Annotated in this window: 60 protein-coding genes and 1 pseudogene (1 of these 61 running past the window's edge); 41 read left to right on the top strand and 20 right to left on the bottom strand. The window is 64.9% G+C overall.

The features are described from left to right. Positions 1-1,096, bottom strand: partial view of a Tn3 family transposase gene (locus tag FFS35_RS16535; RefSeq protein ID WP_137788003.1) — the beginning only. It extends 1,874 nt beyond the left edge of the window; 1,096 of the gene's 2,970 nt are visible here — the first part of the coding sequence; the start codon lies at positions 1,094-1,096; the stop codon falls past the left edge of the window. A 129-nt stretch (positions 1,097-1,225) separates the two neighbouring features. Here FFS35_RS16535 and FFS35_RS16530 point away from each other — a divergent pair, with 129 nt between their 5' ends. The 4 genes from FFS35_RS16530 to FFS35_RS16515 are packed head-to-tail and all read left to right on the top strand — an operon-like array spanning position 1,226 to position 4,128. Continuing rightward, the gene (locus tag FFS35_RS16530) at positions 1,226-1,855 is read left to right on the top strand and encodes a recombinase family protein (protein ID WP_137788002.1); all 630 of its coding nucleotides are present in this window, start codon (positions 1,226-1,228) and stop codon (positions 1,853-1,855) included. Further along, entirely contained in the window at positions 1,852-2,835 is a 984-nt protein-coding gene (locus FFS35_RS16525) for a hypothetical protein (protein WP_137788001.1), read from the top strand. The genes FFS35_RS16530 and FFS35_RS16525 overlap by 4 nt, the downstream gene beginning before the upstream one ends. Continuing rightward, positions 2,832-3,569 (top strand): ATP-binding cassette domain-containing protein, encoded by a 738-nt coding sequence (locus FFS35_RS16520; protein ID WP_137788000.1) that lies wholly within the window; start codon positions 2,832-2,834, stop codon positions 3,567-3,569. Before FFS35_RS16525 ends, FFS35_RS16520 begins: the two co-directional genes overlap by 4 nt. A gap of 43 nt (positions 3,570-3,612) precedes the next feature. Further along, positions 3,613-4,128 carry an SEL1-like repeat protein gene (locus FFS35_RS16515; protein WP_171007656.1) on the top strand — a complete coding sequence of 172 codons (516 nt, stop codon included), beginning with the start codon at positions 3,613-3,615 and terminating at the stop codon, positions 4,126-4,128. A gap of 14 nt (positions 4,129-4,142) precedes the next feature. Here the strand turns inward: FFS35_RS16515 and FFS35_RS16510 are convergent, their stop codons facing one another. The 5 genes from FFS35_RS16510 to FFS35_RS16490 all read right to left on the bottom strand — a co-directional run bounded on the left by FFS35_RS16510 (position 4,143) and on the right by FFS35_RS16490 (position 7,867). Then, positions 4,143-5,546: a hypothetical protein gene (locus FFS35_RS16510; RefSeq protein ID WP_137787999.1), complete on the bottom strand. Its 1,404-nt coding sequence runs from the start codon at positions 5,544-5,546 to the stop codon at positions 4,143-4,145. A gap of 133 nt (positions 5,547-5,679) precedes the next feature. Beyond that, positions 5,680-6,654 carry a GGDEF domain-containing protein gene (locus FFS35_RS16505; protein WP_066674854.1) on the bottom strand — a complete coding sequence of 325 codons (975 nt, stop codon included), beginning with the start codon at positions 6,652-6,654 and terminating at the stop codon, positions 5,680-5,682. 9 nt (positions 6,655-6,663) lie between these two features. Then, positions 6,664-6,867, bottom strand: a complete 204-nt coding sequence (locus FFS35_RS16500; protein WP_010409268.1) for a hypothetical protein — start codon at positions 6,865-6,867, stop codon at positions 6,664-6,666. A gap of 114 nt (positions 6,868-6,981) precedes the next feature. Then, complete coding sequence (locus tag FFS35_RS16495; RefSeq protein ID WP_066282733.1) at positions 6,982-7,437, bottom strand: helix-turn-helix transcriptional regulator; 456 nt, start codon at positions 7,435-7,437, stop codon at positions 6,982-6,984. Next, complete coding sequence (locus FFS35_RS16490; RefSeq protein WP_137787998.1) at positions 7,430-7,867, bottom strand: hypothetical protein; 438 nt, start codon at positions 7,865-7,867, stop codon at positions 7,430-7,432. Before FFS35_RS16490 ends, FFS35_RS16495 begins: the two co-directional genes overlap by 8 nt. A gap of 325 nt (positions 7,868-8,192) precedes the next feature. Between FFS35_RS16490 and FFS35_RS16485 the strand changes: the two genes are divergently transcribed. The 26 genes from FFS35_RS16485 to FFS35_RS16365 all read left to right on the top strand — a co-directional run bounded on the left by FFS35_RS16485 (position 8,193) and on the right by FFS35_RS16365 (position 30,770). After that, a complete protein-coding gene (locus FFS35_RS16485; RefSeq protein WP_007406353.1) occupies positions 8,193-8,516 on the top strand; it encodes a hypothetical protein in 324 nt (107 codons plus the stop codon). Positions 8,517-8,556: 40 nt separating this feature from the next. After that, positions 8,557-8,841 (top strand): type IV conjugative transfer system protein TraL, encoded by a 285-nt coding sequence (traL, locus tag FFS35_RS16480; RefSeq protein WP_007406330.1) that lies wholly within the window; start codon positions 8,557-8,559, stop codon positions 8,839-8,841. After that, on the top strand, positions 8,842-9,429 hold the full coding sequence (locus FFS35_RS16475) for a type IV conjugative transfer system protein TraE (RefSeq protein ID WP_064312054.1): 588 nt from the start codon (positions 8,842-8,844) through the stop codon (positions 9,427-9,429). Next, positions 9,426-10,238 (top strand): type-F conjugative transfer system secretin TraK, encoded by an 813-nt coding sequence (locus tag FFS35_RS16470; RefSeq protein ID WP_137787997.1) that lies wholly within the window; start codon positions 9,426-9,428, stop codon positions 10,236-10,238. Before FFS35_RS16475 ends, FFS35_RS16470 begins: the two co-directional genes overlap by 4 nt. Then, a complete protein-coding gene (locus FFS35_RS16465) occupies positions 10,235-11,557 on the top strand; it encodes a TraB/VirB10 family protein (RefSeq protein ID WP_007406327.1) in 1,323 nt (440 codons plus the stop codon). Before FFS35_RS16470 ends, FFS35_RS16465 begins: the two co-directional genes overlap by 4 nt. Before the next feature lie 20 nt (positions 11,558-11,577). Then, positions 11,578-12,390 carry a DsbC family protein gene (locus tag FFS35_RS16460; RefSeq protein WP_066282721.1) on the top strand — a complete coding sequence of 271 codons (813 nt, stop codon included), beginning with the start codon at positions 11,578-11,580 and terminating at the stop codon, positions 12,388-12,390. Next, entirely contained in the window at positions 12,387-13,172 is a 786-nt protein-coding gene (locus FFS35_RS16455) for a conjugation transfer protein (RefSeq protein ID WP_010409254.1), read from the top strand. Before FFS35_RS16460 ends, FFS35_RS16455 begins: the two co-directional genes overlap by 4 nt. Before the next feature lie 5 nt (positions 13,173-13,177). After that, the gene (gene traC, locus FFS35_RS16450) at positions 13,178-15,742 is read left to right on the top strand and encodes a type IV secretion system protein TraC (protein WP_007406319.1); all 2,565 of its coding nucleotides are present in this window, start codon (positions 13,178-13,180) and stop codon (positions 15,740-15,742) included. Further along, positions 15,739-16,113, top strand: a complete 375-nt coding sequence (locus tag FFS35_RS16445; RefSeq protein ID WP_024310622.1) for a hypothetical protein — start codon at positions 15,739-15,741, stop codon at positions 16,111-16,113. The genes traC and FFS35_RS16445 overlap by 4 nt, the downstream gene beginning before the upstream one ends. Then, the gene (locus FFS35_RS16440; protein ID WP_024310621.1) at positions 16,106-16,786 is read left to right on the top strand and encodes a TrbI F-type domain-containing protein; all 681 of its coding nucleotides are present in this window, start codon (positions 16,106-16,108) and stop codon (positions 16,784-16,786) included. The genes FFS35_RS16445 and FFS35_RS16440 overlap by 8 nt, the downstream gene beginning before the upstream one ends. Continuing rightward, the gene (locus FFS35_RS16435; protein WP_024310620.1) at positions 16,770-17,363 is read left to right on the top strand and encodes a S26 family signal peptidase; all 594 of its coding nucleotides are present in this window, start codon (positions 16,770-16,772) and stop codon (positions 17,361-17,363) included. Before FFS35_RS16440 ends, FFS35_RS16435 begins: the two co-directional genes overlap by 17 nt. After that, positions 17,360-18,019 carry a type-F conjugative transfer system protein TraW gene (traW, locus tag FFS35_RS16430; protein WP_137787996.1) on the top strand — a complete coding sequence of 220 codons (660 nt, stop codon included), beginning with the start codon at positions 17,360-17,362 and terminating at the stop codon, positions 18,017-18,019. The genes FFS35_RS16435 and traW overlap by 4 nt, the downstream gene beginning before the upstream one ends. Then, positions 18,016-18,303: a hypothetical protein gene (locus tag FFS35_RS16425; protein WP_137787995.1), complete on the top strand. Its 288-nt coding sequence runs from the start codon at positions 18,016-18,018 to the stop codon at positions 18,301-18,303. Before traW ends, FFS35_RS16425 begins: the two co-directional genes overlap by 4 nt. Next, entirely contained in the window at positions 18,300-18,746 is a 447-nt protein-coding gene (locus FFS35_RS16420) for a hypothetical protein (RefSeq protein WP_007406338.1), read from the top strand. Before FFS35_RS16425 ends, FFS35_RS16420 begins: the two co-directional genes overlap by 4 nt. Beyond that, on the top strand, positions 18,743-19,756 hold the full coding sequence (gene traU / locus FFS35_RS16415) for a conjugal transfer pilus assembly protein TraU (protein ID WP_066282719.1): 1,014 nt from the start codon (positions 18,743-18,745) through the stop codon (positions 19,754-19,756). Before FFS35_RS16420 ends, traU begins: the two co-directional genes overlap by 4 nt. A gap of 9 nt (positions 19,757-19,765) precedes the next feature. After that, on the top strand, positions 19,766-20,509 hold the full coding sequence (trbC, locus tag FFS35_RS16410) for a type-F conjugative transfer system pilin assembly protein TrbC (RefSeq protein ID WP_066674860.1): 744 nt from the start codon (positions 19,766-19,768) through the stop codon (positions 20,507-20,509). Positions 20,510-20,512: 3 nt separating this feature from the next. Further along, the gene (locus tag FFS35_RS16405; protein WP_126027388.1) at positions 20,513-22,648 is read left to right on the top strand and encodes a conjugal transfer protein TraN; all 2,136 of its coding nucleotides are present in this window, start codon (positions 20,513-20,515) and stop codon (positions 22,646-22,648) included. Then, entirely contained in the window at positions 22,645-23,052 is a 408-nt protein-coding gene (locus FFS35_RS16400) for a hypothetical protein (protein ID WP_007406345.1), read from the top strand. Before FFS35_RS16405 ends, FFS35_RS16400 begins: the two co-directional genes overlap by 4 nt. 1 nt (position 23,053) lies before the next feature. Continuing rightward, on the top strand, positions 23,054-23,962 hold the full coding sequence (gene traF / locus FFS35_RS16395; RefSeq protein WP_066282994.1) for a conjugal transfer protein TraF: 909 nt from the start codon (positions 23,054-23,056) through the stop codon (positions 23,960-23,962). Further along, the gene (locus FFS35_RS16390) at positions 23,962-25,404 is read left to right on the top strand and encodes a conjugal transfer protein TraH (protein ID WP_007406347.1); all 1,443 of its coding nucleotides are present in this window, start codon (positions 23,962-23,964) and stop codon (positions 25,402-25,404) included. Before traF ends, FFS35_RS16390 begins: the two co-directional genes overlap by 1 nt. A gap of 24 nt (positions 25,405-25,428) precedes the next feature. Further along, a complete protein-coding gene (locus tag FFS35_RS16385) occupies positions 25,429-28,677 on the top strand; it encodes a conjugal transfer protein TraG N-terminal domain-containing protein (RefSeq protein WP_007406358.1) in 3,249 nt (1,082 codons plus the stop codon). Positions 28,678-29,025: 348 nt separating this feature from the next. Next, positions 29,026-29,382 carry a hypothetical protein gene (locus tag FFS35_RS16380; protein WP_007406320.1) on the top strand — a complete coding sequence of 119 codons (357 nt, stop codon included), beginning with the start codon at positions 29,026-29,028 and terminating at the stop codon, positions 29,380-29,382. A 27-nt stretch (positions 29,383-29,409) separates the two neighbouring features. Continuing rightward, a complete protein-coding gene (locus FFS35_RS16375) occupies positions 29,410-30,075 on the top strand; it encodes an SOS response-associated peptidase family protein (RefSeq protein ID WP_283214574.1) in 666 nt (221 codons plus the stop codon). 44 nt (positions 30,076-30,119) lie between these two features. Next, positions 30,120-30,401: an HU family DNA-binding protein gene (locus tag FFS35_RS16370; RefSeq protein WP_010409234.1), complete on the top strand. Its 282-nt coding sequence runs from the start codon at positions 30,120-30,122 to the stop codon at positions 30,399-30,401. Between the two features lie 47 nt (positions 30,402-30,448). Next, positions 30,449-30,601, top strand: coding sequence for a hypothetical protein (locus FFS35_RS20095; protein ID WP_007406311.1), 153 nt, complete (start codon positions 30,449-30,451; stop codon positions 30,599-30,601). Continuing rightward, the gene (locus FFS35_RS16365) at positions 30,576-30,770 is read left to right on the top strand and encodes a hypothetical protein (protein WP_007406362.1); all 195 of its coding nucleotides are present in this window, start codon (positions 30,576-30,578) and stop codon (positions 30,768-30,770) included. Before FFS35_RS20095 ends, FFS35_RS16365 begins: the two co-directional genes overlap by 26 nt. A 179-nt stretch (positions 30,771-30,949) precedes the next feature. On the opposite strand, the gene FFS35_RS16360 is transcribed toward FFS35_RS16365, so the two are convergent. Continuing rightward, positions 30,950-31,399 carry a hypothetical protein gene (locus FFS35_RS16360; protein ID WP_007406364.1) on the bottom strand — a complete coding sequence of 150 codons (450 nt, stop codon included), beginning with the start codon at positions 31,397-31,399 and terminating at the stop codon, positions 30,950-30,952. Positions 31,400-31,515: 116 nt separating this feature from the next. Here FFS35_RS16360 and umuD point away from each other — a divergent pair, with 116 nt between their 5' ends. Both umuD and FFS35_RS16350 read left to right on the top strand, forming a co-directional pair. Then, on the top strand, positions 31,516-31,929 hold the full coding sequence (umuD, locus tag FFS35_RS16355; protein WP_007406310.1) for a translesion error-prone DNA polymerase V autoproteolytic subunit: 414 nt from the start codon (positions 31,516-31,518) through the stop codon (positions 31,927-31,929). Between the two features lie 5 nt (positions 31,930-31,934). After that, positions 31,935-33,194 (top strand): Y-family DNA polymerase, encoded by a 1,260-nt coding sequence (locus FFS35_RS16350; protein ID WP_137787993.1) that lies wholly within the window; start codon positions 31,935-31,937, stop codon positions 33,192-33,194. A 2-nt stretch (positions 33,195-33,196) separates the two neighbouring features. On the opposite strand, the gene FFS35_RS16345 is transcribed toward FFS35_RS16350, so the two are convergent. Next, on the bottom strand, positions 33,197-33,505 hold the full coding sequence (locus tag FFS35_RS16345) for a hypothetical protein (RefSeq protein ID WP_010409222.1): 309 nt from the start codon (positions 33,503-33,505) through the stop codon (positions 33,197-33,199). A gap of 100 nt (positions 33,506-33,605) precedes the next feature. Here FFS35_RS16345 and FFS35_RS16340 point away from each other — a divergent pair, with 100 nt between their 5' ends. After that, positions 33,606-33,899: a response regulator gene (locus tag FFS35_RS16340; protein WP_231738481.1), complete on the top strand. Its 294-nt coding sequence runs from the start codon at positions 33,606-33,608 to the stop codon at positions 33,897-33,899. A gap of 641 nt (positions 33,900-34,540) precedes the next feature. On the opposite strand, the gene FFS35_RS20410 is transcribed toward FFS35_RS16340, so the two are convergent. Further along, entirely contained in the window at positions 34,541-35,020 is a 480-nt protein-coding gene (locus FFS35_RS20410) for a hypothetical protein (RefSeq protein WP_231376736.1), read from the bottom strand. 629 nt (positions 35,021-35,649) lie between these two features. Further along, complete coding sequence (locus FFS35_RS16325; RefSeq protein ID WP_010408781.1) at positions 35,650-36,324, bottom strand: antibiotic biosynthesis monooxygenase; 675 nt, start codon at positions 36,322-36,324, stop codon at positions 35,650-35,652. A 326-nt stretch (positions 36,325-36,650) separates the two neighbouring features. Between FFS35_RS16325 and FFS35_RS16315 the strand changes: the two genes are divergently transcribed. Continuing rightward, positions 36,651-37,658, top strand: a complete 1,008-nt coding sequence (locus FFS35_RS16315; protein WP_010408776.1) for an IS110 family transposase — start codon at positions 36,651-36,653, stop codon at positions 37,656-37,658. Positions 37,659-38,026: 368 nt separating this feature from the next. On the opposite strand, the gene FFS35_RS16310 is transcribed toward FFS35_RS16315, so the two are convergent. Together FFS35_RS16310 and FFS35_RS16305 are read right to left on the bottom strand one after the other, a co-directional pair. After that, complete coding sequence (locus tag FFS35_RS16310; protein ID WP_137787991.1) at positions 38,027-39,202, bottom strand: zinc-dependent alcohol dehydrogenase; 1,176 nt, start codon at positions 39,200-39,202, stop codon at positions 38,027-38,029. A 99-nt stretch (positions 39,203-39,301) separates the two neighbouring features. Further along, complete coding sequence (locus FFS35_RS16305) at positions 39,302-39,598, bottom strand: diguanylate cyclase (RefSeq protein WP_137787990.1); 297 nt, start codon at positions 39,596-39,598, stop codon at positions 39,302-39,304. Positions 39,599-39,875: 277 nt separating this feature from the next. Here FFS35_RS16305 and FFS35_RS16300 point away from each other — a divergent pair, with 277 nt between their 5' ends. Next, the gene (locus FFS35_RS16300; RefSeq protein WP_007406883.1) at positions 39,876-42,044 is read left to right on the top strand and encodes a catalase; all 2,169 of its coding nucleotides are present in this window, start codon (positions 39,876-39,878) and stop codon (positions 42,042-42,044) included. Positions 42,045-42,139: 95 nt separating this feature from the next. On the opposite strand, the gene FFS35_RS16295 is transcribed toward FFS35_RS16300, so the two are convergent. The 4 genes from FFS35_RS16295 to FFS35_RS16280 are packed head-to-tail and all read right to left on the bottom strand — an operon-like array spanning position 42,140 to position 45,328. Next, positions 42,140-42,736: a class I SAM-dependent methyltransferase gene (locus FFS35_RS16295; RefSeq protein WP_007406872.1), complete on the bottom strand. Its 597-nt coding sequence runs from the start codon at positions 42,734-42,736 to the stop codon at positions 42,140-42,142. Then, a complete protein-coding gene (locus tag FFS35_RS16290; RefSeq protein ID WP_007406874.1) occupies positions 42,733-43,386 on the bottom strand; it encodes a PIG-L family deacetylase in 654 nt (217 codons plus the stop codon). The genes FFS35_RS16295 and FFS35_RS16290 overlap by 4 nt, the downstream gene beginning before the upstream one ends. After that, the gene (locus FFS35_RS16285) at positions 43,383-44,369 is read right to left on the bottom strand and encodes a hypothetical protein (RefSeq protein ID WP_062127107.1); all 987 of its coding nucleotides are present in this window, start codon (positions 44,367-44,369) and stop codon (positions 43,383-43,385) included. The genes FFS35_RS16290 and FFS35_RS16285 overlap by 4 nt, the downstream gene beginning before the upstream one ends. Then, a complete protein-coding gene (locus tag FFS35_RS16280; RefSeq protein WP_211091119.1) occupies positions 44,366-45,328 on the bottom strand; it encodes a glycosyltransferase in 963 nt (320 codons plus the stop codon). The genes FFS35_RS16285 and FFS35_RS16280 overlap by 4 nt, the downstream gene beginning before the upstream one ends. Before the next feature lie 325 nt (positions 45,329-45,653). Between FFS35_RS16280 and FFS35_RS20405 the strand changes: the two genes are divergently transcribed. Continuing rightward, positions 45,654-45,740, top strand: a complete 87-nt coding sequence (locus FFS35_RS20405) for a hydroxyisourate hydrolase (RefSeq protein WP_231729964.1) — start codon at positions 45,654-45,656, stop codon at positions 45,738-45,740. Between the two features lie 49 nt (positions 45,741-45,789). Next, a complete protein-coding gene (locus FFS35_RS16270; protein WP_007406887.1) occupies positions 45,790-45,984 on the top strand; it encodes a hypothetical protein in 195 nt (64 codons plus the stop codon). A 43-nt stretch (positions 45,985-46,027) separates the two neighbouring features. Here the strand turns inward: FFS35_RS16270 and FFS35_RS16265 are convergent, their stop codons facing one another. The 3 genes from FFS35_RS16265 to FFS35_RS16255 form a co-directional block, all read right to left on the bottom strand. Next, the gene (locus FFS35_RS16265; protein ID WP_062127104.1) at positions 46,028-46,675 is read right to left on the bottom strand and encodes a TMEM175 family protein; all 648 of its coding nucleotides are present in this window, start codon (positions 46,673-46,675) and stop codon (positions 46,028-46,030) included. Between the two features lie 6 nt (positions 46,676-46,681). Further along, on the bottom strand, positions 46,682-47,512 hold the full coding sequence (locus FFS35_RS16260) for an aldo/keto reductase (RefSeq protein WP_062127102.1): 831 nt from the start codon (positions 47,510-47,512) through the stop codon (positions 46,682-46,684). 75 nt (positions 47,513-47,587) lie between these two features. Continuing rightward, on the bottom strand, positions 47,588-48,166 hold the full coding sequence (locus FFS35_RS16255) for a TetR/AcrR family transcriptional regulator (RefSeq protein WP_231729962.1): 579 nt from the start codon (positions 48,164-48,166) through the stop codon (positions 47,588-47,590). Between the two features lie 138 nt (positions 48,167-48,304). Between FFS35_RS16255 and FFS35_RS16250 the strand changes: the two genes are divergently transcribed. The 3 genes and pseudogenes from FFS35_RS16250 to FFS35_RS16240 form a co-directional block, all read left to right on the top strand. Continuing rightward, positions 48,305-49,294: a zinc-dependent alcohol dehydrogenase family protein gene (locus FFS35_RS16250; RefSeq protein WP_009823890.1), complete on the top strand. Its 990-nt coding sequence runs from the start codon at positions 48,305-48,307 to the stop codon at positions 49,292-49,294. A gap of 100 nt (positions 49,295-49,394) precedes the next feature. Continuing rightward, on the top strand, positions 49,395-50,504 hold the full coding sequence (locus FFS35_RS16245; RefSeq protein WP_062127096.1) for an S-(hydroxymethyl)glutathione dehydrogenase/class III alcohol dehydrogenase: 1,110 nt from the start codon (positions 49,395-49,397) through the stop codon (positions 50,502-50,504). Positions 50,505-50,967: 463 nt separating this feature from the next. After that, positions 50,968-51,339 (top strand): annotated as a pseudogene (locus FFS35_RS16240) (excinuclease ABC subunit A); the annotation flags it as partial. A 66-nt stretch (positions 51,340-51,405) separates the two neighbouring features. Here the strand turns inward: FFS35_RS16240 and FFS35_RS16235 are convergent. After that, positions 51,406-54,285: a Tn3 family transposase gene (locus tag FFS35_RS16235; RefSeq protein WP_007406882.1), complete on the bottom strand. Its 2,880-nt coding sequence runs from the start codon at positions 54,283-54,285 to the stop codon at positions 51,406-51,408. Positions 54,286-54,423: 138 nt separating this feature from the next. On the opposite strand from FFS35_RS16235, the gene FFS35_RS16230 reads away from it, so the two are divergent. Further along, positions 54,424-54,975 carry a recombinase family protein gene (locus FFS35_RS16230; RefSeq protein WP_004213210.1) on the top strand — a complete coding sequence of 184 codons (552 nt, stop codon included), beginning with the start codon at positions 54,424-54,426 and terminating at the stop codon, positions 54,973-54,975. The last annotated feature ends 305 nt before the right edge of the window (positions 54,976-55,280 follow it).

The following is a 55,280-nucleotide window of genomic DNA, read 5'->3' as shown; positions in this document are numbered from 1 at the left end:
CGAAGCGGATACTGCGTTCGAGCTGATCCCAACCCATCTTCGCGTCGATCGTGCGGAAGGCATCGCGCCCGCTCGCGCGGGCATCGAGCAGCAGACGACCAAGCCGGGCATGGAAGCGTGCAGTGTCCTTCAGCATTCGTGCCTGGCCGAGCAGCCGATCGGACCGGGTGCGGTCGGCACGGCGGAACAGCGCGCCGACCATCTTCTCGACCATGACCAGCGCGGCGTCGGTCAGCGCCGCTTCCATCTCGATCATGGCAGCGATGAGCATCGCGAGCCGGCGCGGACGTTCGAGACGCCGGAGGTGCTGCGCTGTGACGATGCCGGCGGTCCGTGTGATGACAGCATAGCGGGCGGCATGAATGCGGCGTGCCCTATCCGCTGCGATCCCGATGCCGCGCACAGCGTCAAGCCGTTCGATAATCCCTTTCAGGTTGGCGGCCGAAGGGGCTTCGGGCCATTCGCGTATCCACCCGAGCCGGGTGCGGCCGTGGTCGTCGGTTGCGATCAGATGTTCGAGCGCGGCTTCCTGCTCGGCCGAACAGTCGCGGATCAGGTTGGCATGGGCGGCTTTGCGCGCGCGTGTCCGCACGATGAGCGCGAGCCGTTCCAGCGTCGATGCCGCCGGTAGCACGATCTGGTCTGCCCGCAGCCGATCGACCATGCCGACGACGATCGTCTCGCCTCTATCGGTCGAAGCGGCAATCTCCGATCCCAGCGTCAGCATCGCCCGTACATCCACCCGCGCAAAGGCACGCAGACCGAGCAGGGCTTCGATTTCGGCACGGTGTTCGCGCAGCGTCGGGGAGCGCATGGCATAGCCGGTAAAGTCGTCGGCCGCGCACCCGATCTGCTCGGCGAGCACCTTGAGTATTGCGTCGGGCACCGCCTCACCCATTAGCAGCCCGCGGCCGGGATGACGCAGGTAGCAAAGCTGTACCGCGTAGCCGATCCGGTTGGCCCCGCGCCGACGTCGCGCCACCTGCGCCAGATCGTCGGGACCGAGCGTGTAGAGCCGTTCAATCGTCGCGCGATCAGCGGGCGGATCGAAGATGGCAGTGCGCTGCGCGGGCGACAAAATGGTCTTGGTCGGCATCGGTGTCCTGTTCGTCACGAAACAGGAAAGCGGACCTGTTCATGGAGCATAGACCAGAAGACGGGTTATGTGACAGAATGAGGATTGTTGGAGGAGCGCTCCCGCTCTGTCACGCGAACGGACGTATATGTGACGACCCAGATCGGCTACGCACGGGTGTCCAAGGCGGACGGCAGTCAGGTCCACGACCTCCAGCGCGACGCGCTGGTCGCGGCCGGCGTCGATCCCGACCATATCTATGAGGATGCGGCATCGGGCCGGCGCGACACGCGGCCTGGACTTGATGCCTGCCTCAAGGCGCTGCGGCGCGGCGACACGCTGGTTGTGTGGAAGCTCGACCGATTAGGGCGCGACTTGCGCCATCTCGTCAATCTGGTCGGGGAGCTGACGAAGCGGCAGATCGGCCTCAAGGTGCTGGCGGGCGAAGGCGCGTCGATCGACACCACCACCGCCAACGGTCGGCTGATCTTCGCGATCTTCGCCGGCCTCGCCGAGTTCGAGCGCGAGCTGATCGTCGAGCGGACCAAGGCCGGTCTCGCTGCGGCGCGTGCCCGTGGACGAAGCGGCGGCCGCCCGTTCAAGATGACGCCGGCCAAGCTGCGCCTCGCCCAGGCCGCGATGGGTAAGCCCGAAACCAAGGTCGCCGAGCTGTGCGCCGAACTCGGCATCACTCGGCAGACGCTTTACCGCTTTGTCGGGCCGAAGGGCGAGCTGCGCAATGACGGGCAGCGACTACTCGACCGGCGCAAGGCGAAATGAACCGCCTGTTCCGTCAGGATCGGCTGATCGCCTCGAACACGATCCGGGCGACGTTCGCGGGCTGGCATGACCGGGCGATCGCCGCATTCATGTTACTGGTCGTACTGGCCGTCGCCCATGCGTGGTTCACCGATCGCCCGTGGAGGGTTGCAGCGTGGACGGCGCTCGGTGCGGGCACGCTGATCGGCATCGGGGCGGGACGCCTTGTCAGGGCGCGCCTCGCCTTCCATGCCTTCGACGGGTTGCTCGCGGCCGATGCCCTGCACCCGCACACCCGCCTGCGCTACAGGACGGCATGGCATGGCATCGGATTGGCGCTGCTGACCGTGGCGACCCTGATCGTGCGCCCTTCGCTGCTGGTCATCAGCGTGCCCGCCTATCTTGCCGGGGTGTTGATCGCCGGACTGACGGGTGGCGTCAGGATGCCGAAGCGGCTCGCTGGCACGGCGCGACCGGGATGGACGCTCCGGGCATGGTCGCATCGCCCGATCGCCGGGGTAGCGGCTGCGACGGTCCTGCTCGTGCTGCTGTTGCCGGCCCGCACGCTGGGCACGAATGCCCTGATGGCGGTGGTCGGGATCGGCACGGTCCTGCTCGCGCTGATCCTCACCAGCGCCGATGACGCCATCGTCCGCTTCATGACGATCGCCGGACACGGATCGCGACGCATTTTCGTTCACCATGGCAAGGGGATCGCGACCTTCCTTGCCGTGTCGGTGCCGGGATGCTGGATCATGCTGGGGCCGGTTGCGGCCGGGATCGCCGCTGCCGCCTGTGTCGCCACGCTGTTGCTCTTGGCGCTGCGCGTCCTCGCCTATCGGCTGCATACCAAGCGGTTCGCCGACTTCCTCGTCTCCATCCTCACAGGATTGCTCATGCTGGTCGCCTATTCGATGCCGGTGGCCCTGCCTGTCATCACGCTTGCCATGTTCTGGCAACTACATCGCCGGGGGCGGACGAAGACGTGGCTGCTGGTATGAACCCCGCCGTCGATCTAACAGGCACAACCGTCGAGCGGAGCGGGGAGCGCGTCGTCCACGACGTCGATTTGACCGTCGCACCCGGATCGTGGTTCGGCCTCAGCGGCGCCAACGGATCGGGCAAGACCAGCCTGCTCAGGGCGCTTGCCGGCCGGCTGCCCTTCGCCGGTGGATCATGCCGGATCGGTGGCGAAGAACTGATCGAGGATCGTGCCGCTCGCGCGCTGCGTTTCGGCTTCTCTCCTCCGGCCGACAAACTGCCGGATGCCTTGCGGGGACGCGACGTTCTCGAACTCGTCGGCGGGAACATCGATGATGTTCGCTCCCGCCTGGGAAAGCTGCATGAAGCGCTGGGCCTGGCGCCGCTGCTCGACCGCTGGATCGGCGACTGCTCCGCAGGCATGCGACAGCGGATCGCCATTGCTGCGGCGTTCGCGGGTGGCCACTCCCTCGTGATCCTTGACGAGCCGTTCAACTGGCTCGATCCTGTCGCGATCTTCGACCTGCGCGAGGTTCTGCGCGATAGGGTCGATGGCGGCTTGGCGCTTATCACTGCCCTCCACGACCTCGGCACGCTGGCATCGGCATGCGACGCCGGTCTCATGCTCGCCGATGGCAAGGTCGCACTGGCGCTGGACGAAGGCATGTTGCGGATCGCTGCCCAGAATCCGCAAACGTTCGAGCGGCAGACGATCGACCGCCTGCGATCCGGATCAGCTACGCCCAACGTTTAGCGTACGCTCAGAAAGGGATTCTGCGATGACCTCGGGAAGTGCAATGAGGACGTGGACCGTGTTGCCTCTCCTGATGGTCATCGCAGGCTGTGCTACACCCTCTTCTCCGCCGAGTTGCGTCGGCCTTCGCGGCGTCGGTGCCGTACCGATCACCGACGCAGCGGGCGTGACCCGCATCCGCTACACCTATGCCGATGAGGCGGTGCGGCTGCCGCACCTGCAATGCCGGGCCGATCAGGGCGATCGGACGGCGATGGTCGAACTCGCCCGCGCCCTGGAAACGGGTAGCAGCGTGGTGCGCGACGATAGCCGTGCCGCCACACTCTATGAGAAGGCAGCGCAGGACCGCCCCACGTTCACCAGCATCTATTCTCCGCCCGTCCGGCTCGGCGGTGCGGGGCAGGTCATGATGATCCCCAATACGGACGGCGGGCCGGGGAACGCCGAGGCGAAGCATCGGCTCGGTCACATGCTGGTCGAAGGCCGGGGTATCGCACGCGACCCTGAACGTGGACGGCAACTAATCGCCGAAGCGGAACGGCAAGGATTTAAGCCATAGTGCGGATGCGCCGTTCAGTGGTCCGCCGGGACGTCCTGAAGATCGAGCGAAGGACCAGCCCAGTTCGGACCGGCGCGGTCGCGCCCCTTCGTTCCGACGATCACCGACCAGGCAAAGGCCCGCCATCCGGGACCGGCGTAAGCGGAGGCGAGCCGCTCCGCGTCCTCGATGTTACCGGCCTTTGTCAGCAGATGGATGAGCTGTATCCGTTGCCTTGCCGCCCGGACCTGCTCGAACGGATCGCCCCGATCGAGCGGAGGCGGTGCGTCGGCCATCATGCGAAGCAATGATCCGGCACCGCTGGCATCGCCTGTCGTCATACGGCGCTGGATAACCGCCAAACGTGTCTTCCCGAGCACCAGCGGATCGCCCAACCGGCTTGCGGCCTCCAGCGCCTTGTCATCGTTGCCGGCGTTCAACCAGGCTTCCGCGGCGATCTCGCTGCTCAATCCCTTCGGGCATAAGCGCGCAAGGATGCCCGACGTGGTCAGGCGCGTCATATAGGCTGCCACGACGGTGCTGTCCTGCGAGGGCAATACCCATTCCAGGACACCGGTCAGTCCGTCGTCCACTGCGGCGCAGTCGTCCGAGGGAGACAGCAGGTTAGTCACCGTCAGGGCACGATCGAGGTCGCGGGCGTGCAGAAAATCGGCGATCAGTCCCTGCGCCTGCTGGCCGGGTTCGGGCAATGGCGCGTCACCCGTGGCTTGGCGTCGTGCAAAACTCCGCCGGATGCGGTCCACGGCATCGTCGGGGCGACCCTCGATCAGATCGACCGAAGTCGTATCCAGCCACGTCATCGCCTCCCGGCGGGTTTCGCCGGCGAGCAGCGGAATCAATGCCCGCAAGCGCCGCACAGCCTCGGCCGCCCCACCGGCAGGCCGATCAGGAACGCTGTCCCATGTTGCCCTGTAGAGGAGCGACGCCTTGGTCGGCCCAGCGGGCAGCGCATCTGCGGCCAGCAGTATCAGCCGGAATGGCGGGATAGGTGGCGGAACGATGCCGGGCGGAGCGTCCATGGAGAAGCAGTCGCGGATACGCCTGTCATCTGCGGCGCTCGCGCCGCCCGGGCGGAGCCGTTCGACGAAACGCTCGCAAGCGCGGTCCTCGCTTCGCTGCTCATCCTGTTGCGCCACAATCTGACGCGTCAGCTTGTCCGGACCGGGGCCGAACGTCCGCAGCTCGTAATCCTCGGACATGCCAGAGGCTGCCTCGATGGCCTGGTCGCGATCGGCATGGCGAAGATTGCGCGACACCTCCCGTAGCGTCACGTCGCGCTCCCGACCCGCCGGCATCGACTTTGCTGCTGCAACTGCCCGAACGGCGAGGCTGTCAACGGGCGCGGCATTGCCACACCCGGTCGAAAGCAACGCAGTCGCGGCAAAGACAGAGATGGTGCGGAGACGCGCGATCAACATCGCGTCAGGCTACCTCGGATTGCATGGCGCGCAAGCATCACCGCTTAGCGTACGTTTTCGACCATCCTCTCACCGGTGCCCTTTTACAGGCATTTTCCCGCGCGATAGCTGCGGTGCCGACGCGTGCGGCGTATCACGGGAATGGGCGCGCAGCTGGCTGCTCAAGAATAACCCGGTTGCCCAAGCCATTCGAAGCCCGTGCCAGCGCATCGGCTGCGTCTGCAATCAGATCCTCGGAGACAGCGTTGGGGGCGAGTACGAGACCCGCCGAGCATGTCACCTCGCCGATCGGCGTCTCATTCTCGACGCGCTGCAGCTTTCGCCTCGAGAATGCCTTGCGGGCTGCGTTCAGCATATCGCGGGCGGCTTCGGGGTCGCAGTTGTCGAACACGATGGCGATCCGCTTTGCCTCCCAGCGGCCGACCCGGTGCGGCATGCAATGATCCCGCAATGTCTGGCCCAGCGCGCGCAGGACCCGCTCGACGACGCCGATCCCATGAGCCGCCCCGATCGAGGTGACCTGATCGAGCGCAACCAGCGCAAGAAGGGTAGGGCCTTCCCGCCCGAGTGCGGCGGTGAGCACCGAGTCGATCGCGATGCGGTTGAGGAGCGAGGTAGCAGGATCGATGTCGGTATCGACGCCCAGCGAGCGTAGGCGCTCGCGGACTAGCGCCGTCTGAAGGCTCAGCTGCTTCAACCGCTCTTCGGCGCGCTCGGCCTGGGCAGTCATCCGAGCGACCGCGCTGTGAATGTTGCCGTCTGTCGAGACCAGTTCGGCCGCGGTGAGCGTGAGCGATTTGACGAAGGCATTGGCTTCCTGGGCGGTTGCCCCGATGATGTGCATGACCTCCGTGGAAAGCTCACCGATCGTCGTCGCGGTGCCATGGAGATCCGCTGGTGCCGAAATTGCTCGCACGTCTTCCTGTCGGAGGCGATAACCGCCGTCGATCAGATTGGCGACGGCCATGAAATGGGCCTCGTCAGCACCTTCGAAATAGGTGTGAGCGAAGCCGTAATTCTCGGGGCTGTGCGGCAGTCGATGCTCGTCGAGAAAATCGACAATGGCATGACCCGATTCGTCGGCTGGCGGACTGGTGCGCAGATCCATCAGAAGCCTCTATCGCCGTTCCGACACAAGGATGTCGTGCCACAGGAACAGATCGCGGTCGATGAGTTCGAGAAGTGCGTTGATAGCGGCCTCGCGGGAGCCAAGTTGATAGCGACGCTGGATCTCGTCCGCGACTCGCAGCGATGCAGGGGAGAGCGCGTAGGTGGACCGCTTGTAACCCGCAGCATCCTCGCGTTCTTTTTTGCGGCGCATCGATAGGGTCGACCGCGCGGGTTTCGGCTGAGAGTCCATATCGCCCTCTAAGCGAAACAGGTGTCACTCTCCAAAGCTCGTTTGATGGGAACGGAGTTCACCACCGGAATTGGTTCAGTTTGCTCCGGTCCGGGGCGGGGGAACCGAATTGAGCATGTTCATCAGGATGGATTGCAAAACCCGCTCGATCGCTTCGGGAGCAAGCCCATCGCCTTTCACCTGCTCGGCGAGCGACAGTAACTGGGGGCAGGAAGCTTCGACGAAGCGGCACGTGACGAGGTAGATCTTGTCGAAGCTGTCATCGAAATAGGCGAGGGGCGTCTTCATCCAGACTGCGGCAAGAAACGCACGTTGCCGGTCGATCTCCAGGATCTCCATGACCCTTATCTGCATCGCGGCCGTAAAGCTGGCGCGACCGGATTTGACCTTTCCGATGAGACTGACGCTTTTCCCGAGTCTCCGGGCCATTTCGACATTGGTTACGCCACGGCGATTCCACTGCTCGATGATAAGCGGATAGTAGAAGTCTGTCTCGGTCTGTCGGCTTGCTGCATTCCTCTGGTCAGTCATGACGACCCCCCTTCTGGGCGCTATATACGGTTATAGCCCGAGAGGCTGTCAATATTTTTTTAGCGTTAGTCGGAACTTCTCGACGAATCGCACAATCGAAGACGCACAGCATCGACACGGTGAGCAGGAAACGCGCTGTGGCAGGGGTGGTGGGGTCGGTAGTGGCCCTGTCCCGCGCGGCCTGGAAAAGCGCCTTCTGATCGATCTGAATGCGGAAACCGACCCGGTTTTCACCATTGTCCTCGATCGTCGAGGCGCGTTCGAGCATCAGCTCGAAATCCGGCATATCCAAGAATTTCTCCAGTCCATACAGGGCGGTAGAGGAAACGGTCTCAAACCGTCGCGTTGCCAGCGACCGGGTTCTGATCGCTTCTGTTGTGAGACGGAACAGCTCATCGCTGACCCGGAAGGCGTAGATCACATTCGACATGGGGAACGGATAACCCGAGTGCGGGCGAGCGCATACCATCTGGATTGATAGTTTCTCGAGCAATCAATCATTGCCGCACGACCGGGGGTGGTCATTCCAGTTTCGCAACGAAGGCGGTAAAAAAATTCCGCAGGTGGTAAAAAAATTACCTGCTCTATGTTTGTCTGCAGACCCATCGCGTCAGTTTTTTGGCCGAAATGCGTAGTCGGGCTTTCCCGCAGTCAAAGTCGATACGGTAATTTTTTTCCGTCTTGTCGAGGGTCAATACTTGCGAAATCCTTAGGGAGACGACGCGCTTGTGCTTCGTCTTCCAAGGGGAAAGAGCATGTCTGCACTTTCAATGCCGAAGGGTGGCCAGATCAATGGTGTCCTTCTCGGTCTGGCGATCATCGCGATGGTGATGGTCCTGGGCGCGTCGGCGGCGTTCGCCGGCGCCGACACGACGTTCAATACCGCGCTGACGAAGTTCACGGACTTCCTCGAGGGCTCGGGCGGCAAGATCATCACCGTCATGAGCCTCGCGGGCGGCATCGTCGCGCTGGCGTCGGGCCGCTTCAGCCTGGGCCAGGTGGCCGTTCCCGTCGCCGTCGGCGTCGGCGCGGGCACGGGTATCCCGATCGTCACCTCGACCGTCACCGCGACGATCTGAGGCGTCGGCTGGATCAACCGCTGGGAGGGCGGCTTAGCTTATGGACCGGTACACCATCCCTTCGCATCTCGACGACCCGGAGCTGATCGGCTTCTGGACGCTGGACGAGTTCCTCGCGATGGCGATCCCCTTCATCTGGGGGATCCTGTCGCAGCACGTCGTGATCGGACTGATGGTCTCGTTGCTCGGCTGGTGGGGTTTTCGGAAACTCAAAGCCGGCAAGGCCACGTCGTGGATTCTCCACATGGCCTACTGGCACCTGCCGTCGAGTTTTACCGGGCTGAAGGCGACACCGCCCTCCCACCTTCGCGTGATGGTGGGCTAAATGGATTATTCTGTCGGTCTCGCGCAGTCGCAGCGCGTCCTCAAGCAGCGCAACATGCTCGGCATCGTCGCGCTGGTCCTCGCGGGCCTCGTGGTGCTGCTGTTCCTGGTCGGCGCGACCCGTGACCGGGAGATCGTCCTGCAGCCGATCGTCCGCTCCCCGTTGACGCTCTCGTCGAGCGGGGTCAGCGAGCAGTATCTGGAGATGGTCACGCGCGACACCGCGCTGATGACGCTCAACCGCTCGCCCGAAAATCTCGAATACTGGATGGACTCGATCCTGGCGATCGCCACGCCGGAAGCACATGGTTCGCTCAAGCGCGACCTGATGAAGATCCTCAACGAGCAGCGCGGATCGAGCATCAGCCAGTATTTCACGCTCGCCGGCATGAAGGTCGACACCGAGAAACTGACCTCGGAAGTGACCGGCACGCTGCACACCGTCGTCGGCTCGAAGTCGGTCACCGCCGAGCCGAAGACGTTCCGCTTCTACTGGGCGTATCGCGGCCTGACTCTCCAGCTCAAGGGCTTCGGGATGGTCACCAAGGCCGACAAGGACGCCGCGGCAACCATCGGAGACGACGCATGACCGCCTGGGTCGCAGTCGGGCTGATCGGGGGCGGGACCGCCTTCGCATCGCGCCTGTGTTCGCTATCGCGCCTGATCGGGGCAGGGATGATCGTCGCGGGCGGAATGGTGCTCGCCGCGCCAGCCTTTGCCGACGAGCATGTGCTGGCGAAGGACAACAGCGAGGTCGCCTGCACGATGTCGAAGTCGGGGCTGACCCGCGTCAGCCTCAAGGACGATCGCTTCGCCAGCGTCTCGAAGCTGACCACCGGGGTCGATACCGACGATTTCACCGTGGTCAACGAACCGACCCGGGGCGACATCTATGTGTCGGTCCCGGAAGCCTATTCTCGGCCGAACGTGTCGTTCTTCGGCACCACGTCGAAGGGCTATGTCTACAAATTCTCGTGCCGCCTCGCCGGTGACGACGCGCAGCAGGTGTTCGTCGAGAATAAGGATATCGGTGGCGCCGCGGAAACGCAGGTCGCGGCCGTCGCGGCATCGCCGCAGGAGGCGTCCGCCACGCTGGTCCAGGCGATGTTCCAGTCCGCGCCGCTCGAAGGGTTCGAGGTCAGGCCCGCGGTCACCGACCCGGTGATGATTGGCTCGCTCAAGGTCCAGATGGTCGCCGAGTATCGCGGCGCCAGCCTCGCAGGCCGCACGCTCAGGATCGAGAACCGGGGCAAGGTTCCGGTCGCGCTGGGCGAGGGAACGATCGCACCGTCGAACGCGATCGCGGTCTCGGTCGCCAACCCCAACCTCAAGCCCGGTGAAGCCACCACCGCCTATATCGTCAGGCCTTCGGGCCTCGCCAACGGAGTGCGGCCATGAGCCTCAAGGACATCTTCCAGCGTAACCGTGCCAAGCAGCTCGATACCGAGCCGGAGGAGGGCGGGGACAGCGAGCTGATGGCCGGCAACGATGCCGTCCGCAAGAAGCAGCTGCTCTACCTCGGCTGTGGTGGCGCCGTCGCGCTGGTGCTGGGCTCCTGGTACGTCATGGGCGACGATGCCAAGCTGAAGCCGGTCGGCACCGACGGGAAGGAGGTGAAGATCACCACCGACGACATGGTCAACCGGAACATGTCGCAGCGTGAATGGCAGGCCGCATCCGAAGCGCAGATGCAGTCGATCAACAATCAGCTGAAGGGCGTCGACGGCCAGCGCGCGCAGATGGAGCAGTTGCAGGCGCAGATCGCCGCGCTCCAGGGCGAGAAGCAGTCGATGGCGAGCGATGGCCAGCGGGTCATGAGCGCCTATCAGCAGGAGAACGACCAGCTTCGCCAGCAGATCGCGCAGCGTAACGCCGCGCCGGCCGCGCCGGCTCCGACGCAGATGTATGGCCCCGGCCAGCCCAATTACCGCACTCCCGGCGCGCCGATGACGGCGGGCGAGGCGGCAGCGGCTGCGGTGTCGCAGTCGCGCTCGATCAAGCTGGTGTCGTTCGAGGGCGGCCCCTCGGGCACCGCGACTCGGATCTCGGGTGGCACGACCAGCTACACCGACAGCCCCAATTACCTGCCGCCCAACTCGATCGCGAAGGCGAAGGTCATCGTCGGCGTCGACGCCTCGGCGGGGGTGCAGTCGCAGACCGATCCGCTGCCGGTGATCCTGCGCATCACCGGCCCGGCGCGCTCGGTCTACCAGAACGGCAAGCTGCTCACGACGCGGATCGAAGGCTGCGTCATCAACGGCGCGGCGCGCGGCGATCTCTCTTCCGAGAAGGTCTATGTGAAGCTGCAGCGGATGACCTGTCCGCAGGCCAATGGCCGGTTCGCGGTGTCGGACGTGAAGGGCTTCATCAGCTTCGCCGGCAAGACCGGCGTGCGCGGCCGTGTCGTCAGTCGCGAGGGCTCCTTGGCGATGCAAGCTTTCTTTGCCGGGCTTGTAGGTGGTGCAGGCAATGCGCTGAACACTGCCTTCAACCAGCCACTCGCAACCTTCGAGACAGACGGCAAAGGAGGGATCAATCGCACCCCGAGCATCGGCAACGTCGGTTTGCGCGCTTTGGGCGGCGGCGCCGACGAGAGCGGTCGAACAGTTTCCAAATACCTGATCGAGCGCGCCGAACAGTACCAGCCCATCATCGAGATGCCGACCGGCATCGATGTCGAGATCGTCTTCCTCGAAGGCGTCTTCATCCAGAACTGAGCCCGGAAGGAGGCGGTCACATGGCAAATACTATCATGATCGGCGCGATGGCGGGGGCGGCGATGCTGCTGACCGGCTCGGCCGAAGCGCCGATCGGCGCGCAGGTCCAGGTCGCGCTGCAGAAGCGGCTTCCCAAGACCAAGGTCGATGCGATCGACTGCTCCAAGGTCGACGGGCTGTGCGAGGTCGTGGCGGGTGCGAACTTGTTCTACGTCGACAAGTCGGCGCGCTATCTCGTCATCGGCCGCGTCTATGACATGGAGACGCGGCAGGATCTGACCGCCGCCAAGCTGCTCGCGCTCAATCCCGATATGCTGGTGGGCGGCGCGGCGAAGGCCAATGCCACGCCCGATGCGCCCGAGGCCGGCGCGGCGCGGGCGGGTGCGCGAGTCACGACCCAGCCCGCCGTCGCCCGCACGCTCGATGTGACGCGGCTGTCGAGCAAGGGTGCGATCGTGTGGGGTTCGGGCACGCAGACGGTCACCGTCTTCTCCGATTTCCACTGCGGCTACTGCCGCGCGCTCAGTCAGGCGCTCGAGACGATGAACGTGCGCGTCATCGAGCGCCCGATCTCGGTGCTGGGAAGCCGCGAGATCGCCAACCAGGTGCTGTGCGCCCGCGATCGTCATGCGGCGGTCCGCGCGGCCTATGCGCAGAACCCGGTCCCGGCAGGCCCGAAGTGCGACACCAGCGGTCTCGATGAGAACGAGGCGTTCGCCAAGGCGCACGGCATCAACGGGACGCCCGTCATCGTCCGCTCCGACGGGGCGGTGATCGAGGGTTTCAGGCCCAAGGCCCAGCTCGTCGAATGGTTGAAGGGAGCCAAGTCGTGACCCGATCCGTGATCCGCCTGCCGGCCTGCCCGGTTTCCGACTATCGCCCGCACGCCCGCGCGAAGCGTATTGCGGCGCTGGCGACGACCGCGAGCCTGGGACTGCTCGCCAGCTGCACCACGCTGGGGACCAACATCTCGGGCAAGTTCGCGTGCGGCGCGCCCGAGGGCGGCAGCTGCTCGCCGGCGACCGTCATCGATGACAAGGCGCTGGCCGAGATCACCGGCGACAGCGGCTATCATCCGGCAGGCCCGTACCAGGCACCCGCGCGCAACAGCGGGGGAACGCAGCGGATCGCCTATGCCTCGACGCCGGTGCCGGCGCAGGCGGCGGGGGTCGGGCCGCAGAAGGTGTTGCGGATCGTGTTCCCCTCGCATGTCGACGCGGCTGGGCGCTTCCACGAGACCGCGGTCGTGCAGGCGGTGGTCGACAACGGCCAGTGGCTGGCGGCGACCGACGGCCACGGTTCGGCGCTTGCCGCGACGCAGACGCTCAACGTCAGCCCCGAGATCCTCTCGCAGCTCGGCGCGCCGATCGCCGCGCTTCCCCCGGTGCCCGCCGAGGTCGCGCAGGTCGCCGCCCCGGCAGCGGCCGCAGGTGCGGCGAGCGCGGTCGGCGCACCAAGTGCGGCAGCGGTCGCGGCCGCGCGGGCCAGGGCGCGCGACGCGGCTGCTGGCAAGGGTGTGCCGATCGCCGCGACGCAGAAGCCGGCTTCGCCCGAACTCGCGTCGAGCACGCCGGGTAACCGCCCAGCGACCTTCTCGCCGCGCGTGGAGGACTGATCGTCATGGCGAAGACCGGCTTCATAGCCCGCCTGCTCGGCGATACGCGCGCACCCGACCAGGGAACACCCTCGCATGGCGCGCCGATGCTGTCGCAGTGGCTGCCGTATCGCAGCTACGACGCGCGGCACGACCTGTTCTACCAGACCGACAGCATCGCGTTCGCGCTGGAACTCGCGCCGCTCATGGGTGCGGACGAGCGCACCGGGGAGATCATCGCGCAGATGCTGTCCGAGAGCGTCCCGCCCAGCGCGCGGGTCCAGCTGCTCGCATTCCAGAGCCCGCGTGTGGGCGCGCTGATCGCGCAATATGCGCTGCCGCGCTACAAGGCGGGCGGCATCCATCGCAAGATCGCCGAGCGGCGGTCGGCGTTCCTGCGTCACGGCGCATGGGTATCGATGTCGAAGGACGGACCGTTCCACGTCCGCAACCATCGCATCTTCCTGTCGGTCTCGATCCGTAGCGGGAAGGCGACACCGGAGGAGCTGACCGGCGTCCGCGACAGCATCGTCTCGACGCTGCAGTCGATCGACATGCCGGCAACCCGGCTGAAGCCGGTCGATCTGATCGCGCTGATCGACGACATCACCGCGCCGGCGTTCGACGTCTCCGACCACGTCTCGGAATATTCAGAACTCGATCCGATCGCCGACCAATGCGTGCGGCGCGACGTCCAGACCGTCGTCCAGGCCGACCGCCTGCTGGTATCGGTCGAGCCGCTGCGCGCGGTGACGAACCTGTCGGGCGAGACGCAGTATCAGGAGATCCGGCCCGACACGTTCGACTATCGCTTCTTCTCGGTCAGGAACCTGCCGAACCGCTGGGCGCCGTGGGACGTGCAGAAGCTGATCGGCGACATGTTCTCCGACAAGCTGCGCCCGGGGTGCCCGACTCTCACGTCGCTATGCCTGTGCTACCAGGACGAACAGGCCGCCTCGTCTAAGGCCGGTTACAAGTTCATGCGTACGTCGAGCCTGGCGGACTCGAAGTCGGCGCGGCTGCTCCCGCAGCTGAAGGACCAGAGCCGCGAATGGGAGCATGTCACCCAGGAGCTGCGTCTCGGCAAGAAGCTGGTGCAGGCCTATTATGCGGTAGGCATCATCAGCCCGAAGGGGCAGGGGGACGCTAACGAGCGCACCGTCAAGTCGATGTACAAGGCGGCCGGGTGGGACCTGCTCGACGAGCGGTTCCTCCAGATCATGGCGTTCATGTCGTGTCTGCCGATGACGCTCGGCAACGGGCTCGACAGCGACCTGAAGCGCATGAAGCGGCTGCGCACGATGCTGACCTCGACCGCGGCGAATATGCTGCCGATCCAGGGCGAGTATCTCGGCGGGCATCTGCCGCACCTGATGTTCATCGGGCGGCGCGGCCAGCCCTTCTTCTGGTCGCCGTTCGAGAACAAGGCCGGCAACCACAATGTCGCGGTGTTCGGCAAGTCCGGCTCGGGCAAGTCGGTCGCGCTGCAAGAGCTGTGCGCGGCGTTCGCCGGCGTGGGCGCCAAGATCATCGTGATCGATGACGGCCGCTCGTTCGAGCATATGGCCAAGAGCCTGGGCGGCAACTTCGTCGAGTTTCGCCTGCGCGACGGGTTCAGCCTCAATCCGTTCTCGATGATCGACGAGACGCTGGTGGCGCAGGACGAGGATTATCTCGTCGACGCGCTGGCGATGCTCAAGTCGATCATCGGGCAGATGGGCCGTCACATCGACAAGCTCAACGACACCGAGCGCGGTCTGATCGATCGTGCGGTCAACCAGGTGTGGGAGGCCAAGGGCAGGGGAGGGTGCGTCGACGACGTGATCGAGGCGCTCGGCTCCGACGGCTCTGTGCAGGGGACGGATCTCGCGATCGCGATGTTCCCGTTCTCGGGAAAGGGCACCTACGGCAGCTTCTTCACCGGTGAGGCGTCGGTGGACATGTCGAACGCGCTAACGGTGTTCGAACTCTCGGACCTGTCGAGCCGCGAGGAACTGCGCTCGGTCGTGCTGACCGCGATCATGTTCATGTCGTCGCAGACGATGCGCCGGATGGACCGCCAGATCCCCAAGGCGCTGCTGATCGACGAGGCGTGGCAGATGCTGCGCGGTGGGTCGATGGCCGATTTCGTCGAGACCTACAGCCGAACCTGCCGCAAATATGGCGCCTCGCTCATCACCGCGACGCAGAGCCTCAACGACTATTACAAGTCGGAAGGGAGCCTCGCGGCGCTGGAGAACTCCGACTGGTCGGTCATCCTGATGCAGAAGCCCGACACGATCTCGGACTTCCAGAAGCACGGCCGCTTCGACATGGACCCCTACACCGAAAGCCTGCTGCGTTCGCTGAAGCGCAACGGCGCGGAATATTCCGACATCCTCATCAAGGGGCCGGAATCGATGGCGGTCGGGCGGCTCGTCCTCGATAAATATTCGGCGACGCTCTATTCCTCCAGCCCGCAGACCTTCGCCGATATCGAGCATCTGATCGACCTCGGCTGTTCGATGGACGAGGCGATCGAACGCGTCGCCTTCCCCGAGGAATATCGCGACAATCCTCCGGGCGAGCCCTGGGTGGAGGCGGCGGAATGAACGCCTTCACGCACGAGCGCGACTGGCGTACGCCGACCGCGACCGACTGGAAACGCACGGGCACGCGCGCGATCGGCGACGCCTGCTACATCCTGTTGCGGGTGTCGGGCTGGATGGCGATGACGCTGCTCGCGACCTTCGGCGTCGCGATCCTGTTCTTCCTGATGCTAGGCGACTTCACCGCGCTCGGCTTCTTCTCGCAGGTCGCCAACCTCGGCACGCGCTTCGTCGCGGCCGACCAGGCACGCCGCGCGGCGTTCGGCGACCAGCTGTTCGTCGTGTGGCTGGTCGCGTTCGGCATCGTCGCCGTGACCCGCGTGCGCCTGCTCGGCGCGATCATCACTTCCACGAAAGGCCCCCGTCATGGTTGATGTTCTCGATCGTCCCGAGGTCGCGTCCGCGGCGGTGCAACCGTCCGCTCCGGCCCCGGCACCCCGTGATGACGCTGCCGGTGCGGCACCGCGCCGTCCGGTCGCGGACAAGGTGGATCGCCGCAAGCCGCAGGGCCTGCCCGTCATCGCCTATGTCGCGGTCGCGCTGGCGGTCGCGGTACTGCTCTGGGGGGCGTGGGTGACCAAGCATCTCCTTGCCCCGCCCGCGACCGTGCCGATGGCGAGCGTCCGGCTCGAAGGCATCGTCTCGGAATATGTCCAGGCGCAGAGCCACAGTAACGGCCAGCCCCAACAGGTGGCCGCGCAGACCCAGGCCTTCATGTCCGCGCTCGACGACGAGATGAAGAAGGTCGGCGCGAGCGGCACCACCGTCCTCGTCGGCGAGGCGGTCCTCTCGAAGAACGTCCCCGATATCACCGACCAGATCCGCCGCGCGGTCTTCGCGCGCGTGCCGCTCCCCGCGGCCGCGCCGAACACCCCGGCCGGTCCCGCGGTCGGTGCGATGCTTCCCCAAGCCTCCGGGAACGTCGCGCCGGCCGCGCCAGGGGCGGCGGTCCCGACCGCTTCGCCGTTCGGGCCTGCGCCGGTCTCGCCGGTCGAGGCGACGGTCACCCAGTCCGCGCCGGGAGGGGTCGATGGCAGCGGCAACTGAGGCGCTGGCGCGGGTCGGTCATGCGGCTCCCACGGCGGTTGACGTCGCCGGGGACCGCGCGGCCCGCAAGGCGCTGATCGTCAAGCGGGTCCGCCAGTGGAGCGCGGTCGCGCTGCTCGGGATCGTGTGGGGCGGCTACAACTCGATCGCCGCGTGGCGCGAGACGCACGCCTTCATGATAAACGCGAGCGAGAGCCTCCCCAACTGGGCGTTCTTCATCCAGCGCGGCCGCGTGCCCGCCAAGGGCGACTATGTGTTCTTCGCGCCGCCCGAGGGCGAGCTGGTGCGCCGCCACTTCGGACCGGATTCGGGACCGTTCGGCAAGCGCGTGATCGGCGAGGCCGGGGCGCTGGTCGAGCATCGCGGGAAATGGGTCTATGTCGACGGCGTCCGCGTCGCGCACATGAAGCCGCGCTCGCGCTTCGGCGAGGTGCTGACGCCGGGACCGGTCGGGCGCGTTCCCGAGGGCTGCTATTATGTCGGCACCGCACACCCCGACGGGTTCGACAGCCGCTACGGCGAGATCGGCTTTGCCTGCGCGAAGCAGATCATCGGCACCGGGACGCCGATCCTGTGATCCGGCGCGCGGGCCTTTTCGGCGGAACCCTGGGCGTGGCGCTGGTCGCCTCGTCGTCCTGGCCGATCGTGCAGGGCGCGCTCGCAAAGGATCACGGCGTGATGGGCCAGACCTGGGCGATCGCCGAGCCGGACCTGCTGGCGACGATCGACACCAGGCTCAAGACGCTGCAGGCCAATGGCGGCATCGAGCGTATGCAGACGGCGCTCCGCGAGAAGACCGAGGAGCGCGTGCGCAACCCGATTCCGGTCGCCGGCATCGGCGCGGTGCGCGAGAGCCGCAGCTGGACGTTCGACCCGACGATCGTGCTCGATCAGGATATCCAGGACCAGAAGGGCCGGCTCGTCGCGCGCGCCGGGCAGCGCGTCAATCCGCTCTCGTTCGTCGCGATGAAGACCGACCTCGTGTTCATCGACGGCCGTGACGATGCGCAGGTCGACTGGGCGCTGAAGCGGTGGACCGCGCAGAATGCCAAGATCATCTTCGTCGCCGGCTCGCCGTTCAACCGCATGGGCGAGAAGAAGCGCCGCTTCTTCTTCGACCAGCAGGGCAATCTCACCAGCCATTTCGGGATCGCGCGCGTCCCCGCCGTGGTCGAACCGGCGGGCCAGGTGCTCAAGATCAGCGAGATCGAGATGCCGGGAGCGGGCGCATGATGTGGCTCGACATGCTCAGGACGCCGATGGCCGCGCCCGAGACGCCGGCCCTCAAGGCGATGCGGCTCGCGATCCTGTGGTCGGCGATCGCGCTGGCGGTCGCCATCTATTCGTTGCAGCCGCTGCGCACCGCGCTCGGCGCCGGGGCAGGGGGCGCACTCGCCGGACTGGTGCTGGCGCTGGTCGTGCTCGTGCCGGTCTATGTGATCGCCAAGAACCGGGCCGATAACGCTTTCCTTGACGCAAGCCTCGCGGCGCAGCCGGACGGGGAGGGCAGGGCATGACGACTGAGCGCATCAGCCTGATCGCGCGCTACGCGCTTCTGTGTGTCGCGGCAGTCGGCTTCGGGTGGACATATGTTCTCGCCATATTCGCGCTGTTCCCGGCCTGGATGTTCTTTCCCGTCGTCGCCTTGTCGATGGTCGTATCGATCGCGACCGTGGCGTTGCTCTCGAGCGTCCCTGCGCTGCTGTTCCTGTCCCGCGTGCATTGCGAGATCGAGTCCCTCGTACGAAGGCTTCTCGGGGGCCGTGCCGATCCGGTGACCGCCGCGTCGATCGGAAACGAAATCGATGTCGTCCTTGCCGAAAGCGGGCGGACGATATCGGTTGGCAAACGCCGTGCGCTGGTGCGCGCGCTGGCCGATCAGTCGATAAGCTTCGATGGACGCGACCGCGCCCGGATGGTGCCCCTGGTCATCGCTTTCTCCGAGGAGCCCGGCGCATGATCCGCCGCCTGCTCACCCTGCTCGGCATGATCGCCGCGTTCGCGCTGCTGCCGGCGCCGGCGAGCGCGCTCCCGGCCAACTGCACCGGCAAGTTCGTCAACCCGATCACCGACGTCTGCTGGTCGTGCCTGTTCCCGCTGTCGGTGGGCGGCGCGCACATCTGGCCGGGGAGCCGACCCGATACCAAGAACCCAAGCCTGCCGGTCTGTGCGTGCGGTTCGCCGATCCCGCGCATCGGCATCTCGATCGGCTTCTGGGAACCGGCGCGGCTCGTCGATGTGACCACCAAGCCGTGGTGCTTCCCGAATCTCGGCGGACTTCGCCTCAATCCGGGGCTCGATATCGGGCAGGGCCAGTATACCGGGCCGAAGATCGCGGGCGGTACGACCCAGAACAGCGCCAACTGGCAGGCGCATTATTACGTCTACCCGCTGCTCTACTGGATGGAGATCCTGACCGACTTCCTGTGTTTCGAGCAAGCCTCGTTCGACGTCGCCTATATGACCGAGATCGATCCGCTCTGGAACGACGACGTGCTGACCACGCTCATCAATCCCGAGGTCGCGCTGTTCAACAATCCGATCGCGGTCGCCGCCTGCGCGGCCGACTGCGTCGCGGCGAGCGCGAAGCTGCCGATCGACCCGATGTTCTGGTGCTCGGGCTGCAACGGCTCGATGTTCCCGATGAACGGCAATATCGCGGCGCATAATTCGCCGGTCCAGTCCTCGCGCCTCGCGGCCGAGCGGCTCCTGTTCAAGATGCACCGGCAGGGGCTGGCCTGGGGCACCGCTGGATCGAAGGCGCTCTGCAACAAGTACGTCATGCCGATCCTGAAGAAGTCGCAATACCGCATCCAGATGACCAACCCGACGCCCACGGTGAGCGGCAAATATGCCTGCTCGCCGATCGGCGCGACGACGCTCCCGCCCGACGCGGGCCGGGCCTTCCCCGTCAAGGGCGAGGACTTCGGCTACCTGCTCTGGCGCAAGCGCAACTGCTGCATGCTGTGAGGACCTGACATGAAGAAGCTCCTCCTTTCCGCGCTGGCCATCGCCTCGATCGGCACCGGCTGCGCCGTTCTCGCCCAGACCGTCGAGGGGCTCGATCTCGACGCGATCCGCGCGCGATCGGCCAAGTCCGAACAGGACGCGACCGCGCTAGTGAACGAGGTGGAGCGGCGCGGCGACGCGTTCCGCAAGGATGCGCAGACCGTGCAGGCGGTCGCGCTGGAGCAGATGCGCACGATCGACAAGGCGAGCCTGCCCAGGGGGCCGGCGGGTGCGGTCGACTTCGACGAGATGATCCACGCCGCGTCCGCCAACCTCAAGGAGAACCAGGGCACTGCGCCGCAGTTCATGGTGTTCGTGTCCACCTCGATGCCCGAACAGGCGCTGAAGCGGATCATCGCCGATACCTCGGCCGCTGGCGGTGTCGTGGTGTTCCGGGGCTTCCCCGGTAATTCGGGGAAGGCGTTCATCGCCGCGCTCTCCAGGGTGGTCGAGAAGGACCAGCAGTTCGCCTCGATCGGGATCGACCCGCGCCTGTTCCGCGCGTTCGACGTGACCGCGGTCCCGACGATGGTGGTCTCGTCGAGCGATTTCACGCCGTGCGACGGCCTCACATGCAAGACGACGCCGCCTCCGTTCGATCGCATCGAGGGCAATGTCACGGTGCGCTACGCGCTGGAGACGTTCGCGGGCGAGAACGGTCCCGGCGCGCTGGTCGCGCGGACCGCGCTCGCCAACCTCGGCCGGAATCCCTGAACCATGCGGGGGGGCCGCATCCTGATCGGTCTTCTGGCGCCGGTTCTGGCAGCGCAGGCGCTCGCCCAGGTCCAGTCCACCCAGCAGGCCCAGCAGGGCGTCGGCGACTTCTACGGCCTGGGCGATTACACCTACTTCAGCGACACGACCCCCAAGCCCACCCCGACCCCCACACCCACATCCGCGCCGGTCGCCAAGACGACGGTGACCAGCGTCCCCGAGCCGAGCGCGGCTGTCGCGCGGACAACCGCCAGCTCGGCCCGCACGGCGCAGCCCGCGGCATCGAGCAATGCGGCAGCGGCCGAGCCGAGCGCGCAGTCGAGCAGTTCAACCTACACTTACCCCAAGGGGGATATGGCGGGTGCACGCGCCGAGGCGAAGGCCCTCGCGACGCCGGCGCGTCAGGCTTCGGGCGGCATCATCTCCTCGACCGATTTGCCCTCCACCATCCCGGGCTTCAGCAGCGGCCCGCAGCCCGGCGAAGCCTATGCCGACGATCCCGATGCGCTGATCGCCGCGGGCGGGTCGGCTGCAGGCGCGAACGAGGCGTGGCAGCTCGTCACCGATCCGGGCCGCAAAGTCGTGACTGTGCCTGCCGGCGATCTCACGCGCGCGCAGGACGTCGAGAAGGACCCGAACAGCTATCTCGCCGGTCAGTCGGTGGGCGGCACGGAAAGCAGCTGCAAGCCGCTGCCACCCAATGGCACCACCGATTATTACGAGGCGACCTGCAACAAAGGCGCGAAGCTCGAGGAAACCCCGGCGACCTGCACGGGCAGGATGGACCCGGTAATCGTCGATACATTGCGGTACTTCTACTACGGCGTGCGCGACCAGAACGAGGGCAACGGGTTCGCCCGCAACAGCGTGATGCAGGCCAAGGTCAGTGCCGGCATTTGCCGGGTCGAGGCGGGGACGCCGCATATCTGCGATGCGCAGATCGAATTGGGGGCGGGCGGCGGCAACGTCGAAGACTATCGTCGCTGGTGCAAGAGCCTGTCCTCAATGCGCACCACCGCGCAGCTTTATTCGTGCTCGGCCGAAATCCCCCAGGCGGAGATCCCGGCGCACCAGAATTACGCGACCGGCACAGTGTATCTCAGGAAGGAAGGTACGCGCGAGATCACGCTAAAGCGCAACGAGGGAAGCTGTCCGGCGCTGGTGGCCGACACCGCCTGCACCGCGACGGGACCGGAGGTCTGCACCGAGGGGCCTGAGACGCGGATCATTGACGGTGTGTCGGTCACGGCATCGTGCTGGGCGTGGTCGCGCCCGTTCACCTGCCAGCGCATCACCCAGGCGTCCGATTGCAGCGATCTGGAGAACGGCGGAAAATGCACGTTCCTGCGTGACGAGTGCCTCGACGATCCGCAGGTTGGTGCGTGCCAGGTAACCACGAAGGTCTACAAATGTCCGGTTCCGTCGCCTCCGACGAACGATCCAAAGCAATATATCTGTGGTGACGACGTCTACTGCATCGACGGTGAGTGTGAGCCGGTCGAGCGCGAGGCATCGACCGAGTTCAAGGACGCCGTGGTCGGGCTGCACGCGCTGGGCCAGGCCAATGCCGAATTCGACCCTGATACGCTGACGCTGTTTTCGGGCAAGCGGCAGACCTGCCACAAGCCGGTGTTCGGGCTGGTCAACTGCTGCGCTGGCAAGGCGTCGGGCCTCATCACCACGGCTGCCGGCGCGGCCGCGATCGCGGGCGGGCCGGTGGCGATCGCCGCGCTCGCGACGCCATTCCTCACCATGTTTATGTGCTCGAACGACGAGAAGCTTCTCGACGTGCAGGACCGCATGGGGATGTGCCACAAGCTGGGCGACTATTGCTCGGACAAGGTGCTGGGCATCTGCACATCGAAATCGACGGCCTATTGCTGCTTCGAAAGCAAGCTGTCGCGCATCCTGCAGGAACAGGGACGCCCGCAGATCAACAAGCCGTGGGGCAGCGCCAAGAAGGAAACCTGCAAGGGGTTCACGCTCGACGAATTCTCGCGGCTCGACCTGTCGGTGATGGATTTCACCGAGGTCTATGCCGAGTTCGTCGACGCCGCGAAGCTGCCCGACGAGATCGAAACCTCGCGCCAGATCCAGGAGCGGATCAAGGCCTATTACGACGCGAAGAAGAGCAAATGACCGGCGTGACGCAACTGTCGGACCATCGTCCCTTTCCCGACCTGTCGGTCGCGGAATTTGCGGTCCTGATCGCGCTCCTGCGCGCCGGACCGCACCCGGCCGGGTTCCTTATCCCGACGCTCGACAGCTGGTTCGATACGAAGCTGTGCGTGGCCGATCTCGAACCGACGATCGCGCGGCTGATCCGCGCCAACCTCATCCTGCGCCGGGGCGAGACGCTCTACCCGCGCCGGCACGCCCGCAACCTCATCATCGGGGTGTACGGCAACCTGTTCCGCATCCTCGCAGACGACATGGCGCAGCTCGTGTCGCTTCAGGAGCCGTCGCTCCTCGGGACGCTCAAATCCTACCTCACCCGCCGCGAACAGGAAGATCGCGAAAAGCAGAAACAGAAGGACGACTGACATGCGCAAGGCCCTGACCCTCGCTCTCATCCTCTCGGTCGCGTCGCCCGTGCTGACGCCGGCGACGGCGCAGGACCTGACGCCGCTGCCGGATTCGGTGTCCTCCACCCGCGATGCCGGTGACGACGGCCGCGATGGCGGCCAGGACAGCTATGGCAGCGCGGACGATCTGGGATCGGCCGACCGCGTCGCGGCGCAGACCGGGGACGACTTCTACTGCCGCGAGCGGCGGCTCGGCACCTGGTTCTATTGCGACAAGCCGAAGGCCAGGCCCGCCGAGCAGCGATCGGCGCAGCCCGCGCGGTCCTCGGCCGAGCAGCTTGCGGCGATCTCGAAGCAGCTGGAGGAGCTGAAGGCGCGGGCGATCCTCGAGCCGACGCCCGAGAACATCAGCCATTATATCGCTTTCCAGCGCGAGCAGCTTGATCGTGCCTCCTCTTTCGCGGACATGTGGCAGCGTACGATCTGGCAGAACCCGGACCTCGACTACACGCTCCAGCGCCCGGTCAACCAGCTGGGCAAGCGGACCTGGCTCGATAGCCGTAATGCGGATCGAGAGCGCGTGCTGTCGCGGATCTCGCAGCGGTACGGCGTGTTCTATTTCTACTCGTCGGCCTGTGCTGCGTGCGAAACCTTCGGGCCGATCATGCGCAGTGTGTCGGATCGCTTCGGCCTGACCGTCATGGCAATCTCGCTCGATGGCGGGCCGACCCGCGCCTTCCCGAACTATACGGTCGACACCGGCCAGTACAAGGCGATGGGCATGCGCGGCCAGCAGGTGCCCGCGCTTGTGCTGTTCGACACTGTCACCAAGCAGCCCATGCCGATCGGCTACGGCGTGATGGCGGCCGACGAAGTGATGAACCGCATCTTCACACTGACCAGCGTCAAGCCCGGGAGTGACTTCTGATGGTCCGCTCGATCGTCCGCTTCTGCGCCGCGGTTCTCGCGCAGGCCAGCATGATCCTCGCGATTGGAGGTCTCGTCGCTACGCCGGCGATGGCCGACGTCCAGGGCGAGATGAACAGCTATTTCAACAAGTCGGGCGCGGCCGCGAACGTGACCGGCCCGACCGCTTTCCAGGGTCAGTCGGCGGGCTATTATTCGGGTGGTTCGCTGTGGAGCCGCTTTCCGCAGAAGTCGATCAACCCGGTCAGCGTCGCGCTTCCCAGCGCGCGTGGCGGCTGTGGCGGCATCGACCTGTTCGCGGGGTCGTTCTCGTTCATCAACGCCGATGAGATCGTGGCGATGCTGAAGGCGACCGCCAACAACGCGATCGGCTTCGCGTTCCAGCTCGCGATCGACAGCATCTCCGCGCAGATCGGCGGGGTGATGAAGGACATGAGCCAGCGCGTGCAGCAGCTGAACGCGTTCAACATGTCCTCTTGCGAGGCGGCGCAGCAGGCGATCGGCTCGCTGTGGCCGGCGATGGACGGGGCGTCCTCGACGATCTGTCAGCAGGTCGGCGGGGCGAAGGGCTTCTTCTCCGACGCGGCCGCGGCGCGTCACGGCTGCACCAACAAGGGCGAGCGGGAGTCGACGATCGCCAAGGCCGGTGACGATGCCGAGCTGGTCCAGTCGAAGAACTACACCTGGTATGCGCTGAACGCCAAGAGCGCGACCAAGCCGTCCCGCGAATATGCCGAGTTCCTCATGACGATGGTCGGTACGATCATCTACGATGCGACCAAGGCCAAGGACAGCATGGGCGCGTTCCAGTTCATCGCGCCGGCCAGCTGGGACACCTATCAGGCGCTGCTCGACGGCACCGCCTCGGCGCCGACTGACGTGTGGCAGTGCGACACCACTGACGACAAGGGGTGTCTGAAGCCCACGCCTACCAAGCTGAGCATCTCGACCAACGAGGCGCTGCGTACGCGCGTCCTCAAGGCGATGGACAGCATGTCGGGCAAGATCCGGTCAAATGCCGCGCTGTCGGGCGATGAGATCGCGCTGTTGGGCATGACCTCGATCCCGCTCTACAAGATCCTTGTCGTCAACGAGGCGGCGCACATGGGCCTGTCGGGCGGCGATCGCGCGACGCTCGCCGAGATGGTCGCGATCGACATGCTGATGTCGATGCTCGACCGGATGCTGGACACGATCTCGCAGGCGCAGGCGGGCGCGAAGTTCGTCTCGACCGACGAATTCAAGGCGTGGCGCGCCCAGGTCGACAGCGTGAAGACCGAGCTGTCGCGGCGCAGCGAGAAGATGGCCGGGCAGATCTCCAATACCTACCGGGTGATCCAATACACCCAGTTCATGGAATCCACCCTCAAGAACACCATGAGCCCGCAGCTGTCGGCATCGCTCCGGTTCGGACGCGGGCTCAGCGCTCAGGGCTTGCGGTAACGCGGCGGCAAGGGAGCGACGGCGATGCTCGAAGTCTTCACGATCGGCGGGGGCGAATATATCGTCAACGTCTTCAACGCGGTCGCGGCATGGACCGGGGGCGGGGGCTATCGCTCGATGCTCCAGGTTGTGATGGTGATGGGCTTCATCTACTCGCTGTTCGTCGTCGCCTTCTCGCTCGACTGGCGGGCGTGGTTCAACTGGTTCCTGCAGTCGACGCTCATCTACATGATGCTGATGGTCCCGACCGTCACGGTGAAGGTGACCGACCGGATCAACCCCGCGCTCGCGCCGGCGGTGGTGGACAATGTGCCGCTGGGTCTGGGAGTGATGGCCTCCTTCACCAGCCAGGTCGGCGACTGGATGACGCGCTCGGCCGAGACCGTGTTCGTGATGCCGAACGCGCTCGCGCTGACCAACAACGGCATGATCTACGGCGCGCGGTTGATGGACAAGGCGCGCACGTTCCAGATTACCGACAGCGTGTTCCGCGCGAACCTCGACGAGCACCTGAAGCAGTGCACTTTCTATGATGTGCTGCTCGGCTTCAAGGCGATGGACGATCTCACCAAGACGAACAATCTGTGGCAATCGATCGGACCTGGGTCGCCGGCGCGCAGCCAGCGGTGGATTACCTCGACCGGTCCGGGCACCACCGAAAACTCGATCATCCCGTGCAACGAAGCCTATTCGCGGATGGATGGTCAGTGGCAGGCTGCCTACGACAAGGATCTGCTGCCGTTCGCGAAGAGTGCATATCCCGGGATCGCCGATACGGTCGCGGCCCAGCGCATCCGCGATGACCTGCCGATCGTGGCGGCGCAGATGCACGGGTCGCCGACCGACGCCTATTCCTACCTGAAGCAGATCTCGATGATCGACGCGTTCCTGGCCGCGCGCGAGAGTTTCTCGGATGCCGGTTGGGATGCCTATGCGTCGCAGCGCGCGGACGCACAGGCCAAGAACACCTACACCTCGATCGCGACGCAGGCGATGACCTGGGTGCCGCTCCTCGGCATCGTCCTGACGGTCGTGTTCTACGCGATGTTCCCGGTGCTGTTTCCGCTGTTCCTGTTCCCCAGGACGGGCCTGCAGACGCTCAAGGGCTATGCGACCGGGTTCTTCTACCTCGCGTCGTGGGGGCCGCTCTACGTGATCCTGCACATGTTCGTGATGAGCAGGGCGGCGAGCCTCTATCATGCAGCATCGCCGACCGGGCCGACGCTGCTGGTCTCCGACGGAATGGCGAGCGTCAATGAATCGATCTCGACGCTCGCCGGCTTCCTGATGATGAGCGTGCCGTTCATCGCGGGCGGCATGGCGCGCGGGGCGATGGCGATCGCGGGGCATGCGACCTCGATGCTGCAACCGGCGCACAGCGCGGCCGAGCAGGCGGCGACCGAGCGCACCACCGGCAACTATTCGTATGGCAACACCTCGTTCCAGAACCTCACGTCGGGCATGACCCAGGCGAACAAGTTCGACGATCAGCCCAAGTTCAATTCGGGCTATTCGGTCGGCACGTTCACCAACGCCGACGGTGGCGTGACCTACGGTTTCGCGGACGGGACCAATGCGTTCGACACGCGCCAGGGCATCTCGAACCTCGCGTTCACGCCGACGCGCACCGCAGGGTTCGACAGCAGCATGAGCCGCGCGCTCTCGGACGGGCAGACGCACACTCAGTCGCTTCGTAGCGCCGCCTCGCAGTCGTGGAACGCGACGGCGACGACGGCGACGGATCTGCTGTCGGCCGCTGAGCATCGTCGGGGAAGTTCGACCGAGACGGGGTCTGGGTTCAATAACAGTGTCGCTCGAATGACTGATCTATCGAGGAGTCTTTCGCACGGCCTTACGAGCCGCTTTGGTTTTAGTGAGGCCGATAGCCAGCAAGTGGCGCGGATATCGCAAACCACAGGCGACGGTCATGCAGGAATCGATTATCTGATCAAAAAGTGGGGACTGTCTGGCAAGGCTGGTCTGGGACTGAAGCTTTCGTCCATGTCAGCTGAAAATACTGGCAGAACAGTTTCTAGCGACCAAGCGTTGGGCGAATTGCAAGAGTATCTTACCAAAGAAACGAATACGACGCAGGCTCGTTCAGCTCGCGATGAATTCATGCGCGAAACCAGCACGAGCGGAGATAGCGAGGTTCGGTCGCTGTCGCAGAAGCTGGGCGTAAGCGTCGGGGAATCGCGGTCGGCGTCGTTGGAAGCAACTCGAGCCGAAGAGACGTTCCAGCGCGTCAGCAATGATGTCAGGGAGGCCTCGGCGCGGGGTTGGTCGCTCAACCGGAACGAGAGCCAGGAGTTTGTAGTGTACGCTCAGGAGCGGTTGCTAGGCGACGATACGCTGTCGCAGTTCGGGTGGACGCCGGGGATGGTGATGCCCCGCACCCCGCAACAGGAACAGGTGCGCGATATCCTGCTTGGTGAGTTCATGGAGCGCCGCGTTGCATCGGTCCGCGACGAATTGGGTGTAAGCGTGCCTGAGCGCCTGTCCGGGCAGCTGCATGGCCCTGCATCGGCGACACCGGGTGCAGTACAACAATGGGGTAATGAGCGCGCCGCCGGCGTCAGGGCGCAAGGGCCGGATGTATCGATCCGCGAGAGTTCGCGCGATCTCGATCTGGCCGGCAATGTCGCTGACGCGATTCCGAACGCATCAGCGCGCATCACGCGCGGCGCGTTCGAGGTCGGCAACGGCGTCGACGACGCGAGAGGGACGGCGGGTCAGCTCGGTGACCATGTCCGGGAGCGCAACGACGCGTGGATCACGACGACACTTCCCGGTGTCGAGGGCGCGCGCAACTGGGTCCGTGACAACCTCGGTATAGGCGCTGGCACCAGCCATGTATACGAAGTCCCCCGCGGTGAGCGGGCAATGTTGCCGATCTCTGGGCGGCTGAGTTCAGGAATGGGTGGTCGGATTGACCCGGTCACCGGCGAGCCGGGACGGCATCACCGTGGCGTGGATATTGCAGCACCAGCAGGGACAGAAATCCGTGCGCCAGCCTCGGGTCAGGTCATACGAAACGACTTCCAGGCCAACGGCGCCGGCAATTATGTAGTCCTGCAGCATGGCGACGGCTCACAGAGCAAATACTTCCACATGCAGGATCGGTCGGCTTTTCAGGTTGGAAGTACCGTCCAGGCTGGGGCGGTGATCGGGCGTGTTGGCAGCACCGGAAAATCGACCGGGTCGCATCTTCACTACGAACTGTGGAAAGATGGCGCTCCGGTCGACCCGCGTAGATTTCAGCTTAGGAACTGAAAGGTGAGAGAAAAAATCCGCAGATAATAAGCGCCGCGATCAAGAACAAAGGCCACGCAGGACCGTCAGCATTGGGGAAAGATATATCGTCGCTGTCAGTGCTGGTAGAACCCTCGGTGATTAGCTCCCGCCCACGGTGCGTCATTGGATCGAGTAAATTATCAGGGTTGAAGTATAGCGAATGGTTGGCAGTGCTGCCCCAGTCCATCTGGCCAGTTTCGTGGTTCAACATGGCCGCTCCTTCCTCAATCCGTGGCTGACCGTGATGGTCAGAATTAGGCTTGCAAAGTCTAGCATATCGGATTGAGTTTGGCGAGGATTTTCACCCGTACTGACGGAGTGGGCACGGTGGAGCAGGACGGCGAAAACCCGCGCACGATCGAACGCTACGAGGCGCTGCTGCGCGAGCATCTGCTGTTCTACGATGCGCTGCGTTTGCGCGAGCGTCGGCCGAGGAGCGCGGCGCAGCGCCAGTTCCAGGACGTGGCGTGGGGGAAGGCCGCGCCGGTCACCGATCACGAGCTCGCCTATGTCTGGCACTTGAAGGCGCGTAGGATCGCGCCGTTCAACATTCCGGTGCCGGCACCGCATATCGACGACGTGATGGCCGGATTCGACGTCGGCGCGCGGCCGGTGAGTGGCGACGTTGGCACGAAATGGGATAATGCCTGGCGCGAGTATCGCGGTGGCCGGGAGTTCTTCTAGCCTGGGCACGATGAAGGAGCCGGACCGATCTGCAACCGATATCGGCTGAGCGCCAAACAGGCCGCGGTGACGCGGGCGGTCGGTTTCGAGCCGCCTTATCCCGAGGACGAGACCTACCCGGTGCCGCGCGAGATCTTCCCGACGGGCAAGAAGACAGCGCGCTACGGACTGGTCGTCAGGCGGGCAGGGGAGGGTAACCGCCCGCTTGAGCCGATCGCGATGGAATGGGGCTTCCCGACCAAGGTAGCGAGCAAGCGCGACCCGGCGGTCAAGCTGGACAAGTTCGTCACCAATGCGCGGTATCTCTCATCGTCGATGTGGAAGCCGTCGATCGCCAATCCCGATCGGCGCTGCCTGGTCCCGTTCACGCACTTCGCCGAGCCGCATCCCGAGGGCGGGAAGGGCGACGATGGCAAACCCCGCCAGATGTGGTTTTCGCTGCCCGACCAGCCCATCGCCTTCTTCGCCGGTCTGTGGCGGCCGACCGAGCGCGGCGATGCCTATGCCTTCTGCACCACCTCTCCCAACGCCACCGTCGATCCCTGGCATCCCAAGGCAATGCCGGCGATCCTTCACCCTCGCGATTTCACGGCATGGCTCGACGGCAGCTATGAAGACGCCCTGAAGCTCGTCCGCCCCTATGAGGGCGAGATGAGCGCGCAGGAGGCAACTCCCGATGGCGGCGCGACGTGAACCGGGCTAAGGCCGGTCCAATCATTCACCACCGGGACGTGTTCATGACGACGACATCCGATCTGGCCGAACAGCTCTCCAATACCCATGGCCTCGCAAAGGCGGACGCCAGGAAGGTCATCGATGCGATCCTTGCGAACATCACCGCGGCTGTCGCGACCGGCGAGGAAGTCAGCCTCAACGGGTTCGGCAAGTTCAAGCTGAAGGACACCCCAGAGCGCCAGGGGCGCAACCCGTCGACGGGCGAGGCGATCACGATCGCGGCGTCACGCAAGCTGACGTTCGCGCCGGCGAAGGCGGTCCGCGATCGGATGAACGGCAAGTGATAAACGGGCCAGGGTTTTAGAACGCTGGCCTAAACTGAGGGGACTTCATGGCCGATACCGCAGCCGACTACCGCGCGAGGGCAGCGGCCGATCTTGCCGAGGCGCAGCAGCTCGTTCTCCCCCATGCTCGGGACCGTATGCTGCATTCGGCCGATCGCTGGTCGAAGATGGCTGATGCGGCCGATCGCCGTGTCCGGTAAGGAAAGCACGACGGTCGCGCTCGACGTGGCTAACTGGTCAGCGGTCCAGGCAATGGTCGAGCGTCTCGACGACAGGGCTGTGATAGCGATCTACGAGCTGGCCGAAGGCGCTGGTCCGGTCGCGGACCTCGCGGCCGCACAGATGGAAAAACGCAACCTCGACTATTGAGCCAAGTTAAGAGTTCGGCCGCTGGTTAAGCCGCTGTTGCCGACCCGGCACAAGCCACGTTCCTGTTTTGTTCGATAATATATCTTATGTTAAATCAATGGCTTAGCAGATTTCCGGCATCGTTCTTGCAGAGACTGACGTGGCTTTTTCGCAGCTAAGGCTTGCCAGTCAGTCGCGAGTTAGCCGCGCCGTCGTTCTCGCGCGCGAGCGTGTCGCGGATCTTCGTAAAGATCCTGCAGCGCGCGCAGCCGAAACGCATTCCACCAGCGTTGCCAGCGATGCTCCTCGGCATCGTGGAGCATGTGACATCGCTGGCATAGCGCGGCGAGATTGCGCGGCGCGCTATTGCCAGGATCATGATCCAGATGCGCGCAGGCCAGCACGACATAGGTGATCCGCACGACGTCGAGCGCGAAGAGGTCGCCGACCTTCACCCGTCGCCCCTCTCCCGATCGCCAGCATCGCGCTTCGCTATCCCACCAGCGCCCATCGCCCAGATGCGCGACGTGCCGAAGATGCGGTCGCCGGCAGCGTTCGCAGCGCCCTCCTGCCCGCACGAACCGGATCTGGTCCGACAGCAGCGGCCAGTCGATCGGGTACAGCCAGCGGTTTTCGGGGCGGATCGGCATCCATGACTCTATGAGTCATGCGAAATGAGAACAAAAGGAAAATCTCGTTCCCTTCATGTTCTTATCCAGCATATCATGCGCGCATGTCCGCGTGTGTGATTCCCCTGTCCCAACCGATGCCGATCGCCGATCTGCCGCCAGCGTTTCGCCTGAGGGTGGTGAGCGCGGCCGGCGCTGGCTTCCCCTCGCCTGCCCAGGACTGGGAGGAAACCGCGATCGATCTCGTGGCGCTGCTGCGCCTCGACCGCGCCGCCAGCTTCGTGTTCCGGGTCAGCGGACAGTCCATGATCGACGCTGGAATCTATGATGACGACGTGGTGGTGGTCGATCGCGACGCCACGCCGGTTAGCGGCCGCATCGTCATCGCCGTGGTCGACGGGGGCTTCGTGATCCGCCAGTTGGTCTGGCGCGACGGCAAGCCGGTCCTCGAGGCCCGCAACGCGCGGATGCGCTACGACGCGGTGATCGCGGATGAGAGTGTCGAAGTGTGGGGCGTCGTCCGCGCCTCCGTGCGCAACCTGCAGGGCTGACCGCCATGTGGGCGATCGCTGACGTCTCCAACTTCTATTGCTCGTCGGAGAGGGTATTCGACCCGTCGCTGCGCGATAAACCGCTCATCGTGCTGAGTAACGGGGACGGCTGCGCCATCGCGCGCTCCGAGGAGGCCAAGGCGCTGCACATCAAGATGGGTGCGCCGATGTTCAAGATTCGTGATATCGTCCGCGAGCATGGCATCCAATACCGCAGCAGTTCCTACGAATTGTATGCCGACATGAATCGTCGCTTCAATCAGGTCCTCGCCGAGCACAGTTGCACGGTCGAGGTGTACTCGATCGACGAATCGTTCTTTCGCCTGCCGGTGCTCCCGAACGGCCTGGGCGACGTGGCGGCCGCGCACCGCGTGATCGCGGCCGTCAAGCGTGCGACGGGCCTGCCGATCCGCATCGGGCTTGGCCCGACCCGGACGCTGAGCAAGGTTGCCAACGCCCTCGCCAAGGCGTCGGAGAAGGTCTGGAAGGGCGTGGTCGACCTGCACGACATCGAGCTGCGGCGGCGCCTGTTCGCGCAATGGCCGGTCGAGGAGGTCTGGGGCATCGCGCGAGCGATGACCGAGCGGCTGCGACCGCTCTGCGTCAGGACGACGGCCGATCTTGCCGCCCTCCCCCCGGAGGTCGCGCGCGACGTGGGGACGGTGGTGCTGGAGCGGCTCGTGCGCGAGCTGAACGGCGTCGAATGCACCGATTTCGAGCCGGAGCCGCCCCCGTCCAAGGCGACCGCGGTGACCCGCTGCTTCGGTGAGCCGGTGCGCGAGGTCGCGGCGCTGCGCGAGGCGATGGTGCGCCGCGCGGTCCGCGCGGCCGAGAAGATCCGCGCGCAGGATCTCGCTGCCACCCGCCTGATCGCCTTTGCCCACGGAAGCCGGTTCAAGCCCAACGCGCCGTCCGCCTCGCGCATAGCGCGGCTGTCGCCGGCGACCAATGATCCGCGCGTGATCGGCGGTATGGCGGGCCGCATGGCGGATGTCATGTACGAAACTGGCGGCGTCTACACCAAGTGCGGCGTCATGCTCGAGGGGCTGGAGCCGATGACCGCGCACCAGGCCGACCTGTTCGCGGTGCCCGATCCGCGATCCCCTGCCCTGCTCGCCGCGATCGACGGGCTCAACGGGCGGTTCGGCCGCAACACGATGCGGCTTGCCTCCGAGGGCTTTGGCCAGAAGAGCTACGACACCAAGCGTGCTTTCAAGAGCCCGTCCTGGACCACGCGGATCGATCAGGTGCCGATCGCGCGGTGAGATCAATAGCGATAGCCTGCCTGCCGGCAGGCCGCTGCCAGCTTCATCACTCGCCCATCCTTCGCGCCGTACTGGCGCAACCGTGCGGAATAGCTGTCGCAATAGCTTTTCGCGCGAGCGGACAGTGGCACCCCGTTCGGACCTCGCGCGGTCGCCGCCCCGCCCCGTTCGGCATAGCCACGAGCAGTCGCTGACTGAACCTGGGTGCGCGCTTGCGCGCCCAGATCGACTGCGCCGGGCATGTCCTGCGCGCCGGCAGGGGTCGCGATCGCGAATATCCCGACCGTGAACACAGCAACCAGGCTACGCATTCGATGTTCTCCCTCGAATTTCCGTCAGGCCATCAACGATTTGGCGGCAGCATCGTGCCGGTCGCGGGAGCGATTATGGATACAGGCGGTTGTAGAGGTGATGAACACGTCGACCGTACCTTTCGCGCTCGCGGTCGATGACGTCCCGATCATCCTGATGGACATGACGCTGATCCTGGAGGACGCCGGCTTTCGCTGTCATGAGGCGATGGACGGCGATACCGCGATCGTGCTGCTGGAGGAGCAGGCCGACAACACCATCCTGCTGTTCTCCGATGTCGAGATGCCGGGATCGATCAACGGCTTTGCGCTGGCGCGTCATGTCGCACAGCACTGGCCCTGGATCGAGATCGTGATCGCCAGCGGCAATATCTGTAGGCGCTTGCAATCATAACGGCGCCTGCTCGCAAACAGCCAGATTTTCTGCTCACGCTATCTGCCACTGGCGCGTGGCAACCTGCTCAAATTATCTGCCAGTGTGCTCGCCATTATCCGGCGCTGCTTGCAAACGAGGCGTCGTGCTCACGCTTTCTACCAGTGGGTTCTCCAAACCCGTCGCCGGCAGACGCTTTTGCGAAGCACGTTTTCAGAACAGTTCTGACAAGCGGCGGGCAGCAGAAATGCGGTGCGGTCATGGCCCGCCGGCAAGGTCGTCAGAAAGGAAGGCTTTTGCGAACAGCGGGTGGCGCATAGAGCGGGCACAGATATACGTTTACGACTGAACCAGTCGAAGCGCGCTGGCCGCGACCGTCCCGAATGGGATCAATGGTCGGGATAGGATTCTCTTCATGCCCCAGCCGGTATAAAGGAACCGCCCCGATCGTAGCGGCTGCGTCGTTATCCCGCCTACCCAACCCGTGGGCTCGACCTTCGGCCCAGCCGGGCCCGCCTCAACGTGGCCCGTCGACTGCGATGACCGCGGCGTCGTCTAGCTGGAACCGGCCAAAGTCGTCGTCGCCCCATAACGAACGCTCCAGCCGGCCGACAAGCCGGATCGGCTTCCCGGTCGGCATTGACCCATAAGGCAGCGAGTATTCATGGTTTTGCGTCGAGGGAGCCGATCATAGGCAGGAATACGGCACAACCCGTTTCCTTGCAGGAAAGATCAAGCACCAGGTTCTTCCCCGATCCGTCGTTCCGCCCAGCAAACGTCCACAGAAGGCTGCGGCGCTCGGGATAGTTCGGGTCGGCGACACGGTAGGAAGCTACGCCTGCGGGGCGGCCGTCGAGCGTGAGCTGATCCGCTTTGTAGTTGGTCCCGGAGCTCGCGATCGGCAGCGCCGATCCTCGGCCTGTCACTGTGAACATGCCTTCGTAGCCCGGCCCGCGCAGCAGGAACACCGGATCGTCTACCGGGTCCTTTCCCGCCTTCAGAGTCGCATCTGATGGAATGGCGACCGTGCAGCACGAAGGGATCCCGACCGACTTCCAGCCGGCCGGGACCTCGGGTTGCGGTGCGTTCGGCGAGCAGGACACTAGCAGCAATCCCGCTACCGACCACACCGCGACCCTCATATCACCGCACTCCGTAGGCGTTGCGAAGCGCTGTCGTCTCCGTCGAGCACGGGGTGCGACGCACCACGCCCGCCGGCTGACTATAGTGCATGACGCACGCCGTGTTGTTGGCTTCTGAAGCGCGTCAGCCCTGAGCGCTACGGCTCCCTATTGGGGCGATCGAGCTTCGCCCAAATTGCGGGTGCCCGCAGCTTGGAGAAGGATCTTGCGACCAAGCACCTAGTCGCCCTCTACACCGCTTGTGGCGGTAGAGAGCGCTTTTCCGATCAGCACGTCCGTGAGCGGACGGAACTGACCATACCCGATGTTCAATGGTTTGCCGCTAACGACAATCGACCCCAGGGAGCTGTGCATCCCTCAAATCCACGGTTCACTACCCGCTCTGCTGAGGCCTTGGCGGGCGATTTTACATTGGAGGATCTGGGCTTCATCTTCGTTCCTTCGTCACTACGACGAAGCCCAGATCCTCCTTAAATCACAACCTCAAATCTGTGCCATTGGTGCTGACGGCGGACACGCGACCTTGGTGAGCTTCGAATCCGTGCCCGCGGACTTGAACGCGAACGCGGCCCCGGCTGCCGCGGTGCTGGCGACGGCCGCTCCAACGAGCACCTTCTGCTTCGTGTCCATCAGACTGTCCCTCTCTCAAGGGGCCGCGCGACCGACGTGTTCCTGCTCGTCCTCTCCTCATCACCAGCGGATGCAATCTTGAACGCCAAGATTTGTGCGCGGTGGATCTGGGGAGGCTCGGCGAACAGCGAAGCAGCGCTTCCGGATAGCGCCGTGCCGATTTCGCCCGACAGATGCGTCTCGCGCCCTGCCTCGTCGGCGAAGGTATCGAGGATGGCGAACCGAGTCTTTCCGAGACGCAGAGCGTACCACGACAGGGTGCCAGGCTCCCGCTCCACGGCCGATCGGGCTCCTTGGAGGAAGCGGGCAACCTCTTCCTCCGCACCGTCCCGTGCTTCAAGCGGAACATGCAGGGCCAAGCGCGGCAGGGCGTCCGCCGCCGGCACCTTGAGGGCGAGGATGTCGGCCGGCTCGATCTCCGGCAATCCGTTGAGGATGGTGAAGGTCTTCACGACCAGCGCCCGGCCGACCGTGCCGAACAGATGCTTCAGCCGGCCGGCATTGCCGGGGAAGGTATCGAAGATGGCGAAGTCGGCGGGGCCAAAGCGCAGCGCGTACCAGTGCCGCGTGTCCTGCTCATGCTCGACCGGCTCCAGCGCACCCCGGAGGAATTCAGCGGCATCTTCCTGGTGGGTCGGCCCGGCTTCAATGCCTACGAACAGTGCCTTGTGCATCTTTTCTCTCCTTGTTCCGATGGTAGCGCCTCGAGCTCCACGGAAGGCGTCCTGGGCCTAAATCATGGGAAGTTCGCGCGGCCGGGCGCCGACAGCCCGTTCGGCCAGGGCGACTTCCCCGGCCCGCGCACCCCTGGCGGGCGCGTGCTGGAGGAGATCGCGGCCAGCCACGGCACGACCGCACGCCAAGTGGCGCTTCGCTTCCTGGTGCGTCGGCCATCGCTGTTCGCTATGGTCAACGAGTCATCGTGTAATTTGTGGCTGCTTCCCCGGGCCGGCTGAGCGGCGCACCTTCTGGTTGTCGGACCTGAAGGAAGGAAGCAGCTATGAAGCACTATGCCGGAATAGACCTGTCGATGGAAACGTCGCACGTCTGCATTGTCGATGCCGAAGGGCGCAAGGTCGCAGCGCAATGCGTGGACAGCACGCCGGAAGCGATCGCCGCGCTGCTGGAACGCCATGGTCCGATGGAACGCGTGGTGATCGAGACCGGCCGGATGACGCCATGGGTTGCGCGTGGCCTGCACGAGCTGGGCGTCGCGATCGTGTGCATCGATGCGCGCCAGGCCCACCAGAGCCTCAAGGCGATGAAGGCGAACAAGACTGATCCACATGACGCAGCGGGGCTCGCGCAGTTGGCCCGGACCGGCTTTTACAAGGAGGTGCACGTCAAGTCGCCGACATCGCACGGTGTACGCTCGGTGATCACCGCCCGCGCGCACCTGGTCGAGGCGCGCGTCCGGCTCGACAACACCATCCGCGGCTTATGCGCTACCTTCGGGATCAGACCGGGAGCTGGCCAGGGCGAGCGGTTTCTCGCACGGGTGCAGGCCGCCATCGCTGTCCCGGGGCTCGGCGAGGCAGTGGCTTCGCTGCTTCGGGCGCGAACCGGGCTGGTCGACGAGATCCGTCGGATGGATCGCGAGCTCAAGGCGATCAGCATCGCCTCTCCAGCCTGTCAGGCGCTGATGAGCATCCCGGGCGTCGGTGTGCAGACCTCGGCTGCGTTCGCCGCCGCCGTCGATGAAGCGGGTCGGTTCAAGCGGTCGCGGACAGCCGGCGCCTACTTTGGCCTCGTCCCACGTCGGCACCAGTCCGGCGAGCTCGACTGGACCGGCCGGATCACCAAGCAGGGCGACGGCACCGTCCGCAAGCTCCTCTACGAGGCGGCGAACTCGATCCTGACGCGCACGCGGCAGACCTTCGCGCTGAAGACCTGGGCGCTGAAGATCGCGAAGCGGCGCGGCCTCAAGAAAGCCCGGGTCGCGCTCGCCCGCCGCCTCGCCGTCATCATGCACGCCATGCTCCGCGACGGCACCTTGTTCGAGGCCTGAAATGCGATAAGTTCCCGTTCGCCAGCGGTGATGCTCTCCAGCTGACCCGATGGCGGTGTCCCGCGAGGGAACGCAGGGACGGACGATCTGCGAAGGTTATCAGATGGGCTCCCGAGCCCGCTTCGAGTCAATGCAACGTCCGGCCTTGTGAGACCCGATACAGCACGACCGATCCTCGGATCGGCGAGTGCGGACAGATCCTTGAGACCCTCAAGGGACAACCGCCGAGCGACTGCAAATTACAGATCCTGACCCTAGGTCTGCCGACATACTTGGTCGCAAGCTGATCGACACCGCCGCTACACGTGCTCCAAAGCGGCGGTGTCGATCGGCATCGATAAGCGTCCTGTTCCCGGTTATTCCGCCAATCAACCGTGCGGGCGCATAACAACCTTGATCACACCTTCTTCCTTGTCGCGGAATTTAGCGTACATTTCTGGCGCGTCTTCAAGACTGGCCGGGTGGGTGATCACGAAGCTGGGGTCGATCGCGCCCGCGACGATTTTTTCCAGCAACGGTCTAGTATAGCGCTGCACGTGGGTTTGGCCGAGCTTGATCGTTAGTCCTTTGTTCATCGCTGCACCGATCGGAAGCTTGTCACCCATCCCGACGTAGACGCCGGGCACGGAGACCGTGCCGCCCTTGCGGCAGCTCATGATCGCCTGCCGCAGGACGTGGACGCGATCAGTGGCGAGCATCATGCTTGCCTTCACCTTGTCCATGACCGCGTCCGCCGCCCCGTGCGCGGCCGCCTCGCAGCCGACAGCATCGATGCAGCTGTCGGGGCCCCGGCCCTTGGTTCGCGCCTGCAGCTCGTCATAGACATCGGTTTCGGCGAAGTTAATTGTCTCAGCGCCACCGGCCTCCGCCATGGCGAGTCGCTCGGGCACCTCGTCGATCGCGATCACGCGGCCGGCGCCCATCATCAGCGCGGAGCGGATGGCGAACTGGCCGACCGGACCGCAGCCCCAGATCGCGACGGTGTCGCCATGCTCGATCTGCGCATTCTCGGCGGCCATGTAGCCGGTCGGGAAGATATCCGATAGGAAGAGGGCCTGCTCATCGGTAACGTTGTCGGGTATCTTGATCGGACCGACATCCGCCATCGGCACGCGAAGATACTCAGCCTGGCCGCCGCAGTAGCCGCCCAGCATGTGGCTGAAGCCGAACAGCCCGGCGGGCGAATGGCCCATCGCTTTGGCGGCCATTTCGGCGTTCGGATTGGTTTGATCACAGGCCGCAAACAGACCCTTCTTGCAGAACCAGCACTCGCCACAGCTGATGGTGAACGGCACCACTACCCGGTCCCCGATCTTGAGGTTGGTGACCTCGGACCCGAGCGCCACGACCTCGCCCATGTTCTCGTGGCCGAGGATGTCGCCGGCCTCCATGGTGGGCTGGTAGCCATCCAGCAGGTGAAGGTCCGACCCGCAGATCGCGCAGGCGGTTACTTTGATGATCGCATCGCGCGGGTGCTTGATCTCGGGATCCGCGACGGTGTCGACACGGACATCGCCTTTACCGTGCCAGCATAGTGCGCGCATGTCGTTTCCTCATCTGAGTGGATGTCCCTGTCGTCAGGGCCATGTCTATGACGCTCAACGCCTTGAGCCGCGGCATGGGTCCCCGTCTATTTGATTCGTTTACATCAACGAGCGGCCGTAAAACGGCCGTACGGCCAGCGGGTTGAACGCAGACGGCATGCCCGGCTTGAAAGCCAGCAAGATAATGAAGTGGGTCGCCCAGGCCGTGCAGCCGGCCGACACGATGCTGATAGGTCCCCACAGGCTGCGCGTCTTCCGCCCTGAGCGTACGGCATGGTCGGCCAGGGCAAAGGACGCATAGATACCGCAGAGGCAAACCAGGCCCGCGAGCAGCACCAACCACGGATCGTGGTCGTGCCGGACGCAGTCGAAAACCTGTACGACCTGGGAGTACATCATGCTCGGCTAACGGCAAGGCGTTAAGACATCCTCAACCGGTCCATATCGGCTTTCCCTGGCTGTGATCCAGGACCAAGGAAGCCGCAGTCGGGTTCTGCGCAGCCATGAACACTTACGTTGCCGAGCCCGCGCCTGTCGTTCGAACCGGCGACCATGCTCGACTGACATAACTTGATTTCGCTCCTCCGGGTCGGTTCCCAGTCGCTACAAAGATTTATGCCTCGCACCGCCGTGGCGCTGGTGGCATTAAGGGCATGATCGGAGGATTACGTCCATGGCACGCAAGAGCATCAAAAGCGACGCGGTGAAACTCAAGGGCGAGACGGCTAAGAAGGCACCGCCGCTGCCGGCGGGTGCCGACCAGCCGACGAACTATGCCGAACAGCAGGGCCATGGCGGCGAAACCCGCCAGACGACCTCGGACGCGGCACTTACCATGACCACGCAGCAGGGCATCCCGATCGCGGATGCCCAGAACAGTCTAAAGGCGGGTCTGCGGGGCCCCACGCTGCTCGAAGACTTCATCCTCCGCGAAAAGATCTTCCATTTCGATCACGAGCGCATCCCGGAGCGCGTCGTCCACGCACGCGGCTATGGCGCGCACGGCGTGTTCGAACTGACCGACAGTCTGGCCGACTACACCCGCGCCGACGTGCTGAGCACGGTCGGGCAGCAGACCGAGGTGTTCGTCCGCTTCTCAACGGTAGCGGGCAACAAGGGCTCGCGCGATCTGGCGCGCGACGTGCGCGGCTTCGCCGTCAAGATGTACACGAAGCAGGGCAACTGGGACATCGTCGGCAACAACATCCCGGTGTTCTTCATCCAGGATGCCATCAAGTTCCCCGATCTGGTCCATGCGGCCAAGCAGGAGCCCGACCGGGCGTTCCCCCAAGCGCAAACCGCACACGACAATTTCTGGGATTTCGCCAGCCTCACCCCGGAAACCTGGCACATGATCATGTGGATCATGTCCGATCGCACGATCCCCCGCTCCTTCCGCACGATGGAGGGCTTCGGCGTCCACAGCTTCCGCCTGGTGAACGCGGAAGGCAGGGCGACCTTCGTCAAGTTCCACTGGAAGCCGCGCCAGGGGCTCCAGTCGGTGCTGTGGAACGAGGCGGTCAAGATCAGCGGCGCCGATCCCGACTATCATCGCCGCGATCTTTGGGAGGCGATCGAGAGCGGTGACTTCCCGCAATGGGACCTCGGCGTCCAGCTGTTCGATCAGGAAACCGCCGACAAGCTTCCCTTCGACCATCTCGACTCGACCAAGCTCATCCCCGAGGAGGACGTGCCGGTCCGCATCGTCGGTACGCTCACGCTCAATCGCAACGTCGACAACTTCTTCGCCGAAACCGAGCAGGTCGCTTATTGCACGCAGAACATCGTGCCGGGCATCGACTTCAGTGACGACCCGCTGCTGCACGGCCGCAACTTCTCCTATCTCGATACCCAGCTGAAGCGGCTCGGCAGCCCGAACTTCACCCACCTGCCGATCAATGCCCCGCGCTGTCCGGTGATGAACTTCCAGCAGGACGGCCACATGGCGATGCGCAATCCGAAGGGGCGCGTGAACTATGAGCCGAACAGCTGGGGCGCGGAAGGCGGTCCGCGCGAGAACCCGGAGATCGGCTTCACCAGCTTCCCCGCCGAGGTTCAGGGGACCAAGCAGCGGATTCGGTCCGAAACCTTTGCCGATCATTACAGCCAGGCACGGCAGTTCTATCTCAGCCAGCAGCCGATCGAGCAGAAGCACATCGGCGACGCGCTGGTGTTCGAGCTGTCGAAGGTAGATCGTGTCGACATCCGGGCCCGGGCGGTCAGCCACCTGCGCAACATCGACGAGGATCTCGCCGCTACCGTCGCGGACGGGCTCGGCCTCGACCTGCCGGACGCCGCCAAGGCGGCCAAGCCGACGCTAGACCTGCCGACATCGTCGGCGCTCTCGATCGTCGCCAACGGCCCGGCGAATTTCGCCGGGCGAAAGATGGGCCTGCTGCTGACCGATGGGTCGAGCGCCGAGCTGTTCAATGCGCTGACCAAGGCGCTGGAAGCCGAAGGCGCGGTCTGGGAGGTGGTCGCGCCGAAGATCGGCGGGGTCACGCTCGACGACGGCACCAAGGTCGCGGCCAAGCAGAAGATCGACGGCGGACCTTCGGTCCTTTTCGATGCCGTCGCGGTGCTTCCGTCCGAGGAAGGGGCTGCGCTGCTCGCCAAGGATGCGGCCTCCAAGGACTTCGTGGCGGACGCGTTCGGCCACTGCAAGTTCATCGGCTACACCGATGCAGCCGCCACGTTGTTCGACGCTTCTCGGGTGCCGGAGCTTGACGATGGCTTCGTAGCCCTAAGCAAGAGCAAGGACGTCAAGGCGTTCGTCACGACCTGTCGTGACCTCAGGTTCTGGGCTCGGGAGATGAAGGTCGATCTCGACGCGGCGGCCTGACGACCCTGGCGGGAGCGGCAGGTGGACGTCCTGCCGCTCCACTTAACGGCAAGCCTCATATCGCACGGACGTGGGACGTGCTGCCTCGCTCGCGTTCAACGGGATCGGGTCATACCATCGGCGCGGGCCGCGGTAACGACCCAGCGGCCGGTGCGGCCCGCGGTGCGAACCGTCCAACAACGCCCGGTCTCTGCGAGGAACCGGGCGTGGATCCCTGCCGCATGCTGGACGAAATCGTAGAAATCAATCCTGTGGTGCGCGAGCACGATGATGCCGCCTGGGCGCAGGCGAGCGGCCATCTCACGCGCAACCCGGGCCATCTCTCGCGCTGAGAGGTAATACAGGATCTCGGCGATCACGATCACGTCATAGACGAGACGTGGCGGTCGACCGGGGAGCACGAGCAGCGATGCGCACGCACGAGGCCAGGCGGCAACGGCGCGTGCCGTCAGGTCGACCCCCTCCCTCGTGCCCTCGGTCGCATCGAGGCGCAACGCCATCCTCGCGATCGCGGCACTGTTGGATCCGTTGCCGCTGGCCAGCTCCAGCACCCGTCCGACCGGTCGGTGACCTATCGCGTGCAGGATCGCGGCACGCTTCACCGCCTCGTCACGGGCGGTGAAGGTGCGCCAGGGATCGTCGTCGCCGGCGAACTTGGCGGCGAACCCGGCAAGATCGATCGGGCTCGTCACTTCGAACCCGGCCGGTAGCGCTCGACCGGACGAGCAAAGGCCGCAAGCTCGTGTCTCGCGATCGTGAAGCCTGCTGGGTCATCGGAAACGGCGCCGAGCTGCGTCCGGTAGACGCGGATCAGGGACCGTTTCACCGAAACTCCCCCGGGCACAGCGATGCGCCATGCCGGTCCGGACCTGTCCGGGCGAGGCGGCCACACGCGGTAGGTCAGCCGACTGGCGCCACCCGGGCATCCGGCTACGGCCGCGGCTACGGCGCGGTGATCGGGATGGTCGTCATCGCAGGCCGGTCCGACGATGAGATCGAGATCCCGGCATCGTGCGACCTGGCGGCGCAGCGCGCGATAACAGCGCCCCGGGATCGAGGGCAACTGGCCATCGGGCAAATTGAGGAACGAGACGTCGCCAGCAACGATGCCGAGACGACGTAGCGCATGAAGGCTCTCACGCTGGCGAGCCGCGACCAGTCGCGTCCTCGGCCATTTTCGGCTGCCCCGGTGAGATGCGGCACCATCGGTCACGACCGCAACCCGGACCCGAGCTCCATGGCGGCGAAGCCGCGCAATGAGGCCTGCCGCGCCGATGACCTCGTCATCCGGGTGCGGGGCGATCACCAGCGCGACACGCACGTTTCGCAGCGCGATCTTCACAGGATGGGGTCGAGGATGTGCTCGGCGACAGCTTGGCCGACGCGAAGGCGATGCGCATCGGGCGCAGGCTGGCGCAGGTACACCATGAGATCGGCGATCTTTGCCGCCAGCGGATGCGACAGGAACAATCCCTGCAGCCCCACCGCCTCCTGCGCGATCGTGAGGGCGCGCTCGGCAGAGCCGGCGATCGATAGCCGCGCAGCGGACACCCGGGCGAGGCGTTCCGCATCCGTCCCGCTGAACCAGGCGTCCGCCGTGTCGCGGATGCTCGCCGCTGCACCCTGGGCAAGCAGGAACAGGTCGGCGAGGCGCGATGCCTGGAACGGATCGGAAGCGCGCTCGTGGGTGGTCAGGTGGTCACGCACTGCATCGAGCAGGCCGGCGATGCCGCCGGCATGAACCGCGGCGAAGCGCAGCGCGCCTCCGCTGAAGAACGGCTCCCGCGCATAGCTGCCGGGCTCGCCGATACGGCCGTCTTCACCGATCACAGAGCCGGACCAGCGTACCAGATGTGTCTCCGAGCGCTGCATGCCGATCGTCTGCCACCACTCCCGATCGATGGCAGGCGGATCGGCCTCGAGGTCGAGCAGGAGCAGCTGCGGTCCGCTTTCGCTATCCGCGGTTACCAGCGCGTGAGTCAGTATCCCCGCCCCCGATGCATAGCCCTTGCCGCCGGTCAGCCGTCCGCCGGTAAGCACCAGCGGCTCACCCGGCAGGCCCGCATTCCAAATACCCAACGTCGCTCCCGCAGCGATGCGCGCCCGCAACGCAGCGACCTGGGACGACGTGCCGTATCGAAACACGATCTGCACCGCATCGACATGCCCCTCAAGCAGGCGCCCGATGGGGAGATCCCGGCGTCCCGCAGCGTAAAGAGGGCGGAGCAGGTCCAGATATGCCTTGGGCGTCGTCGGATCGCCGGCGGGATCGGTCGCCCACCCCGCCGCGACGATCCCATGACGCAGAGCTCCGGCCGTCGTCATACCGCCTGCTCGCAAAGCTGGTTCTCGAGCGTTGCCAGGGCATGCTCGGCCTCGACGAGGGTGACGTCGGGTATATCGGGCAGCGCCGGCACGACACGCATGGCGAACGCCTCTGCGTTGGGGCAGTCGCGCGCGACGCCGATCACATGGTCACCGGTCAATCCGATACGGTCGCCGAAGCGAGCTGCGACAAAGGAATCGGGGAGCCCGGCCCAGATGCGGCGCGCCTCCGCCTGCTGTCGGTATTGCCATGCCGCCCCTCGGGGATGCGGCATTGAGGGTGCCCCGTGATGGTCGATGGCACTGAGCGCAGCCGCCATGCCGCCCGGCGCCCGGCCGAGCCGCCGTGAGGAGGTCGCAACCACCATGCCGGGATCGCGGCGCACGCGAAACCCGGCGCGCCCGGCATCGTCGAGCAGGGCGGCGTCCTCGCCGCATGGCACCGGCTGGAAGCCACCCAGTGCCTGATAGGCTCCGGGTCGGAAGGCCATGTTGGCGCCTCCCGAGCAGTGGGAGCCGGTCGGACTGTCCCACGGAACGGGGTCGACCGATCGTCGGTAGGCGTGAAGCCGATCGAGGTAGCGCTCGACCCTCCCCTGCACCGGATCCCGCTCCGCTGCGATCCGGACGATTCGCCCGGCGACAAGGTCGGCCGAGGCCAGGCCCTGCAGTGCCGCCCTGACCCAATCGGCACGGGGCTGGCTGTCGGCGTCGGTCGTCAGGAGAATACCGTGGGGCGTGCTCGTCGCATGATGCAGGCCGAGGGCGATGGCGGCCCGGCGGGCACGACCGGCATTGGCATCAGGGCACGGGTCTCCCTGAGCCACCGTGAACGGAAGGGCCATGCGACCAGCATGCTCGAGTATTACCTGCTCGCTCGCATCCGAGCAATCATCAAGGAGGAAGAACACGGCAGCCTCGACGTCGCCCAGGTCCAGTCGCCCGATCGCCTCCAGCAACTTCGGTAACGCAGTCTCCTCGTTGCGGACCGGAACACAGATCGCAGCTGACACAGGTCGCAACGGCACCCCCACCATCAGTTTCGCAGGACCGGCGACCCTGCCTTGCAGGACTGTAGGTGATAAACGCCGGTTTCGATAGCTGCTCGCGGTGATGCAAGATGCCAGATCGTAATGCAGGACTACAGGTTTGCTCGATTTCGACCGAGAGATCGGCGTCGGGTAGGTAGCCGTCGCGGTTCGCGCCGGGCATCTACAGACTGCAGTTCGACATGTCGGGCTACCCGAACGGAAAGCGGCGCCATTCTTCCCCGAGATCGAGCTCGTGTTCCGCGTCATCGATCCTGCCGCGCACTACCATGTCCCCGTCGTGGTCAGCCCCTACGGCTACTCCACCACCCGGGGCAACTGACCACCAATCACGCCTCGATCCCTGCCTCGAACATCGGCTTGTATAGCTCGTGCTCGAGCGAGCGCAGGTACCGGTCGAGGCGGTCGACCAGCGCTGCGACGTCCGCAGCACTCCGCTTGGGGTGAAAGGCCTAGGCGAGATCGGCATCGTCGGCACCGCCGCTGCGATTGCTAACGCGATCTATCACGCGACCGGTAAGCGGGTGCGGTCCCTGCCGATCACGATCGATAAGATCCTGGATTGATTAGCCGATGTGAGCATCCGCCTCGCCGGGTCTATAGCCGGTCTCAACCATTCTCCGGTTCTTGGCCTGGCTTGTAGCTGGGCTTTGCTGGCGGAACGATATAGCTCAACGTAACGATCCCCGCGACGATCAGTCCAGCACGCCAATTCCAGATTGCCAGGGCAAAGGCTGCCCAATAGGCTCCGGCGGTGACGGCGAATTTGAGGGTTGTTCGCCTGAGGTAGGCGTCTGTCAGGCGCTGGTCTGGAAGCCCCCTCGCGGTTGCATAGACCCAACGCACGAACCACCACGTCGCCGGCGCCGCTGCCACGCCCAGATAGGCCAAAACGGCGGTCTTGCTTTCCGCGTCACCGCCGAGATGCTCGATGAGCGGCCGCGCAGGAAATGGCGTGATGCTGACAGCGGCAAGAAAGCCGATGCTGAGCAGATTGTAGCCATGATCGGTTTTTTGCAGAAGCTTGCCGGTGAAGTGGCTGGAAGCCCAGTAAAGACCGATCAGGATCACGCTAAGGGCGTAGGCGGCATATTCCGGTGCCAGCTTTAGGTATGCCGCTGCCAGGTCGCCGTCAGTCGGCTCTGGTGCGTGTAGTTCGGTCACCGGGAGGGTGATGGCAATTGCCAGCACCGCGTCCATGAATGCCTCGAGGCGGTCCGATTTCCGTTCGGTTGCTTTGAAAGACGATGTCGCCATCTGACGCTACAGCATTTCGAGTGGGCGACGGCCCGCTGGCCGGGGAAATGCCGCATCGAGTGTCGCAAGGTCGGCGTCGGAGAGGACGATATCTGCGGCAGCGCGGTTCTCCCGCACATGTGCAATCGAACTCGCTTTCGGGATGGCGATAAGGCTATCGTGGCGCAACGTCCAGGCAAGTGCGACCTGCGCAGGGGTTCCGCCAACCTGGGCCGCTACTTTGTCGAGGGCGGGATGGCTTGAGAGGCGTCCCTGCTCGACGGGACTATACGCCATCACTGGCACGTTGTGCTGTGCGAGCCACGGCAACAAGTCCAACTCAGGGCCTCGACGGACGAGATTGTATAGGATCTGATCGGTCACGCAGCCATCCCCGCCGGCAGCGACAAGTTCGCCCATATCGTCGGTATCGAGGTTGCTGACACCCCAATGCCGAATCTTTCCTGCCGATTTCAGCGCCTCCATTGCCTCTATCGTCTCAGCGAGCGGCACCGATCCACGCCAGTGGAGCAGGTAGAGGTCGAGCCGATCGGTGCCGAGCCGCTTCAGGCTCGCCTCGCACGCACCGGCAAGGCGGAAGCGCGATGCGTTCTGTGGATACGCCTTGCTGACGAGGAACAACTGGTCGCGACGATCGCCGAGCGCTTCGCAGATCAGCGTTTCCGCCGCACCATCGCCATACATTTCAGCGGTATCGATGAGCGTCATGCCCAGCTCGACACCGGTGCGCAGCGCGGCGATCTCATCGGATCGCCGTTCGGCACGTTCGCCCATCTTCCAGGTGCCTTGACCCATCGAAGGAACCACTTCCCCGCCGGGCAATGTCACGTGTTTCATGTGCTTTTGTCCTATGAGATGAGTTCGACTGTTCGGTCGCGGGAGGCGGATTGGCAGATGACCACCATGTAGCGATCATATCGCGGCCGGCCATCGATCGAGTGCCATTTTGGCGATGGAGAGCAGTTCGTTGATCGTAGCGCCGTCGCGCGCCTGAACGGACATGCCTTCCATGACCGTATTGATGAATTTGCCCAGCACGGCCGGATCGGAGTTGGCCGCAAGCTCGCCCTGCGCGGCGCCGCGTTGCAGACGCTCGATCAGGAGGGCCTCCGCCGCGATGCGCTTGTCGCGCAGCAGGCATTCGATGGCGGCGGACGCCGGCGAAACGGCTGCCGCTGCCGAATACATGAAGCAGCCGGCCGGCGTTTCAGGTTCCGAGAATGATGACGCCGCTCGTTCCAGCAGGCCTTTGACGGCCTCGTAGGTGGACAATGCCGGATCGTTGATGGGTGCATAGAGGTGGACGCTGAACGTCGCGGCGTAGCGCTCGATCACCGCCGCAAACAGCCCCGCCTTGTTGTCAAACGCTGCATAGAGACTGGCAGCGGCGACGCCAGTCTCCGCCACCAGATCGGCCATCGATGTCGCTTCGTAGCCGCGCTGCCAGAACAGCCGCACCGCCTTGTCGAGCGCAGCGTCAGTGTCGAACACACGAGGGCGACCTGCGCGGCGACGGGCTTTCGTCTCTGTCATCTCTGGTGCATGATATGGAACGATCGATAAATAATATCTTGAAACGGGTGGTCTTCTCCCTTACAGAACGATCATTCAATAATCAAGGAATCTCCAATGAGCCGCATCGTCCGTATCCACGAATATGGCGACGCCAGCGTCCTCAGGATTGAAGATGTGGCCGTCCCCGCGCCCGCGGCCGACGAAGTGCAGATCGCGGTGAAGGCGATAGGCATAAACCGCGCCGAGGTGATGTTCCGCAACCATGCCTACCTTCAGGAAGCCGAGTTCCCGAGCCGCCTTGGCTATGAGGCTGCCGGCACTGTCGTTACGGTCGGCGCGGACGTGACCGGGTTTGCGGAAGGCGAAGCCGTCAGCGTCATCCCCCCGCTCGATATCGCGCGCTGGGGCACTTATGGCGAGGTCGCCAACGTGCCCGCCCGCCTCGTCGTCAAGCATCCGGCGGCGCTGTCGTTCGAGGAAGCGGCGGCCGTGTGGATGCAGTATGTCACCGCCTGGGGTGCGCTGGTGGAGCAGGCGAAACTCGGCGAGGGCGATTTCGTCATCGTCACTGCTGCCTCCAGCAGCGTCGGCCTTGCTGCCTTCCAGATTGCGCGGATGGTCGGCGCGACGGTAATCGCGACGACGCGTACCGGCGCCAAGCGCCAGGCCCTGATCGATGCCGGTGCACATCATGTCGTCGCAACCGGGGAAGAGGATCTGGTAGCGAGGGTGATGGAGATAACCGATGGTCAGGGTGCGCGCGTGGTGCTCGATCCGGTCGGAGGCCCGTCGTTCGAGCCGCTGACCGAGAGCATGGCACGCGGCGGCATCCTGCTCGAATATGGCGCGCTCAGCGGCGAACCGACGCCGTTCCCGTTGTTCTCCGTGCTGGGCAAGAGCCTCACGCTCAAGGGGTATCTCTACAGCGAGATCGTCTCGGACGATGCCGCCCTCGATCGTGCCAAGGCGTTCATCGTGGCGGGTCTGGAATCGGGCGCGCTCAAGCCGCGGATCGCGCGCACTTTCCCGCTCGACGCAATCCAGGACGCTCACCGCTTCCTCGAATCGAACGACCAGATCGGCAAGGTCGTCGTTACGGTCTGACCGGCATACCGGGGGAGTGAGCGATCGCTCCCCCACGAATTTGCGCTGACGCAACGGCCTCGCACCAGCAATCGGTTTAACTCAACGAGGGTATCCCAACATGAAATCTCGCGCCGCTGTAGCCTTCGAGGCGGGCAAGCCACTCAAAATCGTCGAGATCGATGTCGCCCCACCCCGGAAAGGCGAAGTCCTTATACGGGTGACGCACACCGGTGTGTGCCACACCGACGCGTACACGCTGGCGGGGAGTGATCCGGAGGGTGTTTTCCCGGTGGTTCTGGGCCACGAGGGCGCGGGCATCGTTGTCGAGGTCGGGGAAGGCGTCACCAGCGTCGGGCCGGGCGATCACGTGATTCCGCTCTACACCGCCGAGTGCGGCAAGTGCGACTTCTGCCTGTCGGGCAAGACCAACCTGTGCGTCGCTGTCCGCGAAACGCAGGGCAAGGGCTTGATGCCCGATGGGACCACCCGCTTTTCGTACAATGGTCAGCCCCTCTATCATTACATGGGCTGTTCAACCTTCAGTGAATATACTGTCGTCGCCGAAGTCTCGCTCGCCAAGATCAATCCCGAGGCAAACCCCGAACATGTCTGCCTGCTCGGCTGCGGCGTCACGACCGGCATCGGCGCAGTCCACAATACCGCCAAGGTCCAGCCCGGAGACTCCGTCGCCGTGTTCGGCCTCGGCGGCATCGGCCTCGCGGCGATTCAGGGTGCGCGCCAGGCGAAGGCGGGTCGCATCATCGCCATCGACACCAATCCATCCAAGTTCGAGCTGGCACGCCAGTTCGGTGCTACCGAGTGCATCAACCCCAAGGACCATGACAAGCCCATCCAGCAAGTGCTGATCGAGATGACGGGCTGGGGCATCGATCATACCTTCGAGTGCATCGGCAACGTCCACGTCATGCGCGCCGCGCTTGAATCAGCGCACCGTGGCTGGGGTCAGTCGATCGTGATTGGCGTTGCCGGCGCGGGCGAGGAAATCTCCACCCGCCCATTCCAGCTCGTCACGGGCCGCGTATGGAAGGGGTCCGCTTTCGGTGGCGTCAAGGGACGGACACAGCTCCCCGGCATGGTCGAGGATGCGATGAGAGGCGATATCGATCTGGCCCCATTCGTAACCCACACGATGGGTTTGGAGGAGATCAACGAAGCCTTCGAACTGATGCACGAAGGCAAGTCGATCCGCACGGTCATTCACTACTGACCCGCCGATCCGAAGCGGCGCGAGGCGCTCGGATCGACAACTCGGCCGTCATCATGGCCCGACCCCGGCCATGATGAAGCGCGCTCTGGCAAATGGGCAACCCGTCGCAATGCGGTAACAAGCGCCGAAGTACGGTCGTTACATGCCGATAGCGGCACGGACCAGGGCCGCCTGGCCCAGGCGCTTACCAGCGGAGTGTGTGTGGCCTCGTCGCGCGACCCAACGGGGAAAATGGTTTTGTCGTAACCTTTGTCCAATGCTGGAAAAATATTCCAAAGGTGCCGAATATCGGGTCAGCCTGACCTTTGGATGTATTGAGTCGGAAAAGCATTCATCTGTTACCCGACTGTGATGAACCTTGGACCGCACGGGCGGTTAGGGCAGGAAGACTGAATTGAAGAGCAAGGATATTCACGCGACGACGCCGGCCACCGATCATGGGCATACAGGGCCGCCCGCTTGCGTGCAGGTTCGCGGCGCGCGCCAGAATAACCTCAAAAATATTGACGTCGATGTACCGCGCGACGCCTTCGTGGTGTTCACCGGCATATCGGGCTCGGGCAAGTCATCGCTCGCGTTCGGCACCCTTTATGCCGAAGCGCAGCGGCGTTATCTGGAATCGGTTGCGCCCTATGCCCGTCGCCTGATCGACCAGGCCGGCGTGCCGGAGGTCGACGCGATCGACGGTTTGCCGCCTGCGGTCGCGTTGCAGCAGCAGCGCGGCTCGGCCAACGCGCGATCCTCGGTCGGCAGCGTGACGACGCTCTCCAGCCTGGTGCGGATGCTCTATTCGCGCGTCGGCGAATATCCGCGCCATCAACCCATGCTCTATGCGGGGCTACGACACGAAAGTGTGACCAGCGTACGCCAAGCGTGAACGATAGGCGAACACGAAGCCGCGTCATGCAGCGAGCAACGATGTGGGTGTGCGTAGCGGCCTGAGCTGGCCGACCGGAGGGCGGTCGTCGGTGTTCCAGCGGTAGTCGCCGGTGAGCGAGATATGCTCCCACCCGAGCGGTGCGATGTGGCGGGCAGTTTCAGGAGGCACGGCCATGCCGGCGATGGCCTGTTCGAGGTAGCGGGTGTTCCACAGGATGATGGCGGCTACGAGCAGGTTGAGGCCGGAGGCGCGGTAGGTCTGGTTTTCGAACCGGCGGTCCCGCAGTTCGCCGAGCTGATTGAAGAACAGCGCTCGGGCGAGCGCGTTGCGCGCCTCTCCCTTGTTGAGTCCGGCCTGGGCACGCCGGCGCAGGTCGATGTCGCGCAACCAGTCGAGCATGAAAATCGAGCGTTCGATCCGCCCGACCTCACGCAATGCCAGCGCAAGGCCGTTCTGACGTGGATAGGCGGACAACCGGCGCAGCATGGCGGAGGCGGTGACGGTGCCGCTGCGGATCGAGGTGACGAGGCGGAGCAGTTCGTCCCAATGGTCAGCGACGTGGCCGACCGCGACCGGATCGCCGGTCAGTCCGACGAGCAGCGCCCCGGCATCCTGCTGCGGCAGCAGATGCAGGCGTCGTTCCTTCAGATCCCGCAAACGCGGCGCGAAGCGGTAGCCGAAGAACGGCATGAGGCCAAATACATGGTCGGAGGCCCCGCCGGTATCGGTGTAATGCTCTTCGATCGACAGACCGGTGGCATGGTAGAGCAGCCCGTCGAGGACATAGGGCGCCTTGCCCGCTGTCGCCGCGATCACCCTGCTCGCAAACGGGTCATATTGATCCGAGATGTGGGTGTAGAAGCTGACGCCGGGTTCGTTGCCGTTACGCGCGTTGATGTCACCGATCGCAGCCCCGCGCCCACCGGCGTGAAAGAGCTGGCCATGCGCTGCGCCATAGGCGCTCTCGCTGACGTGCCAGTCATGCAGATGTGCGAGCTGGCGCAGGGTGGCCGCTTGGCAGGTATCCGCCATGCGCGTCAGGCCGAGATTGATGCCGTCCGCCAGGATCACGGTGAGAAGCGCGTTACGATCATCGGCCGGTCGACCGGAGCGGCGATGAGTGAAGCATTCGGAAAAGCCGGTCCAGCCATCGACCTCCAGCAACAGATCGGTGATCTTCACGCGCGGCAGGCGGTCGTAGACCATGCGCCGCACGTCCTCTGTACTGGGCGGGGTTACGGCCTTGAGCGGCGAGATGACGAGCCCGCCGGCGTCGAGCCGTACCTGGGGCAGTTCCCCCTGCCGGGCGAGCGCCGTGACTTGTTCGATCGCGGTATCGAGGCGGGCACGGCGACCGGCAATGAAGGTATCGAAGTCGGTGTCGATCGCCAACGGTAACGGCCCGCGCTCGCGTAGCGCCGCAAAGGTGGCGGGCGGCAGGAGGTAGCTGTCGAAAGCACGATACTGGCGACTTTCCTCTACCCATATGTCGCCGGCACGCAGCCGATCGCGCAACTGGGTGAGAGCGCACAGTTCATAGGCTGCGCGGACGACCTGCCCGTCGCGCAGCACAAAAGGCCGCCACGATGGCGGCACGAAGCGAAGCGGTGGATTGTCGGGCAAGCGTCGCCTGCCGGTCCGATAAACCTCACCGACAATCCGGACCGCATCGAGCAGCCCCTGCACAGGACCGGCACCTTGGAAGGTGAAGGCGTTGAGGAGCGGCCCGATCACCGGGCGCAGCGAACGATGCCGGTCGATCAGCTCGGCAGTACGATCGGTCGTCTCCGGCGCGACCAGTATCTCCGCTTCCCCGACCGCCGTTCCCAGTTTCTCCCAGTCGATCGCCATCGCGGCAAGCGAGTCCAAGCCTTGCGCCCGTGCATCGATCAGCAGGCGGCAGGAGCCGGTGAGCAGGCGCAACTGTGCCTGGAGCGCGCGGATCGTACCCAGCGCCTTGTCGCGCGTCCGGTTCTCGGCGCGCCGCATCATGCTGCCGAGCAGCTTGTCCGTCATCGCCAGCACCGCATCGGCGAGGCTCTCACGAAGCCGCAGCGCGGCTGCCGCCAGAACGGCATGGCGGCGCCGGTCGGGCAGTTCCGCCAGATGCTGCGATGTGATCCGCACCGCCTCGTCGGCGATGCGGTCGAAGGCCGCGGTCGGGATCGTAGCGGCCCGCGCCGGGGCCAGTCCGATCGCCCGGACATGATCCAGTCGTTCGAGCAGGCGCATGACGTTGCGCGGTGCCGGCGACAGCGGCGGGTTGCGCAGCCACGACAGCCACGTCGCACCCCGGTCGCCACGACGGGCGAGCAGCGCATCGAGGCGGGTACGTCCGCCATCACCCAGCCCCTGGGTCAGCACATCGTGGACGAGTTCGTCGGCCTGGCGGCGCGCTCGTCGTACGATCGCCTCGATGACGGTGACGGGCGGCAGCAACAGGCGACGACGTCGCATTTCGTCGATGACGATCTCGGCCAGCTGCAATGGCTGGATGATGGTCTGCGCCACGGGCATGGCGAAGGTGGCCAGTGCGTGGAAGTCGGTCCGGCCGAACGCTCGATAGCCCATGCGTCGTGCCAGATCGGTGAGATGCGCACGGCGGGTCGGCTCACGACGGCCATAGTCATGCCAAGCCGCTTCAGGCACATCGAGCTGACGGGCGACGAACGACAGGATCGATAAGGGCGGTGTCTCGTCCGCGCCGAGTACCCGCCCGGGCCAGCGCATATAAAGGAGCGTCATGGCGTAGCCGAGCTGCGATGCGGGACCACGCCGGATCGAGACCCAATCCAGATCCTCGCGTGTCAGGGTGAAGTGTCGCGCGATCTCGCGTTCGTCGGTCGGGGGATCGAGCTGACGCGCCAGCACCTCGCGGGTGAGCAGGCGTCGCCTCGCCATGACCCTGAACCTCCTTGAGGCTGTCCGTCAGACGGTCCTCTGGCGGCCAACAGGAATATGTCCGTTAACTCTGGACCTGTAACGGCGATTCGGACAAGATCGCATAATGACGGGAAAACGGACAGGATCGGGCATCATGTGGCGCTGATCGGCTATGCGCGCGTCTCGACCGCAGACCAGAAGCTGTCGCTCCAGCTTGACGCGCTGAACACTGCCGGGTGCGACCGTATATTCGACGATCACGCATCCGGGGCAAAAGCCGATCGGCCTGGCCTAACCGAAGCGCTCGCCTATTTGCGCCCCGGCGACACGCTGGTGGTCTGGAAACTCGACCGCCTCGGCCGCTCGATGAGCCACCTGATCGAGAAGGTCGGCGAGCTTGCGGCGCGCGGCATCGGGTTCCGCTCACTCACCGAGAATATCGACACCACCACTTCGGGCGGCATGCTGGTGTTCAACATCTTCGGCTCGCTGGCCCAATTCGAGCGTGACCTGATCCGTGAACGCACTCATGCCGGCCTCAAGGCCGCACGCGAGCGGGGCAACAAGGGTGGTCGCCGGCCTGTCGTTACCCCCGACAAACTACGTAAAGCGCGGGCGCATATCGCAGCGGGCCTCACTGTTCGTGAGGCGGCGGCCCGGCTCAAGATCGGCAAAACCGCCCTATACAAGGCTCTGGAAAACGCGTGAAACCGCTGGCGATCAAGAACTCGTGGGTGCTGGTCACAGGGGCTTCGACCGGTTTGGGCAGAGCGTCCGCCCTCCGCTTGGCGGCATCGTACCAGGCCAAGCCCCTGATTGTTGGACGAAGGCTCGACAACTTGCGGGAGCTACAGACCGAAATTGACGAGCGGTTCAATGTGCCGTGCGAGATTATAGTGGCTTGTCCGTCGTCAGAACATTCGGCACAACTCGCGGCGTAGATTAGCGGAGTGCGGACCTCGTCAGGGGGTTGATGTTAGGCGGCGAACTTGCGGTGCTGCAAGCGCCGATGT

It is taken from the genome of Sphingomonas sp. 3P27F8, from assembly GCF_005502745.1.
Classification (GTDB): Bacteria; Pseudomonadota; Alphaproteobacteria; order Sphingomonadales; family Sphingomonadaceae; genus Sphingomonas.
The sequence above is the reverse complement of the archived record's forward strand: the minus strand, read 5'-3'. Positions and strand labels throughout refer to the sequence as shown.

Excerpts from the sequence above, each read along its gene's own strand:
- FFS35_RS16285 (WP_062127107.1), bottom strand. The coding sequence starts at position 44,369 with ATGACGACGGCCGGAGCTCTGCGTCATGGGATCGTCGCGGCGGGGTGG.
- FFS35_RS16245 (WP_062127096.1), top strand. The coding sequence starts at position 49,395 with ATGAAATCTCGCGCCGCTGTAGCCTTCGAGGCGGGCAAGCCACTCAAA.
- FFS35_RS16440 (WP_024310621.1), top strand. The coding sequence starts at position 16,106 with ATGGTTGATGTTCTCGATCGTCCCGAGGTCGCGTCCGCGGCGGTGCAA.
- FFS35_RS16505 (WP_066674854.1), bottom strand. The coding sequence starts at position 6,654 with ATGGATCTGCGCACCAGTCCGCCAGCCGACGAATCGGGTCATGCCATT.
- FFS35_RS16300 (WP_007406883.1), top strand. The coding sequence starts at position 39,876 with ATGGCACGCAAGAGCATCAAAAGCGACGCGGTGAAACTCAAGGGCGAG.
- FFS35_RS16500 (WP_010409268.1), bottom strand. The coding sequence starts at position 6,867 with ATGCGCCGCAAAAAAGAACGCGAGGATGCTGCGGGTTACAAGCGGTCC.
- FFS35_RS16360 (WP_007406364.1), bottom strand. The coding sequence starts at position 31,399 with ATGCCGATCCGCCCCGAAAACCGCTGGCTGTACCCGATCGACTGGCCG.
- FFS35_RS16260 (WP_062127102.1), bottom strand. The coding sequence starts at position 47,512 with ATGAAACACGTGACATTGCCCGGCGGGGAAGTGGTTCCTTCGATGGGT.
- FFS35_RS20095 (WP_007406311.1), top strand. The coding sequence starts at position 30,449 with ATGGCCGATACCGCAGCCGACTACCGCGCGAGGGCAGCGGCCGATCTT.
- FFS35_RS16435 (WP_024310620.1), top strand. The coding sequence starts at position 16,770 with ATGGCAGCGGCAACTGAGGCGCTGGCGCGGGTCGGTCATGCGGCTCCC.
- FFS35_RS16350 (WP_137787993.1), top strand. The coding sequence starts at position 31,935 with ATGTGGGCGATCGCTGACGTCTCCAACTTCTATTGCTCGTCGGAGAGG.
- trbC (WP_066674860.1), top strand. The coding sequence starts at position 19,766 with ATGAAGAAGCTCCTCCTTTCCGCGCTGGCCATCGCCTCGATCGGCACC.
- FFS35_RS16345 (WP_010409222.1), bottom strand. The coding sequence starts at position 33,505 with ATGCGTAGCCTGGTTGCTGTGTTCACGGTCGGGATATTCGCGATCGCG.
- FFS35_RS16405 (WP_126027388.1), top strand. The coding sequence starts at position 20,513 with ATGCGGGGGGGCCGCATCCTGATCGGTCTTCTGGCGCCGGTTCTGGCA.
- FFS35_RS16325 (WP_010408781.1), bottom strand. The coding sequence starts at position 36,324 with ATGCACAAGGCACTGTTCGTAGGCATTGAAGCCGGGCCGACCCACCAG.
- FFS35_RS16475 (WP_064312054.1), top strand. The coding sequence starts at position 8,842 with ATGGATTATTCTGTCGGTCTCGCGCAGTCGCAGCGCGTCCTCAAGCAG.
- FFS35_RS16425 (WP_137787995.1), top strand. The coding sequence starts at position 18,016 with ATGATGTGGCTCGACATGCTCAGGACGCCGATGGCCGCGCCCGAGACG.
- FFS35_RS16470 (WP_137787997.1), top strand. The coding sequence starts at position 9,426 with ATGACCGCCTGGGTCGCAGTCGGGCTGATCGGGGGCGGGACCGCCTTC.
- traL (WP_007406330.1), top strand. The coding sequence starts at position 8,557 with ATGGACCGGTACACCATCCCTTCGCATCTCGACGACCCGGAGCTGATC.
- FFS35_RS16465 (WP_007406327.1), top strand. The coding sequence starts at position 10,235 with ATGAGCCTCAAGGACATCTTCCAGCGTAACCGTGCCAAGCAGCTCGAT.
- FFS35_RS20410 (WP_231376736.1), bottom strand. The coding sequence starts at position 35,020 with ATGAGGGTCGCGGTGTGGTCGGTAGCGGGATTGCTGCTAGTGTCCTGC.
- FFS35_RS16370 (WP_010409234.1), top strand. The coding sequence starts at position 30,120 with ATGACGACGACATCCGATCTGGCCGAACAGCTCTCCAATACCCATGGC.
- FFS35_RS16445 (WP_024310622.1), top strand. The coding sequence starts at position 15,739 with ATGAACGCCTTCACGCACGAGCGCGACTGGCGTACGCCGACCGCGACC.
- FFS35_RS16365 (WP_007406362.1), top strand. The coding sequence starts at position 30,576 with ATGCGGCCGATCGCCGTGTCCGGTAAGGAAAGCACGACGGTCGCGCTC.
- FFS35_RS16235 (WP_007406882.1), bottom strand. The coding sequence starts at position 54,285 with ATGGCGAGGCGACGCCTGCTCACCCGCGAGGTGCTGGCGCGTCAGCTC.
- FFS35_RS16250 (WP_009823890.1), top strand. The coding sequence starts at position 48,305 with ATGAGCCGCATCGTCCGTATCCACGAATATGGCGACGCCAGCGTCCTC.
- FFS35_RS16520 (WP_137788000.1), top strand. The coding sequence starts at position 2,832 with ATGAACCCCGCCGTCGATCTAACAGGCACAACCGTCGAGCGGAGCGGG.
- traC (WP_007406319.1), top strand. The coding sequence starts at position 13,178 with ATGGCGAAGACCGGCTTCATAGCCCGCCTGCTCGGCGATACGCGCGCA.
- FFS35_RS16495 (WP_066282733.1), bottom strand. The coding sequence starts at position 7,437 with ATGACTGACCAGAGGAATGCAGCAAGCCGACAGACCGAGACAGACTTC.
- FFS35_RS16525 (WP_137788001.1), top strand. The coding sequence starts at position 1,852 with ATGAACCGCCTGTTCCGTCAGGATCGGCTGATCGCCTCGAACACGATC.
- FFS35_RS16305 (WP_137787990.1), bottom strand. The coding sequence starts at position 39,598 with ATGTACTCCCAGGTCGTACAGGTTTTCGACTGCGTCCGGCACGACCAC.
- FFS35_RS16390 (WP_007406347.1), top strand. The coding sequence starts at position 23,962 with ATGGTCCGCTCGATCGTCCGCTTCTGCGCCGCGGTTCTCGCGCAGGCC.
- traF (WP_066282994.1), top strand. The coding sequence starts at position 23,054 with ATGCGCAAGGCCCTGACCCTCGCTCTCATCCTCTCGGTCGCGTCGCCC.
- FFS35_RS16340 (WP_231738481.1), top strand. The coding sequence starts at position 33,606 with ATGAACACGTCGACCGTACCTTTCGCGCTCGCGGTCGATGACGTCCCG.
- FFS35_RS16310 (WP_137787991.1), bottom strand. The coding sequence starts at position 39,202 with ATGCGCGCACTATGCTGGCACGGTAAAGGCGATGTCCGTGTCGACACC.
- traU (WP_066282719.1), top strand. The coding sequence starts at position 18,743 with ATGATCCGCCGCCTGCTCACCCTGCTCGGCATGATCGCCGCGTTCGCG.
- FFS35_RS16265 (WP_062127104.1), bottom strand. The coding sequence starts at position 46,675 with ATGGCGACATCGTCTTTCAAAGCAACCGAACGGAAATCGGACCGCCTC.
- FFS35_RS16385 (WP_007406358.1), top strand. The coding sequence starts at position 25,429 with ATGCTCGAAGTCTTCACGATCGGCGGGGGCGAATATATCGTCAACGTC.
- FFS35_RS16515 (WP_171007656.1), top strand. The coding sequence starts at position 3,613 with ATGAGGACGTGGACCGTGTTGCCTCTCCTGATGGTCATCGCAGGCTGT.
- umuD (WP_007406310.1), top strand. The coding sequence starts at position 31,516 with ATGCCGATCGCCGATCTGCCGCCAGCGTTTCGCCTGAGGGTGGTGAGC.
- FFS35_RS16315 (WP_010408776.1), top strand. The coding sequence starts at position 36,651 with ATGAAGCACTATGCCGGAATAGACCTGTCGATGGAAACGTCGCACGTC.
- FFS35_RS16510 (WP_137787999.1), bottom strand. The coding sequence starts at position 5,546 with ATGTTGATCGCGCGTCTCCGCACCATCTCTGTCTTTGCCGCGACTGCG.
- FFS35_RS16400 (WP_007406345.1), top strand. The coding sequence starts at position 22,645 with ATGACCGGCGTGACGCAACTGTCGGACCATCGTCCCTTTCCCGACCTG.
- FFS35_RS16485 (WP_007406353.1), top strand. The coding sequence starts at position 8,193 with ATGTCTGCACTTTCAATGCCGAAGGGTGGCCAGATCAATGGTGTCCTT.
- FFS35_RS16460 (WP_066282721.1), top strand. The coding sequence starts at position 11,578 with ATGGCAAATACTATCATGATCGGCGCGATGGCGGGGGCGGCGATGCTG.
- FFS35_RS16490 (WP_137787998.1), bottom strand. The coding sequence starts at position 7,867 with ATGTCGAATGTGATCTACGCCTTCCGGGTCAGCGATGAGCTGTTCCGT.
- FFS35_RS16420 (WP_007406338.1), top strand. The coding sequence starts at position 18,300 with ATGACGACTGAGCGCATCAGCCTGATCGCGCGCTACGCGCTTCTGTGT.